Genomic DNA, 41,851 nt, shown 5'->3' with positions numbered 1-41,851 from the left:
CTCCGGAACGCGTGCCGAATCCCAATAGAGGCACTACCGGCCGAGCTTGGCGTTTACTTCTGATCGATGTTCTAGTGCACCGGTGGTCGCTAAGTCACGACCTTGCTCGAGTTCTACGACGAGGCCGAGCATCCGAAGATAAGCATCTGAGCCGTGACGTTGGGTGATCTCGGTGTGTGCACCGGATTAGCGTGGTTGCTTCGCCTGCCGTACCCCGGCTGACCTCCGCAGTCGATCACGGATTCTCTCGTCCCAGCCGGGTTACTTGGCTGTGGTCCGGTTCAAAGATCTTCCGGGAAGTGATCTTGGAAAGTTGGCGTGAGAGAAATGGTGCGTGTCGCGACAGGCGTCGCAACCATTTCTCTCACGCCAACGGAGTCCAGCAACCATTTCTCTCACGCCAACGAAGCCAAGCAACCACTTCACTCACGCCAACGAAGCCAAGCAACCACTTCACTCACGCCAACGAAGCCAAGCAACCACTTCTCTCACGCCAATGCAGACCGGTACCGCCTTCGGCACCCCGCTGAATACACAGCTTCCGCCGAACGCAAAGCTTCCGCCCTCGAGCAACCTCTCGCCCCGAGAGTTGCCTCAGCCATACCACTTTCGACCGACCGTCACTCCCCAACCGGACGTACCCTCAGTGCGCGGCGGAGTCCCAACTGCGGCCGGTACCCACCGAAACATCGAGGGGAACCGAGAGGTGGATGGCGGCGGCCATCTGTTCCTTCGCCAAGGCCTCGAGTGCTTCCTTCTCACCTTCGGCTACCTCGAAAAGCAGTTCGTCGTGGATTTGCAAAAGCATGCGGGATCGCAACCCTGCTTCCTGAATTGCCTTGTGCACGTTGATCATTGCCACCTTGATGATGTCGGCGGCGGTGCCTTGGATGGGGGCGTTGAGCGCCATACGTTCGGCGGCCTCGCGGCGCTGGCGGTTGCTGGAGTCCAGGTCGGGCAGGTAGCGGCGGCGGCCGAACAGGGTTGAGGTGTAGCCAACCTTGCGGGCCTGCTCGACTACCTCGTACAGGTAGTCGCGGATGCCGCCGAAACGGTCGAAGTAGACGTCCATCTGCTCTTTGGCTTCGGTGGTGCTGATCTTCAGCTGGGCCGCGAGGCCGTAGGAGCTGAGACCGTAGGCCAGGCCGTAGGACATCGCCTTGATGCGGCGGCGCAGTTCGGGGGTCACCTCGGCGATCGGGATGTCGAATGCCTTGGATGCGACGAAGGTGTGCAGATCTTCACCGGAGTTGAACGCCTCGATCAGGCCTTCGTCGGCGGAAAGGTGCGCCATGATGCGCATCTCGATCTGGCTGTAGTCGGCGGTCATCAGCGACTGGTAGCCCGCGCCGACGACGAAGGTGTCGCGGATCTGCCTGCCGGTGTCGGTGCGGATCGGGATGTTCTGCAGGTTCGGCTCGGTGGAGGAGAGCCTGCCGGTGGCGGCGATGGTCTGGTTGAACGTGGTGTGGATGCGGCCGTCGTCGGCGACACACTTGAGCAGGCCGTCGACGGTCACCTTCAACCGGGTCGCGTCACGATGCTCGAGCAGGTGCTGCAGGAACGGGTGCTCGGTCTTCTCGAACAGCGACTCCAGCGCGTCGGCGTCGGTGGTGTAACCGGTCTTGGTGCGCTTGGTCTTCGGCATGTCGAGCTCGTCGAACAGCACCACCTGCAGCTGCTTCGGCGAGCCGAGGTTGATCTGCTTGCCGATCACCTCGTAGGCCGCGTTGGCGGCGTCGGCCACCTTGTCGGCGAACTGGCGCTGCAGCGTCTCCAACTGGTCGGTGTCGACCGCGATGCCCGCGTCCTCCAACGTGGCGAGCACGCCGAGCAGCGGCAGCTCCATGTCCTCGAGCAGCGGGACGGATTCGATCTGCTCGAGTTCGGTGTCGAGCGCCTCGGCAAGGTCGAGAACGGCCCTGGCGCGCAACATTTCGGTCTGAGCCACTTCCGCGTCGACGGTGTCCTCGTCGTCGAGCAGGGACAGCTGCGGCGTCTCGTCGGTTTCGGCGCGCAGTTCCCGGTGCAGGTAGCGCAGCGAAAGGTCGTCGAGGTTGAAGCTGCGCTGCCCAGGCCGGACCAGATAGGCGGCCAGCGCGGTGTCGCTGGTGAGCCCGCCGAGGGTCCAGCCACGCCCGCGCAACGCGTGCATGGCCGACTTCGCCTCGTGCAGCGCCTTCGGCAGCGCCGGGTCGGCCAGCCAAGCACCGAGTGCCGCTTCGTCTTCCGGCGTCAGCACGGCGACGTCGATGTAGCCGCTCTCGCCGTCGCCTGCCGCGATGGCGAGCGCGCGCACGTCACCACTACCAGGGGTGCCCGCGCCGACGATCGAGACACCCTGCCGGACACCGGCTTTGGTGTGCTCAGCGAGCCAGCCCGCCACCGCGCCGACTTCCAGCGCGCCGCCGCTGATCTCGAAGCCTGCCTCGGCCTCCGGTTCCTTCGGGGCCAGGGTCTCGAACAGCCGGTCGCGCAGCACGCGGAACTCGAGGTCGTCGAAGAGCTGATGAATCTTGTTGCGATCCCACGGCGCCTGCGCCAGTTGATCCGGCGTGTAGGGCAGCGGCACATCGCGCACCATCTCGGTGAGCTGACGGTTGAGCACCACGCTGCTCAGGTTGGCGCGCAGCGCGTCGCCGACCTTGCCCTTCACCTCGTCCACCTTGTCGACGAGGGTGTTCAGGTCGCCGTATTCGCGGATCCACTTGGCCGCGGTCTTCTCCCCGACGCCGGGGATGCCGGGCAGGTTGTCGCTCGGGTCGCCGCGCAGCGCCGCGTAATCCGGGTACTGGGCCGGCGTGAGCTGGTACTTCGCGAACACCTCTTCGGGGGTGAACCGGGTGAGATCGGAGACGCCCTTGCGCGGGTACAGCAGCGTCACGTTGTCGTTGACCAACTGGATCGCGTCGCGGTCGCCGGAGACGATCAGGACGCGGAACCCTTCGGCCACCGCCTGGGTGGTGAGCGTGGCGATGAGGTCGTCGGCCTCGAAGCCGTCGATCGCCATCACCGGGATGCCCATCGCGCCGAGCACGTCCTTGGTGAGCTCGACCTGCCCGCGGAACTCGTCCGGCGTCTGCGACCGGTTCGCCTTGTACTCCGGGTACGCCTCGGTGCGGAAGGTCTTTCGCGACACGTCGAACGCCGTCGCGATGTGCGTCGGCTTCTCGTCGCGCAGCAGGTTGATCAGCATCGCGGTGAAGCCGTACACCGCGTTGGTGGTCTGCCCGGTGACCGTCTTGAAGTTCTCCGCCGGTAGCGCGAAGAACGCGCGATAGGCGATCGAATGCCCGTCCAGCAGCATCAGAGTCGGCCGCTCTCCCGGTGCGGAAGCACTGGAGCCGGACGCGGTGGCGGGAACCTGGGCGGTCGTCGGTGAACTCACGCCCCCGAGTCTAGGGACCCCCACCGACAAGGTGATACGCCGACACCCACGCGGATCGTGTCGACGTATCTCCTACCCGAAAAGTGACGCGGGTAACTCCCGCCTCACAGCGTTGCGACGAGCTCCCGCAGCACCGGCAGGCTCACCGAGCCGGACCCGAGCACCACATCGTGGAACGCCTTGATGTCGAAGGCCGAACCGAGCCGCTCGGTCGCCGCCAGCCGCTGCTTGCGGATTTCCAGCTGTCCGACCTTGTACGCGACCGCCTGCCCCGGCATGCCGATATACCGATCCACCTCGGTGGTGAGCTCCGAGATCCCGCTCGGCACATTGGCCACCATGAAGTCGATGGCCTGCTGCCTGCTCCAGCCTTTCGCATGCAGCCCGGTGTCGACGACCAGGCGGCTGGATCGCCACGAGTCGCCTGCCAGCATGCCGAGGCGGCCGAGATCGTCCTCGTACAGCCCCATTTCGTCGGCGAGCCGCTCGGTATAGAGCGCCCAGCCTTCGACGAACGCGGTGTTCGCGAACGACTGCCGCTGGAAGCGCGGCAGGTGGTCGAGTTCGCTGGCGATGGTGAGCTGCAGGTGGTGACCAGGAATCGCCTCGTGGTAGGCGACCGATGCCGTCTCGTGTCGCGCGCGGCCGGTGGGGTGGTACTGGTTGACGAAGTAGGTCCCGGGCCGGGAACCGTCGGCGGCAGGCGCGAAGTAGTACGCCCCAGCCACATCCGCGGCCAGGAACTCCGGCACCGGCACGATGTCGCAGGATTCCTTGGGCAGCCTCCCGAACCAGTTCCCCATCTCGGCGGTCGCCGTGGTGAGCGCCCGGCGCGCATCGAACATGATCTGCTCGCCGTCGGCGTAGCGCAGGGTGGGATCGTCGCGGAGCCTGCCGAAGATCTCGGCGAGGTCGGCGGTGCCGAACAGGCGGGCGCCGATGGTCGCGTATTCCTCACGCAGCGCGGCCAATTCGGCCAGCCCGAGTTCGTGGATCTCCTCGGCGCCGAGATCGGGCAGCGTGGTGTGGTAGCGCAGCTGGCGCCGGTAGATGTCTTCGCCGTCCGCGCCGAGCCAGCACAGCCCTGCCTTGTCGTCGGCGCGGCTGACCGGCAGCAGTTCATCGAAAAGCACGTCCCGGTACCGCTGGAACGCCGGACGGATGACTTCCCTTGCCACCTCGGTCAATTGGGCGCGCCAGTCCGCCTCGCCGTCCCAGTCCTGCGGGCCGTCGAAGGTGACGAAGGGGTCGGTGGACAGCTCCGAACTCAGGTAGCTGTCGAGCTGATTGACCGAGCGCTCGAGCAGGATTCGGACCGGCGTCCGGCCCGCGGCGACCCCGTTGCGGAAGCGCTCGACCGCCTGCCCGAGCATGTCGCCGTATTGCCGGTACCGCTCGACGAGGGCGAGCGCGTCGGCGGGCTGCGGCGCATTGATCTGCGGCGCCACCATCAGCGCGAAGGCGTGCACGCCCTCCATCTGGTCGTACGCCATTTCCAGCGGGCGCCATGCCAAACGCTCCACCACACCGGTCAATTCGGTCGCCAGCAGGCTCCTGGTGACCTGGTCGACCGGCTCCAGCCGGTCCGCGTCGAGCGCCTCGACCTGACGCAGCAGCGCACGCCAGGTCGCGAGCAGCCGTTCTTCCGCCGCGACGGACAGATCCTCGATACGGGCGTCGAATCGCCTGTCCCCCAGCAGTGTCGCGTCGCTCGGCCGCGCCTCCAGCACGCTGTCCCAGTACCGCTCGGCCAGATCCATCAGCTCATCGTGACCATTCATGTCACGATCATGCCTCGAGTCCGGCCGCGCGGCACCGGGGTTCGCAGCGGAACTAGCCGACGCCGAGATACGCCGACTTCACCGCGGGATCGGTGAGCAGTTCGGCGCCGGAGCCGGTCTTGGTGACCTCGCCGGTTTCCAAGATGTAGGCACGGTCGCTGCGCGAGAGTGCCTGCTGGGCATTCTGTTCCACGAGCAGCACGGTGGTGCCCTGCTTGTTGATCTCCGTGATGATCCGGAAGATCTGCTGAATGATCATGGGCGCCAGGCCCATCGACGGCTCATCGAGCAGCAGCAGCTTCGGCCTTGCCATCAACGAACGACCGATGGCAAGCATCTGCTGCTCGCCGCCGGACAGCGTGCCGCCGACCTGCTTGCGCCGTTCCAGCATCCGAGGGAACAACTCGTACACCCAGTCGAGCGTCTTGTTGTACTCCGCCTTCTGCTTGAACGGCCGTCCATAGCAACCCATGTCGAGGTTCTCCTGCACCGTCATGCCGGGGAAGACACCCCGGCCTTCCGGTGCCTGGATCAAGCCCTCGCCGACCCGCTCGTGCGCCTTCATCTGGGTGATGTCGCGCCCTTCCAACAGGATTCGGCCGCGGGTCAGCGGCAGCAGACCCGACAATGCCCGCATGGTCGTTGTCTTGCCTGCGCCGTTGGCGCCGAGCAGGGTGACCAGCTCGCCCGGCGCCACATGCAGCGAAATCCCGTGCAGCGCCTGGATTCTGCCGTAGTTGACGACCATGTCGGTGACCTCGAGCAGCGCCTCGGCGCCGTTGCTCGCGGCGTTGCCCTTGACCAGGCCGACAGCCTGGTTATCCGGTTCTCTGTGCGATCCCATCGCTGCTCCTACCCGTTCGTCCCGTGCGCGCTTGCCGTCCCCGACTCGGTGCCGTCATCGGGCACACCGAGATAGGCGGCGATCACCGCGGGGTCCTCCCGGATATCGGCAGGCAGACCGTCGGCGATCTTGCGTCCGAACTCGAGCACCACGATCCGGTCGGTCACGCCCATCACCAGGCGCATGTCGTGCTCGATCAGCAGCACGGTGAACCCGTCGTCGCGGATCTTGCGGATCAGATCCATCAACGCCGACTTCTCGCTCGGATTGAACCCGGCCGCAGGCTCATCCAGGCACAGCAGCTTCGGCTCGGTGGCCAGCGCCCTGGCGATCTCCAGCCTGCGCTGGTCGCCGTAGGACAGGTTGCGTGCCTTCTCCACCGCGCGCGGCGCGATGCCGACGAACTCGAGCAGCGCCATGCCCCGCTCGATCGCGTCGTGCTCCTCGCGGCGATGCCGCGGGGTGCGGAAGATGGCGCCAGGCACGGAGGTCTTGTGCCTGGCGTCGGTGCCGACCACCACGTTCTCCAACGCCGTCATCTCGTTGAAGAGCCGGATGTTCTGGAAGGTGCGCGCGATGCCGAGCCGAGTGATGGCGTTGCGCTTGGTCTTCGTCAACGGCTTGCCGTCGAAGTAGACCGTGCCCGCCGACGGCCGGTAGACGCCGGTGATCGCGTTGAAGCAGGTCGTCTTTCCGGCACCGTTGGGTCCGATGAGCCCGAGGATCTCGCCGCGGCGGATCTCGAAGCTCACCGCGTCCAACGCGGTCAGACCGCCGAACTGCACGGTCAGCCCCTCGGTGCGCAACAGCGGCTCACCGACGGCGGTCTCGATCTCACGATGCGCGGCGACGACCTCCGCGACCGTCGCCGCGTCGCCGAGGTCGGGGATCACCGCGGTCACATCGACCACGCCCGCACTTTCCACCTCGGGTTCGGCCGCGTAGCCCGCGGCCATGTCCTCGTTGTCGAACAGCGCACCACCCGCGCCAGGCCCGGTCATCGGGTCTCTCCATTCGCCTCGTTGTTGAACGGTTTACGCACGGCCTGGTAGACCTGCCGCCCGTAGGCGAGGAGCTTCTGCCGGACCGGGAAGAGGCCCTGCGGTTTGAAGATCATGACCACCATCAGCGTGATGCCGAAGAACAGGTACTTGTAGTCGCCGAGCGACTGCGCACCCGGCTGCTGGAATTTCAGCACGTTACCGAGCAGGACGAGCAACACGACCGCGACCACCAACGACCCGCCCAGATAACCGAGCCTGATCGGCCGGTCCTGTGCCCGAGCCCACCTGCGCCACACCACGACCAACGCGATGGCGGCGATGACGCTGACGACGATCAGGATCCAGCCGGTCACCGTCTGCCCCACCGCCTGCACCGAAAGCAGCCGGTTCGGCAGGTACACGATGATGAACGCGCCGACGATCACGCCGAGCTTGTTGCCCTGCCCGCCGATGACGACCGCGCACAGGAACAACATCGAGTTGATGACGTTGAACCCGGTCGGGTTGATGAACTGCACCTGTCCCGCGTACAGCGCACCGGAGAGTCCGCCGACCGCGGCGCCGATCATGAACGCCCACAACTTGAACTTGAACGTCGGCACGCCCATGATCTCGGCCGCGTCCTCGTCTTCCCGGATCGCGACCCAGGCCCGGCCTGGACGGCTGCGCTCCAGGTTGCCGACGATCAGCAGCACGATGATCACCAGCACCATGCCGAGCCAGAACCACCATGTTCCGGAGTTGGCCCGGTCGAGCAGGCTCGACGATTCCGAATCGCCGAGGTTGCCGGACGAGAAGTAGCCGTTCGGCTTGTCCTCGGAGACACCGACACTCGGGTAGGCGATGCCGGACAGGCCGAGGCTTCCGTTGGTCAGGTCGCCGAGGTTGTCGGCGAGCAGCCGGACGATCTCACCGAAGCCGAGCGTCACGATCGCCAGGTAGTCACCGCGCAGTCGCAGCGTCGGGGTGCCGAGAATCAGGCCGGAGACCGCGGTGACCGCGACCGCCAACGGCAAGCACGCCAACCAGGCCCACTTGTCGTTGAGCCAGCCGCCGCCGGTTTGGTTCCACGGACTGTTGGGACTGGTGAGCAAACCGACGGTGTATGCACCGACGGCGTAGAAGCCGACGTAGCCGAGATCGAGCAGACCCGCCTGTCCGACAACGACATTCAGGCCGACAGCGAGCAACGCGTACATGGCGAACTGCGCCATTACGCCGCCGAAGCTGGTGCCTGGTGTGTCGATGAACGACGGAGGGAACAACGGAAGCAGCGCGAGCGCGATGATGGCAGGGACGCCGATCCCCCACTGGGCCGGGCGCGACAGCCCGCCCCACCAGGAGCGCAACGCATCGCCGACACCCCGACCAGGCTCCTGCTTCGGCTGCGGGGCAACGGTTTTGGCAGTAGTCGTCATGCGCGGGCCTTCCCGAGACTCTCACCAAGAATGCCGGTCGGGCGAATCATCAAGACCAGCACGAGCACCACGAAGGCGACCACGTCGCGCCACTCGGTGCCGAACAGGATCTGGCCGTAGTTCTCCGCGAGACCGAGCAGCAGGCCACCCAGCAGTGCGCCGCGCAGGTTGCCGATGCCGCCGAGCACCGCGGCGCTGAATGCCTTGATGCCGAGAATGAATCCGCCGGAATAGATGATGCCGTTGGGGATCTTGAGCGCGTAGAGCAGCGCCGCCGCACCGGCGAGCACGCCGCCGATGAGGAAGGTGAGCAGGATGATGCGCTCCCGCGAGACACCCATCAGCGTCGCCGTGTCCGGATCCTGTGCCACGGCCCTGATGCCGCGGCCGAACTTCGTTTGGTTGATGACCAATTCGGTGGCGATCGCCAGGATCACCGCGGCGACGATGATCACGAGCGTCACGTTGGTGATGTCGGCGCCGCCGAAGCTGAACTGAATGGTCGGCTCCACCAGCATGATCGGCTTCTGCGCGTTGGTGCCGCCGAGCCCAGGCCACACCTTCGGCAACACGAAGTGCACGAGTTCCTGGATCACGAACGAGGCGCCGATCGCGGTGATGAGGAAGATCAGGGGTTTGGCGCCGCGTTTACGCAGCGGCCGATAGGCGAGGCGCTCCAAGCCGACGGCGGCGCCACCCGACACCGCCATGCCGAAGATCATTGCCAGCGCCAGATAGGTGACGGTGAGGATGACGCCCTGCGAGTAGACGTCGCCACTCGGTGCGAAGCCGAGCAACATCAGACCGATGTACTGGCCGAACATGCCGAGCATGAATATTTCCGAATGGGCAAAATTGATAAGCCGCAGCACACCGTAGACCAGGGTGTAGCCCACAGCGACCAGTGCGTAGATCGCACCGTATGACAATCCGTCGACGGTCAGTCGCCAGAAATTGTCGATCACTCCCTCATAGTTGAAGTCGATCGATCCGCCGGCGAGTTGTACAGCGCCGGCTAATGCAGTGGTTGACATTCGTTAATTCGCCCTCATTCATTCGCCCTTCACGAAACAGCAGCACGTAACGGGATTCGCGCGAACCCCGTTACGTGCTGCGCGACTCGTGTGTCGGGTTACTTGACCGTGTAGATCCAGATGAGCGCGTTGCTCAGTTCACCGTTGGCACTCCACTTGTACTGACGGGCCAGACCGGGGCCGTCGTAGGAACGCACGTACTCGAGGATGTCGGGGCGGCTGACCTTGCCCGCACCGATCGCCTTGGTGAGGATCGTAGCCAAGTCATAGGCCTCGACCGAGTAGACACCCGACGGCTGCTTGTTGAAGGCGACGTAGTCCTTCTCGAACTTCTCCGGAGCCGGACCACACGGGCAGGTCAGCGTCGCGCCCTTGGCCGCGCTACCCGCCTGCGACAGGAACTGCGGATCGTTGGTGCCGTCCGGACCGACGAAGACACCCTTGAAGCCACCGGACTTCAGCTGCTGCGCGAGCGGAGCACCCTCGGCGTAGTAGCCGGCGAAGAACACCGCGTCGGCCTTCGCGCCGGAGATCTTGGTGACCGTGGCGGCAAAGTCCTTGTCACCGGTCTTGATGCTGGCAGCGCAGCTCGGGTCGGCGGCAGCGCCCAGACCCTCGGTGATGCTCTTGGCCAGGCCGGTGCCGTAGTCGCTGTTGTCCTGGACGACGCAGACCTTCTTGTAGCCCGCGGTGCCGGTCAGGTACTTCGCCACCGAAGGACCCTGCACATCGTCGTTGGCCAGGCCGCGGAAGAAGCTGGTCCAGCCGTTGGCGGTGAGCGTCGCGTTGGTCGCCGACGAGGTCAGCGAAGCCAGACCCGCGTCGCTCAGGATCTTGCCGGTCGCCTTGGTCTCACCGGAGAACGTCGGGCCGAGCAGGGCAACGATCGACTTGTCGTTGACGATCTGCGGGATGACCTGGGTGGCCTTCTGCGGGTCACCCTCGGTGTCGAACGACTTCAACGTGATCTGGCAGCCGGGGTTGGCCTTGTTGTGCTGATCGAGCGCCAGCTTCGCGCCCATGTCGATGTTGATGCCGAGGGCAGCATTCGGACCGGTCAACGCGCCGGCAAAGGCGAGAGTGGTCGGCGCGCAGGTCGCCTTACCGTCACCCGCGGGATCGGCGGCCTTCGCCGGGTCGACCTTCGGAACTTCCTTGCCGTTGATGTCCACCTGCGCGACCGGCGTGATCTTCAGGTCGGTCGCACCGCTGGTGCCCGACGTGTTCGTACCGGTACCGGTCGACTTGTCGCTACAACCGGTCAGCACCAGCGCGGCGGCAGCACCGATTGCCAAAACACCCCGCGTCGTACGACTGTGCCATGTCGAACTAAGCACGTTTCACCTCTAAGTCCTGTGCTCCCCCGGATCACCGAGGAGGCCAACCACGTCAGCCCGGTCAGAACATAGCGTTGGCGCGTTAGATCCGCATCACATTCGGGTCATGAATCCGACATTGCGTCGAATTCTTGTGCACGATCGCGTTTCCAGTGAGTAAAATTTCCGACCAATCGACGCAGGTGGACACAGTCCATCAGCACGGCATGCGCCGCGGACGACACCGGCAAGAACCTGTCAGCCCAGGTCCGCTCACCGGACCTCGACCGTCACTTCGGGGCCAAGTTCTCCAACACGACCTCCGCGACCGCCTTCATGGTCGTCCGGCGATCCATCGCCGTGCGCTGTATCCACTTGAACGCCTGCGGCTCCGAAAGGCCCTGCGTCTGCATCAGCACGCCCTTCGCCCGCTCCACCAGCTTGCGCGTCTCCAGCCGGTCGGCCAGATTCGCGACCTCGCCCTCCAAGGCGGTGATCTCGTGGAAACGGCTCGCCGCCAACTCGATCGCAGGCACCAGATCCGACTTGGTGAACGGCTTCACCAGATACGCCATCGCACCGGCATCCCTGGCCCGCTCCACCAGATCCCGCTGGCTGAACGCCGTCAAAATCACCACCGGCGCAACACGTTTCGACGCGATCTCGGCCGCGGCATCAATACCGTCCCTGCGCGGCATCTTCACATCCATGATGACCAGATCCGGCCGATGCTCCTCCGCGAGATCCACCGCCTGCTGGCCATCGCCCGCCTCACCGACCACCAGATAACCCTCTTCGGTCAGCATCTCGACCAGGTCCATGCGGATGAGCGCCTCGTCTTCCGCGACGACGACGCGCTTGGCCCCCGCGTCGCGCTTCGTGCCCGCGCCCCCTGCTGCATTGCTCATAGGTAGACCCCTCTGGTTCCGATGCCTGTCCGACACGCCGAAGGGTGGACGTTGGTCCAACTAACCGACCATCGACCTCACCACCACGCATCGAGTGATGTAAAGAGTACCTTTCACTTCGGCATAGAACGCATATACCCAGGGCAAACCCACCGCTCGCGCCGCGCGCCACAACCAGTTAGGTCCAAGCGCCACCCACCCGCTATCATTTCCACCCGGTGCGCCGGGTTGGCGGAACTGGCAGACGCGACGGTCTCAAAAACCGTTGTCCGAAAGGACGTGTGGGTTCGAGTCCCACACTCGGCACTCGTTCACAGGGGACCCCTGTCCGCAGAAGGCGCGGACCGGGGTTCTCTTCGTAATCACACTGGGGGTGCAACCCCCAGACCCCGCTCGGCGGGGCTTCGCCCCCCGAACTCCCCTTCCAGTGGGCGCGTTTGTTGGTCAGTGCACCTTCAATATGCTGCTGTGCACCTTCAATATGCTGCTGTGCGCCTCGGTTGATGCCGTGCCCTTGGCGGTGTGCGACTCGGCCCTTGGCGGTGTGCGACTCGGCCCTTGGCGGTGTGCGACTCGACCTTTGGCGGTATGCGAGTCGCGCGAACATCAGTGCGGCTCGCGCGAACTCAGTCTGACTTGCTCGCGCTCGGGGTGTGCAAAACGCACGACTCGGAGGGTGTGCCTCGCGCAAGCTCCGGGTGTGCGACTCGCGCGAGGTCGGGGGTCGTGGGTACTCGCGGTTTTCTCGGACGCTGGTTGTTGGTCAGGTTGCGGGGCAGGCGGTTGGTTGGCCTGCGGGGGCCTGGTCGGCTACCCGCTTGAGCGTGGGGCCTAGAACGGGAGTCAGGCGGGACCAGGGGATCTGGACGCAGGGATAGCCGGTTACGTAGCGGCCGGTGTCGATGTGCACTTGGAGTGCGGTGGGGGTGGGGACCCAGTTGGCGAAGTTGGCGTCGGTGGGGGTCAGGTTCTCGGCGATGGCGGCGGACAGGCCGGGGTGGATTGCGTCCATCGCTTCTGTTGTCGCCTTTGCCAATTCGGTGATGCCTGCGCGGCGATCGAGGAACAGGTCGCCGATCAGGATGGGGGTCGCGGTTCGGGTGTTGGTGGTGATGGTGCCGAGGATCTTTGTCGGGTGGGCCTCGCCGGTGTACGAGACGACGCCGTAGATGACTTCGGCGACGGTTGTCTCGGTGAAGTAGATCTGGGCGTGGGTGGTGACGGAATGCGGGCGTGGGTCGTTGGTGCGGGTGATGTTGTCCACGTGTTCCTGGATGTAGGTGCGGACACCGCGATTGAAGACCTCGGTCACGCGCGGGTCGCCGCCGGACAGTTCCAGCGAGGACGCGGTGTCGGTCTTGCCAACGCCGTTGGATACCGCGACCTCACGGACCGTGTAGGTCTGGCCCGCCGAAACACCGGTGGTTTGATCCATGGCAGGGGTGCTGGTCGGCGGGGAAGTCGAAGGAGCGGCGGTCCGCTGCTGCGCCGCCGTGGAGCTGCTCTGGCCGGGGGTGGTCGGGCCGTCATCGCAGCCGCTGAGCACCGCCACCAGTGACAGGGCCACGCCCGCCTGGCACAGCGCCTGCTTCGTTGTCGATCGCATCACCGCTCCTCTCTGCTCCTGGAATCGAAATCTGGTCCGCTTGCCACGAGACAGTCGACTCTGCGGCGCCGACCTCTATATCGCCTCATCAAAGCACCCCGTTTACGTCCCTGGCGGGAGATCGGGCGATGGTTCGAACTGAATGGCGGTCTGCCTCGTATTCAGGCGTAGATGGGCAGCAGGACGCCCGAGTCAGCGGAGGTTGCGATGCGGGTGAACAGGCAGACGGTCGATCTGAGCGAGTATCCGGATCTGGTCGTCATCTATCTCGGGATGCGGGTGCGCAAGCCGAGGGGGATGCTGCGGCTGCTCGGCCTCGGGCCGAAACTCTATAGCTCGCACCAGGATCGGCCGGACGGGCTGCTGTCGCACGAAGACGTGATCTGGGCGCTGTTTCCGCCGCATTGGGGCGCACGGCAGTACTGGCGTGACCTCGACAGCCTGGAGCGGTGGACTCGATCGGCGCCGCACCGGGATTGGTGGCGGAAGTTCCTGCAGGACTCCGGCGGCACCGGGTTCTGGCACGAGGCGTACTTCATGCACGGCGGCATCGACGCCATGTACGACGACATGGACGGCAAGACCGGACTGCCCAGATTCGCGCCTGCTATCGCCATGCGCGGAAGGATGTTCTCCACCAGGGGGCGAGTCGAGAACAAAGCGGCCAAGGTGGCGCCCGTGATCGACGAAAAGACCTACTACAAGGGTGAATTCGAGTAACAGGCAACTTTTATCACGGGGCAATCACAGCGTGATGTTTCCATACATCCTACGTGGGGTATGTGCACAGGGACACACTCGCACTATTGCCTCGGTCGCCCGAATGCGAACGCCCCTGAGCACGGTTTGTGTACGTCGATCGACCTGGAGATGAACATCTGTCCAGGAGCCCCATTACAGGAGGATTTCGGTCATCTGGACGGTGATTCAGCCCTTACCGTATTCCTATGCACGTCCTGTTCGTTTGCAATGGCAATGTTTGTCGTTCGGTAATTGCCGAACGCCTGACCCGAGCGATTGCGATCGACCACGACCTGCCGGACCTCACCGCCGAAAGCGCCGGAACCCGTGCACTGGTCGGTTTTCCGGCCGAACCACTCGCCGCGGAAGCGATCATCGGACTCGGCGGCGATCCGAGCGGATTCAAGGCACGACGGCTCAAGCCCGAGATGATCGACAATGCCGATCTGGTATTGACGATGACCGAACAACTGCGCGACAACGTGAGCCAGCACGGCTTCGGAGTCGGCGCCCGCACCTTCACGCTGCTGGAGGCCAGCCGGATCGCGCACGTGACCGGGGCGCGCTCGATCGCCGGGCTGCACCGGGCGCGCAACGACCTCTCCCTGGTCGGCCGGGAGAACATCGCCGACCCCGTCGGCCTCTCCGAACAGGCATATTGCGAAGTCGGCGACCGCATCGCCGAGGCATTGGTCCCGCTCATGCTGGCCTTGGCACCCTATGAACAAACGAAACCGGTGGTCGACGAGCCGGGCGGCCTGGTCATCGAACCGACGTCGAAGGCCCCCGAACTGGCCTCTTTCCTGGCGGCGCACCGCGTCCACTGACCCGGACGGCCCGATCCGACACCAGCAATACGGGGCCGCTATGTCTATTTCCGGGCCGGAGGTATTACACTCCCGCGGACAACAATTTCCGCCGTTGCTGGTTCGACACACGACAGGAATAGACATGCCGAACCGCATTTCGGATGTTTCGCTCCATGTGTATGTGACACCGGAAACTCTCGAAGCGATCGTCGAGACTGTGCGCGCGGTGGTGGACGACCACCTGCAGGACCGCGACGTGTTCGCGTGGCGCTTCACCCTGCCCGTCGACACCGACGACCGGGCTCACGTAGCGCTCGAATCCCACTGGTGCACAGCACATCCCGGGCAAGAGCCGACCGGCTGCGGCACCTACGAGATCGCGCTGAGCCTGGTCGGCGCGCCCGCCGAACTCACCGACGCCGACATCGCCGAGCTGGAACAACAACTGCGGCACCGCATCTCCGGGCTCGCAGGCAACGATCCGAGCCGGGAGATCCCGTTCTCGATCCGCGCCATGCAGCGCACCGACGTCGACCTCGACGCCGAGCGCGAACGCATCTGACGGCCCGCCGGCCACCCTGAAACGACTGCACCGCACCGACTTTCCGTACCGACGTGCGGCGCGGACGATCGATGCGGTGTGGGTCAGCGCGTGTTCAGCCCCGCGCGGGGAAGTGCCGAATCAGCCCTTCCTGCACGGTGGTTGCGAGCAGATCACCGTCACGGGAGAAGAACCGGCCGGTTGCCAGGCCACGCGAGCCTGCGGCGACCGGGGATTCGGTGGCGTAGAGCGCCCACTCGTCGAACCGGAACGGCCGGTGGAACCAGATCGAATGGTTCACCGTCGCCGCGACGATCCGGTCCAGTCCCCAGGACAGCCCGTGCGTGGTGATGATCGAATCGAGCACCGTGGTGTCCGAGGAATAGCCGAGCGTCGCCACATGCAGCAGCGGATCGTCCGGCAGCCTGCCGTCGGTGCGCATCCAGACTCGATTGTGGTTGAGCCGCTCCCCCGTGCCCTTCATGATCCAGGCCGGGTCGTTGGTGTAGCGCATGTCGATCGGATGCGGTGCCTTGATGAACATCTCCAGCTTGTCTTCCAAGCCTTCGAAGCTTTCCTCGACCCTGGGCAGCGTCTCCGGATCCGGCACGTCCGGCAGCGGGTGCCCGTGCTCGAGCCCCTTGTTCCAGTCCTGGAACGCCGCGAGCATGACGAACAGCTCCTGGTCGTCCTGGTACGCGGTGACCGTGCGGTTGGCGAACGCGCGGCCGTCCCGGTGCCGGTCTACCCGGTACTCGATCGGCTTCTTGGTGTCGCCGCCGCGCACGAAATGCGCGTTGACGGCGTGCACCGGACGATCGCCGACGGTGCGGCCCGCGGCGATGATCGCCTGCGCGACAAGCTGTCCGCCGAACGTGCGACTCCAGACCTTCTCCGGGTGCTGGCCGACGAACACGTCCTCATCCATCTGCTGCAGGTCGAGCAGACCAAGCAGCACATCAAGATCAGATCGACCTTTCGCCGACGAATCGACGACCGAGCCCAGGCTTGCACTCACAATTAATGATCCTCCTCACCGATGCGATGCACGTGGATCAGGTTGGTGGAACCGACGGTCCCCGGCGGGGAGCCCGCCACGATGACAACGAGGTCACCCTTTTGGTATCGGTCCATGGACAGAAGTGCTACATCGACCTGGTGGATCATAGCGTCGGTGCTGTCCACCGTCGGAACAATGAACGTCTCGGTGCCCCATGTCAGGGCGAGTTGGCTGCGCACCTCAGGCAGCGGCGTGAACGCGAGCAGCGGCAGCGGGGTGTGCAGGCGAGCCAGGCGGCGCACGGTGTCACCGGACTGGGTGAAGGCGACGAGCGCCTTCGCGTTGAGCCGCTCACCGATATCGCGGGCGGCGTAGGAGATGACACCGCGCTTGGTGCGCGGCACGTGGGTCAGCGGTGGCACCCTGGTCGATTCGGTCTCCACGGCGTGCACGATGCGTGCCATCGTGCGCACCGTCTCGATGGGCCACGCGCCGACCGAGGTCTCGCCGGACAGCATCACCGCGTCGGCGCCGTCGAGCACCGCGTTCGCGACGTCGGAGGCCTCGGCCCTGGTCGGGCGCGAATTCTCGATCATCGACTCCAGCATCTGGGTCGCCACGATCACCGGCTTGGCGTTCTCGCGCGCCATCTGGATCGCCCGCTTCTGCACGAGCGGCACCTGCTCCAGCGGCAGCTCGACGCCGAGGTCGCCGCGGGCGACCATGACCGCGTCGAACGCGAGCACGATGGCCTCGAGGTTGTCGATCGCCTCCGGCTTCTCCAGCTTGGCGATCACCGGCACCCGGCGGCCGACCCGGTCCATGATGTCGTGCACCAGCTCGACATCGGACGGGGACCGCACGAACGACAGCGCGATGAAGTCGACACCGAGCTTCAGCGCGAATTCCAGGTCCTCGATGTCCTTTTCGGACAGTGCGGGCACCGACACATCCATGCCGGGGAGGGAAACGCCCTTGTTGTTGGAGACCGGTCCGCCCTCGGTCACCCGACAGACGACGTCGTTGCCGTCCACGCTGGTGACGGTCAGTCCGACCTTGCCGTCGTCGACGAGCAGGCGGTCGCCCGGCTTCGCGTCCTTCGCGAGTTCCTTGTAGGTGGTCGACACCCGGTCGTGCGTTCCGTCGACGTCGTCGACGGTGATCCTTACTTCCTCGCCCGTCGCCCAGACGGTCTTACCCTCGATGAATCGGCCGAGTCGAATCTTCGGGCCCTGCAGGTCGGCGAGAATGCCGACTGCCCTGCCGAGATGATCGGACGCCGCCCGCACCTTCTTGTAGTTTTCGGCGTGATCCGCGTGTTCGCCATGACTGAAGTTCAGCCGAGCTACGTCCATGCCGCTCTCGACGAGTTCGCGGATACGGTCCTCGGTGGCCGTAGCCGGGCCGAGCGTGCACACAATCTTCGTCCGTCGCATCACGGGTGTAGAGCCTAGTCCCGTCGGGTTACCAGAGACTGCTGTGCCCTGGGTGAAAGCTGGGTGAAAATAATGAACTCCAGCTGTGGGAACATCCAAACCGGTGCTCATCGTGCAACGTGGCGGGCCAGCCGGGTTTCCAATCTGGTCTGCGCGGAACCGAGGAACAGGCAGATGACCCAGTAGTAGAGCGCGGCGACGGTATAGAGCGCGAAGAAGTCGAAGGTCGGCGCGGCCGCGAGCTGCGCGACCCGCATCAGTTCGGTCACCAGGATGAGCGAGCCGAGCGAGGTGTCCTTCACCAACGAGATGAGCGTGTTGGACAGTGGCGGCACGGCGATGCGCGAGGCCTGCGGCAGGATGATCAGCCGCAGCTCCTGCGTATACGACATGCCTAGCGCCTTGGCCGCCTCCCACTGTCCTTCCGCGACACTGAGAATGGACGCGCGCACCACCTCGGCGGCATAGCCACCGACGTTCAGGCTGAACGCGATCACCGCCGCAGGGAACGGCGGGATCACGACATTGATCAGCGGCAGTCCATAGAACACGATGTACAGCTGCACCAGCAGCGGCGTGCCCCGGATGAGCGAGATGTAGAACCGGGCGGCCGCCGACAGCGGCCACACCGGTGACATCCTGGCCAGCGCGACGAGCAACGCGATCGCCAAGCCGATGACGAAGCTGATCGCAGTCAGCGGGATCGTCGTCTTGACGGTGGCCAACAGCATCGGCCATAGGTTGTGCTGAATCAGCTCCCTGGTATCGGCATCCATGGACGGCGTCGGCTACTTGCTGACGTCGGTGCCGAAGTACTTGTCCGAGATCTTGGCGAGCGTGCCGTCGGCACGCAGCTCGCTCAGCGCCTTGTCCACGTCCTTGATCAGGGCGTCGTCCTTGCGCGCGGCGAAGGCTTGCTGGCTGGTCTCGCCGGTCTTGCCCGCGACCTTCACGTCGGACGAGCCGTTCTTCTTGGTGTACTCGGCGACGGCGAGGGTGTCGTTGACGGTGGCGTCGACCCGGCCGCTCTTCAGCAGCTGGATGGCCTGCACGAAGCCTTCCACCGCCTCCACCTTCGCACCTGCGCCGGTGGCGACCTTGCCCCAGTTGCTCGTCGCGGACTGGGCGCAGGTCTTGCCCTTCAGATCGGCGAGCGTGGTGATCGAGTTGTTGTCGGCGCGGGTGACGATGACACCGTCGGAGGTGGTGTACGGAGCGGACAGCGCGTACTTCTTCTTCCGCTCGTCGTTGATCGTCACCTGGTTGGCGACCAGATCGAAACGCTTGGCCTCGAGGCCTGCGAAGATGGCGTCCCACGGTGTCGAAACGAATTCGACCTTCTTGCCGAGCTTGTCACCGATCGCCTGGACCACGTCGATGTCGTAGCCGGTGAGCTTGCCGTCGGAGCCTTGGTAGCTGAACGGCGTGTACGTGCCTTCGGTGCCGACCTTCAACACATTCGGATCGCTGCTGCTGCCGCAGGCGGTGAGCCCGGTGGCGGCGACGATGGCGAGCATGGCGGCGGCGAACAGCTTGCGACGCACGGGTTCCCTCTCTTCGGTGTATGGACATCCCACACACAACACGCAAATCCGGCTCATGCTACGCCGGGACTTCTGCGAAGGACCCTATATCGATCATGGTGCGTAAAAGGGTTGTACCCACGTATTTCCCGGTCGCGTCGCGGGTGCGGAACGACGAACGGGCACCGCCGGATCGGCGATGCCCGTTCGTGCGGCAATGGGTCAGCTCACTTGCGCAGCCGGCGGCCTCGGCTGTCGCGGACGTTGCCGGTCAGCATGCGGTGATTCAGTCGCGCAGGGGGCGGCCGTCGCTGTCGGGAACCTTGCCGACAAGCATCAGGACCCCGTCGATGATTGGCCAGATGGCGCCGAAGCCACAGGTCAGCCAGGTGACCGCGATCTGGGCGATGGCGATGCCGTTGTAGCCGGTGTAGAAGCGGCCGACACCGAACGCGCCGAGGAAGATCTGCAGGAGGCCTGCGATCAGCTTCTGCTTGTCGGAGAACGGGACGCCGAACTGGTCACGTCCCCACGGGGCCTCCGGGTCGTTCGGGTTGTATCCCGGCGTCTGACCGTATCCGGCGGGCGGGTAACCGCCGGGCTGGCCGTACGGGTTGGCCGGGTCGTACTGCTGGCCATACGGATTCGCCGGCTGCTGGGCGTAGGGGTCCGACGGCTGCTGTGCGTACGGGTCTGACTGTGGCAACGCCGTGGTGTCCTGCGGCTTGTTCAGGTTCGGACCCGTACCGGGCGGGCCGTACTGCGGGCCGCCTTGTGGGTTCTGCTGGTAGGGGTCGGTCACTGAAATTTCCCTCCTCGTTCGCACGAGCGCGCTACTCGCCGCCCGGCATCGGATCGATGGCCGAACGGAGGACGCTCGCAACGGTCAGTCGACATTGTCGTCGGACCGGTGCGGTTTGTCGCCCCGTAGCCTCGGCATTCCTCCGGGTATCGTCCGCGGCGGTGGCCTGCGTTATCAGCGATCGGGAAATTCGGGGCAAACTTGGTGCCTGATCGGTGCCGCCACGTATTACGCGGCGGCACCGAGGGGTTCAGGACTTGTCGGAGTCGGCGCCCGTCTTCGTGGCGGCGGTGTCGTCGGTCTTGCTCGACTCCGCCTTGTCCGCGCCTGCCGATGCCTTGCTCGTATCGGCGGAGTCCTCGGCGGCGTCCTTGGTCAGGTCCACAGCGTCATCGGACGCACTCGAGTCGGGGTCGTCGGCCGTGGGTTCGTCCGGCGAGGCGTCCTTGTCCGCGGTCGAATCCTTGGTCAGCACAACCGTATCCGTGGCGGCGTCGGTCGCGGTCGCCGCGCCCGCGGCCCGGAGTGCGCCGAACTGCCACGGCCACGGGCGTGGAACCGCGCCCGGCTGGAGTTGCTCGGCGACTTCCTTGCCCTTGGTCGCGAAGATGAAATAGGCGATGGCCGCGAGGAATACGACGGCGGAGGTGAACGAGTTGATGCGGATGCCCGCGATCTTGGTGGCCTCGTCGTCGCGCATCAGCTCGACGAAGAAGCGGCCGAAGCTGTAGCCGGCGACATAGAGGGCGAACAGGCGACCGTGGCCGATCCGGTACCGCTTGTCCAGCCGGACGAGCACGATCACGATGAGCACGTTCCAGATCAGCTCGTAGAGGAACGTCGGATGCACGACCTTGTCGACGACGCCGTTGGAGACGCCGTTCATCGCGTCCGGCTTCAGGTTGTCGTTGTAGCGGAAGTAGATCTCCAGGCCCCAGGGCAGCTCGGTGGTACGACCGTACAACTCTTGGTTGAAGTAGTTGCCGAGGCGGCCGATGGCCTGCGCGAGCAGGATCGGCGGGGCGATCGCATCGCCCAACGCGGGCAACGGGATCCGATACACCCGGCAGCCGATCCAGGCGCCGACGCCGCCGAGCGCCACCGCACCCCAGATGCCGAGGCCGCCGTTCCAGATCTCCAACGCGGCCATGGGGTCGCCGTCGGCGCCGAAGTACTTGGGCCAATCGGTGGCGACGTGATACAGCCTGCCGCCGACCAGGCCGAACGGCACCGCGAACATCGCGACATCCAGGATCGCCCCCGGCTGCCCGCCACGGTCCCGCCAGCGCCGCTCACCCCACCAGATGGCGACGATGATGCCGAGGATGATGCACAACGCGTAGGCACGCAGCGGAAACGGACCGATGTGCCATACACCCTGCGGTGGACTGGGAATGTAGGCCAGCACAGTGCTGTTGGCCGCGACACTGTCTGCCAGGACTCGTAAGGTCACGGGGCCACCGTAGCGGAGAAGGCGGCTACCGCACGTCGGGACCACCGCGTGGCGTGCCTCTGCCCGGCGCGGGTCCACCTACCAGTACCGAGTGAGAGTGCGCTGTAAATGTGCGCTGAAAAGCTCGAATTCGAAGCGACAGCGCATTTCACACGCATGAGCTCCGAACGCGCTGTTCCCGCTCCGAGTTGACTCGTGGAGGGGTGAGGTCGTGTTCGATGTCGGTGCGTATGCGGTCGTTGTGAGTGGCGACGATGACGGTTGCGCCTGCCAGCCCGACTCGATCGAGAACCTCAGCGTAGCGAATCGAACGATGTCCCCGGGTGGTGAGTGCCAGGCGCAGATTCTCGGCGGTGGGCGACAGCCAAAATCGTGGCGAACGCCGCGATCGCAATGACGGCCATACCCGTGGCCGGTAACAGACGCCACCAATCAGGTGCCGGTGTGAGGAACGGGGGTGCTGGAATACCGAGGTCGGTGTACACCGCGATGTCGCGTGCCCCAATCCGCACCCCCTTCCGTGGATCCACGCCCCGTTCTAAAGTTGGTCGACTGATCACGAGGTACTGAGGTAGGCATCCGCCGAGAAGCCACCTGCACCAGTACCCCCTCGCCCTGAAAGCCACCCATCTAATCCCACATACCGGGATCGCAGGCCAACCGACACCGGCTACCACGCCCAGCCCCGCCTTCAGCTCCGAACTCCGCACCCGTTCTATGGATCCGCACCCGTTCTGGACGCCCAGAACCAGTGCGGATCCACAGAACGAGTGCGGATCCGAGTCTTAGATCGTGAACCCCCGCGAACCCGCATACCTTTTGAGTTCCCGCACACGATCTGGCATGCGAAATCGTGTGCGGGAACTCAAAAGGTATGCGCCTCAGGGTCTTTGATTTTCAAGCTCGCTAAACTGGACAACAGCCAGATGACCCGGCAGCAGGCGGCGTCGATCGATCGTCCTTACGAGGCGATGGTGGCTGAGCGGATGCCTTCGGCGAGTTCGGTGGTGCGGTGCGGACTGCGGCGAGGCTTTCGGCTGCGGCGATGATCGATGTCGCCGAGCGGCTTCCAATTGCGGGGTTGTTGCTGACTGTGGCAGCTTTGCATTCCGGTGGATAGTCGAGTTCATGGATCAACGTCCTGAGCTGCTTCCCTGCTGGTAGACCAGTGGTCGGATTTCGCCGAGCTCGAAGCAGGCCGCTCGCTCGAGGATTTCGCCACCGAGGCCGCCCGGCCGTATCACCCGAGGGTGCCCGACATCACCCGCGACGAACTCATCGAGATCATTGGCCGTGTGATGGTCGGCGACAGCAACACCGACTACTTCCTGCGACTTTTGAACGCAAATATGTCCTACCCTGCGATCACGGATCTGATCTTCCATCCGCCGCCGGAATCGAGGGATGCCTCGGCCGAGCAGATCGTCGACATAGCGCTGAGCCACCGGCCAATTGCGATGTAAGACATGGGATATCGCAGGCTGGGACCGGTCGATGCTGCCGCAACGGTGTGTGCCTATCGGCGATAAAGGCCTCGCAGGCAAAGAATTCCAGTCCCGTCAGGGGGAGCACGGAATTCCCCGGCGGCGAGGCGATCAGGAGGCGACGGTCGCCGACCGCACGCCCTCGGCGAGTTCGGCGGTGAGGGCGCGGACCGCGTCGAGGCTCTCGCCCGCGGCGGTGACCAGGGCCGAGCCGACGATGACTCCGTCTGCGTAGGAAGCGATTTCGGCCGCCTGGGCGCCCGAGCGGACGCCGAGGCCGACGCCGATCGGGATGTCGCTGTGTGCGCGGATCCGGGCGCAGAGCGCGGGTGCGGCGGAGGACACGGCGTCGCGGGCGCCGGTGACGCCCATCGTCGACGCGGCGTACACGAAACCGCGAGACGCGCTCAGTGTCTTGACCAGACGCTCCTCGGTGGAGGACGGCGCGACCAGGAAGATCCGGTCCAGGTTGTGCGTGGACGAGGCGACGAACCAGTCGTCGGCCTCCTCCGGAATGAGATTGGGCGTGATGATGCCTGCACCACCCGCGGTGGCGAGATCGCGCGCGAAACGGTCGACGCCGTACTTCAGCACCGGGTTCCAGTAGCTCATCACCACGGCCTGGCCGCCCGCACTGGTGATCGCCTCGACGACGGAGAACACGTCGTGCACGCGCACACCGCCACGCAGCGCCTGTTCGGCGGCGTGCTGGATGGTCGGGCCGTCCATCACCGGATCGGAGTAGGCGACGCCGACTTCGACGATGTCGCAACCGGATTCGACCATCGCGCGGACGACCTCGATGGAACCGGCCAGATCGGGGTAGCCTGCGGGCAGGTAGCCGATGAGCGCGGCGCGGCCTTCAGCACGAGCGGCAGCAAACGTATTCGCGAGACGCGACTGCTGACTCACGACTGCGTCGCCCCCTCATCCAACAGCCCGAACCACCGGGCCGCCGTATCCATGTCCTTGTCGCCGCGGCCGGACAGGTTGACCAGGATGATCGCGCCCGGTCCGAGTTCCTTGCCCAGTTGCAGCGCGCCCGCGACCGCGTGTGCCGACTCGATCGCCGGGATGATGCCCTCGCTGCGGCTGAGCAGCAGCAGCGCGTCCATCGCCTCGGTGTCGGTGATCGGGCGGTATTCGGCGCGGCCGACGTCCTTGAGCAGCGCGTGCTCGGGGCCGACGCCCGGGTAGTCGAGACCGGCCGAGATCGAATGCGATTCGATGGTCTGGCCGTCCTCGTCCTGCAGCAGGTACGAGTAGGCGCCTTGGAACGCGCCTGGCGTGCCGCCGGTGAAAGTTGCGGCGTGCCGCCCGGTTTCGACGCCGTCGCCTGCCGCCTCGTAGCCGATCAGGCGGACGTCGGCGTCGTCGAGGAAGGCGTGGAAGATGCCGATGGCGTTGGAGCCACCGCCGACACATGCGACAACCGCGTCGGGCAGCTGGCCGGTGCTTTCCTGCACCTGCACCCTGGCCTCCAGTCCGATGACGCGCTGGAAGTCGCGCACCAGCATGGGGAACGGGTGCGGGCCCGCGGCCGTGCCGAAGCAGTAGTAGGTGTCGTCGGCGTTGCTCACCCAGTCGCGCAGCGCCTCGTTGATCGCGTCCTTGAGGGTCTGCGAACCGGTGGTCACCGACACGACCTCGGCGCCGAGCAGCCGCATGCGGGCCACGTTCAGCGCCTGCCGCGCGGTGTCGACGGCGCCCATGTAGATCACGCAGTCGAGGCCGAGCAGCGCGCATGCGGTGGCGGTGGCGACGCCGTGCTGGCCTGCGCCGGTCTCCGCGATGACGCGGGTCTTGCCCATCCGCTGGGCAAGCAGGGCTTGGCCGAGCACATTGTTGATCTTGTGAGAACCGGTGTGGTTCAGGTCTTCTCGCTTAAGCAGGATGCGCGCGCCGCCCGCATGCTCGGCCAGGCGGATACATTCGAACACCGGCGACGGCCGGCCGGTGTAGTCGCGCTGCAGCCGATCGAGCTCATTGAGGAAGTCCGGATCGAGGCGCGCCTTCTCGTAGGTCGCGGTGACCTCTTCGATCACGGCCATGAGCGCCTCTGGCACATGCCTGCCGCCGTAGACGCCCCAGTGGCCGCCCGCGTCGGGTTCATGGTTACTGCGGTGTGCGACGCCTTCGCTTGCCTGAGGTAGGCCCCCCGTCACCGTCGTCACCGGCCCCGCCGGGCCGGCTTCGGGCACGAAGGATGGGTGCCTGCGGTCACCAACTCGGACACGGCGGCCCGCGGATCACCGCTGGTCACCAGGCCCTCGCCGACGAGCACCGCGTCCGCACCCGCGCCCGCGTAGGCCAGCAGGTCGGCGGTGCCACGGATGCCGGACTCGGCGATCCGGATGACCTCGGTGGGCAGGCCCGGCGCGATCCTGGCGAACACATCGCGGTCGACCTCGAGCGTCTTGAGGTTGCGGGCGTTGACCCCGATCACCGAGGCGCCTGCCTCGAGCGCGCGGTCGGCCTCTTCCTCGGTGTGCACCTCGACGAGCGCGGTCATGCCGAGCGATTCGGTGCGGTCGATCAGCGAGGACAGCACGTCCTGCTCCAGCGCCGCGACGATCAGCAGGATCACGTCGGCGCCGTGCGCGCGGGCCTCATGGATCTGGTACGGCCCGACGACGAAGTCCTTGCGCAGGATCGGGATGCTCACGGTCGCGCGGACCGCGTCCAGGTCGTCGAGCGACCCGTGGAAGCGGCGACCCTCGGTGAGCACGCTGATGATCCGCGCGCCGCCGTCCTCGTACGCCTTGGCCAGGCTGGCCGGGTCGGGGATGTCGGCGAGCTCGCCCTTGGAGGGGCTGGCCCGCTTCACCTCGGCGATCACGCCGATGCCGTCTTCGAGGAGTGCCGCGCGCGCGTCCAGCGGGGACGACGTCGCCGCTGCGGCCGCCTTGATCGCCTGGAAATCGAGGAGGGCTTCCCGAGCGGCCACATCCGCGCGGACCCCGTCGAGAATCGAGTCGAGTACCGTCATCTGGCTCGAATCCTTTCTGGGGAGACGGACTTGCTGCCTGAGAATCCCCCCAGGCGCTGTCTCACCGATGCTGACAAAGAATAAATGGCCGTACCGGCCGCGTTTGCGCCGGGGCTTGTTGTGGACCAGGCAACCAGTCCGTGCACAAGGTGTGCACCACCACAGTCACCGTTCGCTGATGTGTCAGCGGATACATCAGCGGACACGTTTACCCTCCGCGCCCGAGTCCGGATCGTCGGGCCGCCCACCGGAGTTCACCGCGTCCTCGGTCGGGTCGGTGCCCGCGTCCAAGGCGTCCCACAGCACCCGCTCGGAGAGTTGGCCGGCGCCAGGGGTCGCTGCCTCGGTGCGCTGCTGCTGTGACACCTGCTCGGCGGCGGCGGCACGACGGGACACCGGGTTGTCGTACTTGCCGGAGAGCCGTGCGGTGCCCTGCGGCATCCTCGTCAGCAACGCGCCCGCCGCGAACGCGGCCAGTGCGCCGAGCAGGGCGAGGACGGCGGGCAGCGCGGCCGTGGTCGCCTCGCCGACCTGCGCCCTGGCCGGGAGCTCGGCCAGCCTGGCGGCCCGCTCGGCGATCTTGCCGGAATTGGTGAGCAACGCGAAGGCAGGCACCGCCGCCACGGCGGCGACCAAGGCGATGAGCACGCCGAGTATCCGGCGCAACCAGCCACGGGTAGCGAGCACGGCCGCGATGGAAGCCAGCAACACCAGGGCGAGCGGGGTCAGCGCGCCGAACCAGACGCCGCCGTTGAGGTGATCGGTGCGTGGTTCGGTCAGTCCGTCGGAGGACGTGACCGTCACCCACGTCATCCGCGATGCGCCCCAGAGCGCCGCGGCAGCGCAGGCCAGCAGGACGAGGGCACCGGCGGGGTACTTGCGGGCAGCTGCTCCACCTTCCCCGCCATTGCCTTTCGGCCCGGATTCCGCGTCGCGGTCAGGGTCGGCGTCTTGGCCGGATTCGGCTGCCGTCATGTGTCGTCGCTGTTCGTCGGCTCACTGTAGGCACGGACCGTCTTGGCGGCGGCGATGGCCTTGAGCACGGCCATCGCCTTGTTGCGCGCTTCGATGTCCTCGTAGTCGGGGTCCGAGTCGGCGACCACGCCAGCGCCCGCTTGGACGTAAGCAGTGCCGTCCTTCAGCAGCGCGGTCCGGATGGCGATCGCGGTGTCCGCGTCGCCCGCGAAGTCGAGGTAGCCGACGACGCCGCCATACACGCCGCGACGAGTGGGTTCGAGCTCCTCGATGAGTTCCATCGCGCGCACCTTCGGCGCACCGGAGAGCGTCCCTGCCGGGAAGCAGGCGCGCACCGCGTCGAGGGCGATCTTGCCTGCGGCGAGCCGGCCCGACACCGTCGAAACCAGGTGCATCACATGGCTGTAGCGCTCGATGTGCCGGTATTCGGTGACCCGCACCGTGCCCGGCTGGCACACCCGCCCCAGGTCGTTGCGGCCGAGGTCGACGAGCATCAGGTGCTCGGCGTTCTCCTTCTCGTCGGCGAGCAGGCCCTTCTCCAGCAGCAGGTCGTCCTCTTCGGTGACCCCGCGCCAGCGGGTGCCCGCGATCGGATGTGTGGTCGCCACACCCTCTTTCACGGTCACCAGCGATTCCGGGCTCGACCCGACGATGGAGAACGCGGTGCCGCCGTCGCCGTCCGGCACGTGCAGCAGGTACATGTACGGGCTCGGGTTCGAGGCGCGCAGCATCCGATACAGGTCGAGCGGCGCACCGTCGTAGTCCATTTCGAAGCGCTGCGAGAGCACCACCTGGAACGCCTCGCCCGCCTCGATCTCCTTGACCAGGCGCCGCACCCCGGCACCGAATTCCTCGGTGGTGCGCTTGCGCCGGAACTGCGGCTCGGGCTGATCGAAGACCGACACCGTCGACGGTGCGGACGCGGCGAGCGCCTCGGTCATCCGGTCCAGCCTGGCCAACGCGTCGTCGTAGGCCTCGTCGACGTTGTCGGCGGTGCCGTTCCAGTTGACCGCGTTGGCGATCAGCGTGATCGCGCCTTCGTGGTGGTCGAACGCGGCGAGGTCGGTGGCGAGCAGCAGCACCATCTCGGGCAGCTGCAGGTCGTCGAGGGCAAGGTTCGGCAGCCGTTCGATCCGGCGCACCGCGTCGTAGCCGAGGTAGCCGACCATGCCGCCGGTCAGCGGCGGCAGGCCGGGTAGGCGCTCGGTCTGCAGTAACTCCAGGGTTTCGCGCAGCGCCAGCAGCGGATCGCCGCCAGAGGGCGCGTCGACCGGAATGTTGCCGAGCCACGCGGCTTCCCCGTCGACGACGGTGAGCGCCGATGGACTACCGGCGCCGATGAACGACCAGCGCGACCACGATCGCCCGTTCTCCGCGGACTCGAACAGGAAGGTTCCTGCTCGATCACCGGCCAGCTTTCGGTAGGCGGAGAGCGGAGTTTCGGAGTCCGCCAACACCTTTCGGATTACTGGTACCACTCGATGCTCCGCGGCCAGCTGGTGGAACTGTTCGCGGGTCGTGGTAGTGGGAGTCGACGCGCCGGGCATGATCACATCATCCCAGGCCGGGCCGACAAGTCCGACAGCGGTGTCGCGACGACGGCCCGCTATCCACTCGAATTCACTTCCGTAACAAACTCGACCGCCCGGTTCTCATGCCCGCGCAAGCCGGGTGACACACGTCTCTACACTCGCTCCGTTCCATCTCGCACGCGGTATCCATATCGAGAGGAGTCAACTGATGTACCCCTCGCAACCGGAGGGTCGGCACGCCGCTCCAGGCGGTGCGGCGAACCAGCCCCCACGGATGGTCGGACTGCAGCAGAAAGCGGGCGCCCAGGGCGCCGGTGCGCCTGGCGCGCTAGCTACCTTCGTCACCTACGCGAAGGCACTCGAATCCCTGGACAAGAACCATTTCCCGGACGAATACGCCACGCACGCGGACCGCATCAAGGAACTCAAGCCGTTCCTGCGCGCGCACGGCATTCTCGACGTCATGCAGATCAAGAATCCGGAAGTAGCCGCCCTTCTCGGCGTATAGCCGGACATTGGACGGGTACCGGGTGCGACAAGTGCCCGGTACTGTCCCTTTCTATGCAAACAGGTCAGCTCGCCCCCCAATTCGAGCTTCCCGATCAGTCCGGCACCGTCCGTTCGCTCGACGCGCTGCTTGCCGACGGTCCGCTTGTCCTGTTCTTCTATCCGGCCGCAAACACCCCCGTCTGCACCGCGGAGGCCTGCCACTTCCGCGACACGGCCGCTGATTTCGCCGCCCTCGGCGCCTCGTGCGTCGGGATCAGCACGGACGGCGTCGACACCCAGGCGGGCTTCGCCGACAAGCAGGGTCTCGGCTATCCGCTGCTCTCCGACCGGGACGGCGCGGTCGCCGCGCAGTTCGGGGTCAAGCGCGGGCTGCTCGGCAAGCTGGCTCCGGTCAAGCGGCACACCTTCGTGATCGAGCAGGACCGGACGGTCAGCAAGATCATCACCGGCGAGCTGCGCGCCAACGTGCACGCCGACGAGGCGCTGAAGTTCCTGCGCCAGCGCACCACGCAGTAGCGGCCCACCTGGACGGTCGTACCGGAAACGCCGGAGCGATCACCGCGTTTCCGCCGCGCACCCGGCTTACGCTGGGCACATGACTGCGAGCGACGGACAGCTGAAGCAGAAATCGACCGGTCCCGCCTGGAAGACCTGGCTCATCGGCGGGGTGGCGGTCGTCGCCATCCTGTTCGTCGCCTACTTCATCCTGTCCGCGTTCATCCCGCGGTGGTGGGCGCAGCGGATCGCGGAGATGGTGAACGGCAGCTTCGCCAAGGGCATCGGCTGGGGCCTGGCGTACGGCGGCCTGTGCACCGTCATCCCGCTGTTCCTGCTGCTGTTCGCGGTGCGCGTCTGGCGAAAGCGGGCAGGCCGGTTCCTCGCAGGCGTCGCCGCGGTCCTCGCGGTGCTCGTCGCGATCCCCAACCTGATGACGCTCACCATCGTGCTCGGCGGCAGCAACGCCGCCCACGCCGGGCAGCGCATCCTCGACGTCGACGCGCCTGCCTTCCGCGGCGCAGCGCTCGTCGGCGCGATCGCCGCCGCCGTCGTCTTCCTCGCGGCGCTGCTGCTGATCGCCACCCGGTGGTGGCGGCGCAGGCACCCCAAGAATCAGGCGCCTGCCGTGCCGCAGATGACCGGTGGTCCCGCCATGACGCGACCGGAAGGTCTGTGAGTGAGCTCACGTCACATCGCATCTTCATGACGACCGAGCGAAGTCGTGGCAAACTCAGAACCACGGGTGACTGTGAACATGCTTTTCAATAATCGATAGACTTACTAACAAAACCACGTCACTTGGCTTGAAAGAAGGCACACAGTGACGAAGTGGCTCGACCCCGTCGAACAACGAGCTTGGCGCGCGATCGTCGCGCTCATGACGCGTCTACCAGGCGCTTTGGATACCCAGTTGCAGCGTGAATCCGGAGTCACCCATTTCGAGTATTGGGTTCTGACCCTCCTCTCCGAGGAACCGGGCCATCGGCTGCAGATGAGTGACCTTGCCCACAAGGCAAATGCATCGCTATCGCGGCTGTCGCACGTGGTGTCCAAGCTGGAGCGGATGGGCTGGGCGGAGCGCTCGGCTACCGCCGGGCGGCGTGGCGTCCAGGCGGTACTGACAGACGACGGCTACCACAAGGTCGTCGAAGCGGCTCCCGGTTATCTGGATGCGGTGCGCCACTTGGTATTCGACGGTTTGACACCCGAACAGACCGCCCAGCTGGCGCAGCTCAGCGAAACGCTCGCCGAACACCTCGGCGACGCACTCAGCCGGGTGAGCACCCCCGCTTCGGACGACCCGCCCGCGGCCGCCCAGTAATCAGGACTGTTCGGACAGCAGCACATCCGTGTCGAAGCAGGTGTGCGTGCCGGTGTGACAGGCAGCGCCCTCCTGATCGACGACGAGCAACACAGTGTCGCCGTCGCAATCGAGGCGCACCTCGTGCACGTACTGGGTGTGCCCTGAGGTCTCCCCCTTGACCCAGTACTGCTGGCGCGACCGCGAAAAGTAGGTCGCCTTCCTGGTTTCCAGTGTGCGGGCCAGCGCCTCGTCGTCCATCCACGCGACCATCAGCACGTCCCCGGTGCCCCGTTCCTGCGCGACGGCAGCCACCAGCCCCTGGTCGTTGCGCTTGAGCCGGGTGGCGATGGCAGGATCGAGAGTCATTGCTCCGTTATAACAGGGCCGCCGTCGCGTCAGACCGCGCGGTTCAGTTCGCCGAGAAGTCGCCAGGTGCGGTGCTGATCCTCGGGGCCTGCCAGATCGGTTTGGGTGAAGACCACGTCGGTGGCTCCGGCCTCGACATACTCGGCGACGCGGCGTGCGATCGCCTCCTCGGGACCGATCACCACCAATTCGGCGGCGCGTGCCGCGCCGGACAGCTCGATGATTCGGCGGTAGGACGGGATGCCGTTGTAGAACGCGGTCGCTTGCTCCGCTGCCGCGCGGGCACTTTCGATGTCGGCGGTGACCACGCCTGGAACCAACGCGACGATGCGGGGCGCGGGGCGACCTGCCCGTTCGGCGGCCTTGGTGAGCGGCGCGACGACGTGTTCGGCCAGCGCACCCGGACTGGCCAGCAGCGGCAGGGTGCCGTCGGCGAGCTCGCCGGTGACCTGCAACGCCTGCGGCCCCATCGCGGCGACCAGCACAGGAACGACCGGTCGCGCACCGGCAACCGCGGCGGTCATCGGCGTGACGGCGGACACCGTCTCGCCGTGGAAATCGACTGCGCCGGTATCGATCACAGCGCGGACCACGGTGAGAAACTCACGCAGCCGGGTGATCGGCCGCGCGAACGGGGTGCCGAAAACCGGCTCGGTGAACGCCTCGGCGCCGAGGGCAAGACCGAGGACGAACCTGCCGTGCGTCGCCGCCTGCGCGGTTTGCGCCTGGCTCGCGATCAGCAGTGGATGACGCGCGGAGATCGGCACGGCCGAGGTCCCCACCACCAGCTCGGGCACCTCCCGCCCGACCGCGGCGGACAGCACAATGCTGTCGTGGCTGAACGTCTGACCGAACCACAGCGAACTCAGCCCCGCCGCGGCAACCTGTCTGCCGATCGCGACCGCCGCGTCCACCGCGTTATCAGTCGAATCGAGGACAGCGGGCGACAACCCGATCCCAATGCTCACTACCCAACCAACACCACTGCGCGCCTGACGAATTCCCGCACCCGCACCATCCACAGACTCCGTCCACTATTCACAGAGGGTGCAGGCGCTGTGAACAGTGTCGAATCTCTGTGGACCCAACGGCTGGCTAGCGGACGACGATGTGCTCCGCGCGCATCGAATCCTTGACCTGGCCGATGGTGAGGTCGCCGAAGTGGAAGACGCTGGCGGCGAGTACCGCGTCGGCGCCTGCTTGGACGGCGGGGGCGAAGTGTTCGACGGCGCCTGCGCCGCCGCTGGCGATCACCGGGACCGAGACCGCGGCACGGACGGCGCGGATCATCGGCAGGTCGAAGCCGACCTTGGTGCCGTCGGCGTCCATCGAGTTGAGCAGGATCTCGCCGACACCCAATTCCGCGCCACGCGTTGCCCATTCGACCGCGTCCAGGCCGGTGCCGCGCTTGCCGCCGTGCGTGGTGACCTCCCAGCCGGACGGTGTCGGCGGCTGCCCCGCCGGGACGGTGCGGGCGTCCACCGAGAGCACGATGCACTGGGAGCCGAAACGCTCGGACATCTCGCGCAGCACCTCGGGCCGCGCGATGGCGGCGGTGTTGACCGACACCTTGTCCGCGCCGGCACGCAGCAACCGGTCGACGTCCTCGACGGTGCGCACCCCGCCACCGACGGTGAGCGGGATGAAGATCTGTTCGGCGGTGCGGGTCACCACGTCGATCATGGTGCCGCGATCACCGGTGGAGGCGGTGACGTCGAGGAAGGTCAGCTCGTCGGCGCCCTGCGCGTCGTAGGTCGCCGCCAACTCGACGGGATCGCCTGCGTCGCGCAGGTTTTCGAAGTTCACGCCCTTGACCACCCGGCCCGCGTCGACATCAAGGCACGGAATCACGCGTACCGCCAACGTCATTGCCTCACCCTTCGTCCGCGGTCGCCGGATCGGCGACCGTGCAGATCATCTCGAGCAGCTCCTCGTGCACACCGGGCGCGGCGGCAAGCACCGAACCCGAGGTGATGGTCCACGGTGCGCCCTCGATGTCGGTGACGACGCCACCCGCGGCGCGGATCAACGCGACACCCGCGGCGTTGTCCCACGGGTGGTGGCCGAACACGATCGCCCCGCCGAGCACGCCGGACGCGGTGAACGCCAGATCGATGCCGGTGGAGCCGTGCATGCGCACCCGGGAGGACAGCCTGCTCAGCGGGTCGAGCAGATCGAAACGGAACTGCCCGGGAATCCGGCCAGGCGCACCGACACTGAACGCACCGAAGCCGATCATCGCCTCGGCCAGTTTGCCGTGCGGCAACGGCGGCAGCGCCTGACCGTTCAGCAGGACCGGCCCGCCCGCCACCGCGGCGTACCGCTGACCGAGCAGCGGCAGCCAGGTGAGACCGATGACCGGCTCGCCCTCGTGCACGAGGGCGAGCAGCATGCCCGAAAGCGGGTGTCCCGACGAGTAATTGAAGGTGCCGTCGATCGGGTCGAGCACCCACGCGGTGCCCGAGACCAGCTGCGGGCCACCGAATTCCTCACCGTGCACCCCGATTCCGGTGCGCAGCTCCAGCTGCGCCGAAATGGTGCGTTCCAGCTCCAGATCGAGTTCGGTGGCGAAGTCGTTGCGGCCCTTGGTGACCGCACTCGGCGCGCCGACTCCCTCGATGAAGCGGGAGGTGACCGAGTCCAGGATTTCCCGAGCGATGGCGAGTAACGCCGATAGGTCTTGGTTCATCTCACCGCGGCCAGCGCCTCGGGCAGCGTGAACCGGCCCGCGTAGAGCGCCTTGCCGACGATCGAACCCTCGACGCCGTCCGGCACCAGTTCGGCGATCGCGACCAGGTCTTCGATGGTCGATACACCGCCGGAGGCGATGACCGGCGCGTCGGTGGCGTTGCACACCTCGCGGAGCAGATCCAGGTTGGGGCCGGTCAGCGTGCCGTCCTTGGTGACGTCGGTGACCACGTAGCGCGTGCAGCCGTCGCGTTCCAGGCGCTCGAGCACCTCCCACAGGTCGCCGCCGTCGCTCACCCAGCCGCGGCCGCGCAGCCGGTGCTCGCCGTCGATGATGCGCACGTCGAGGCCGACCGCGATGCGCTCGCCGTGCCTGGCGATCGCCTTGGCGCACCACACCGGGTCTTCCAGCGCCGCGGTGCCGAGGTTCACTCTGGCGCAGCCGGTGGCCAGCGCGGCCTCGAGGGTCTCGTCGTCGCGAATGCCGCCGGACAGCTCCACTTTGACGTCGAGCTCGCCGACCACGCCCGCAAGCAGTTCCCGATTGGAGCCGCGCCCGAACGCGGCGTCGAGGTCGACCAGATGCACCCATTCGGCGCCGGCTTCCTGCCAGGCCAGGGCCGCGTCCCGCGGCGAGCCGTAGTTGGTCTCGCTACCCGCCTCCCCTTGAACGAGGCGCACAGCCTCTCCATTCGCGACATCAACAGCGGGTAGCAGCACAAGACTCACGACTGCGCCTCGCTGGCGCTCGGCTTCGTCGACGTCTTTGACGCTGTGTTGATTGTTCCCTCGCTGCGCTCACTCACAGAAGAAGAGCCTAGTGGTTCGGTCCGCGCACCCCACCTCCGGCCTGCGGGAATACCTCCTTCGGGGTTCCGGCGCGCAGGTCGAGGATGCGGGTGAGCAGGCGCAGGAACTCGGCGCGGTCGGTGCTGCTGAGTCCGGCGAGCAGTTCGTCTTGCGCGCCTGCCAACCGCTCGTCCAGTTCGGCGAGGTGGTCGGTGCCTGCCGCGGTGATGGTGACGATCTTGCGGCGGCGATCGTCGGGGTCGGGGCTGCGCTCGACGAAACCGCGGTCGGACAGCTCGTTGACGGTGGCGACGATATCGCTGCGGTCGATGTTGGTGCGTCGACCGAGGTCGGCCTGGCTGATCGAGCCGAACTCACCGAGCGCGGCGAGCAGCGCGTAGTGGTAGCGCCGGGACCCGGTGGCCTCCAGCGCCCGCTCGGTGGCCCGGTTGGCGACCAGTGCGACCTGGTTGACCAGCCGGGTGGGCAGGGCGCGCAGCCTGGCTGGCGCACCGTCGCGCGAGATCTCCATCGCAGCAATCTAACTCTTGTTGGTGTCACCCACAATATGTTACGTTGGCGACGCCAACGTTGGACATGCCAATGTTTAGTACGAAAAGGTCATCCCATGCGCAAGACCCGCTTCCTCCTCCCCCTCGCCACCCTTCCCGCCACACTGCTTGCGGCCCGTTCCGGCAACAGCGCCGCCGACACCGATCGACAGTTTCGAGACATGCTGGACCGCAACGAGATCACGGTGCTGATCGATCGACTCGGTCGATCATTGGACGAAGGCCGCTTCGAGGACCTGCGCGGCATCTACACCGCGGACGCGACGGCGAAGACCCCCGGCGGGCGCGCCGCAGGCATCGACGCGATGATCGCGCAGGCGAGCCGAAACCACTCCGACGACAGGAAGATTCAGCACGTGATCAGCAACGTGCTGATCGACCTCGACCGGGGCACCGCCGAGGTGCGGGCGAACCTGATCGCCACCTTCGCGGCCCCGGCCGTCGCCGGATCCCTGCCGACGGTGGAATTCGCCCTCGGCGAGACCTACCGATTCGACGCGGTCCGCACGACCGAAGGCTGGCGCCTGTCCCGGGTCGAGACCACGCCGCTGTGGTCCACCGGCACCCTCCCCCTCTGACGGCTCAGTGCGACCTGCTCAGCACCCACTCGCGGTAGCACGCCAGCGCGGCGGCCACCGCGAACACTGCGGTCAGCGCCGCAGCGGCGATCCGGAAGCCCTGACCGATCTGGAATTCCGTTGCGGCGCGCTGAATCTCGTCGAGGGTGTGCTTGCCTCGGTCGTCGAACAGGATCGTCGCGCGCGGCCACTGATAGAGGACCGAGAGCAGGAACTGTCCGCTCACCAACGAGGCGAGCGACAAGCCCATCCGTAGCCGGCCGAGGCGATACCAGAAGGCGACTACGGCCGCGATCACCGCGCAGAGCGTCAGCGCACCACCCAGCGGTCGCATGACGTCACCGACGTCGACCACGCTCATGAACCGGTCGGTCAGCTCCAGCGACTCGGGAACATCCCGAAAAATGTTGGGGTACAACAGTGCCGTCTCCCCCACGGTCGTACCGAACGCGAGTGTCGCGACGACCGCGTACACCGAGACCACGGCAAGGGGGAAGGTGACGTTACGCATGACGATCTCTCCTCGGATCGAGCTACACGGATCGACCGTAGAACCACGGCGGTGGCGATGGATCCGGTGTCGTCCCCCATGTTTCGGCGGAGACAGGTCAGGGTGTACCCGGAGACCACTCGACAGCACGGTTGTCGGCAAGCGGGCGCGGCACCCTCGGCGGCGCGGTAGTGTCTCGGCTCGGCGCTCACTCCGGGCGCCAAATTCCGCACTCTCTCAGGGGATCTCGTATGTCACGCTCGACCTTCGCTGCCGTGCTCTCGATTTCGGCAGCAATCTGCACCGCGGCTTTGGCCACCGCGCCGAACGCCGCGGCCGCCGCGCCCGAGGAAGCGCGGCTGGCCGGGTGCGAATTCGGCCACATCGCCGGGACATACGACTACGCGCGCTTCGACGAGCACGCGGGGAAGATGCTGCAGATCACCACCGGCAGCTTCCGCGCCGAGTTCGAGAGCTCCCGGAATGCCATCAAGGAATCCCTTGCCGCCGCGCACATGAAATCGGACGTCGAGTCGGTCGACTGCCGGATCGTGTCCGGCGATGAGAATCAGGCCGACGTGACCCTCACCGTGGTGCAGACGATGACCAGCGACGCCACCGAAGGCATGCCGAAGACCAGCAAGATGTCGCTGCTGGTCACCGTCGAGAACGTCGCGGGCCGCTGGCTGGTCAACCGGGCCGAAACCGGCAAGTAGACCCGTGGGCTACAGCGACTGCACCCAGTTGCGCAGCAGCTGAGCGCCGGCGTCGCCGGACTTCTCGGGGTGGAACTGGGTGGCCGACAACGCCCCGTTCTCCACCGCGGCGAGGAACGGCACGCCGTGCTCGGCCCAAGTCAGCTTCGGCGCCGCGAAATGGTCGCCCGGCGGCAGTTCCCAGGTCTGTGCGGCGTAGGAGTGCACGAAATAGAAGCGGGTGTCGGCGTCCATGCCCGCGAACAGCATGCTGTCCTGCGGCGCGCTGACCGTGTTCCAGCCCATGTGCGGCAGCACCGGCGCAGACAACCGCGCCACCGTGCCTGGCCATTCCGCGCAGCCCTCGGTTTCGACGCCGAACTCCACGCCGCGTTCGAACAGGATCTGCATGCCGACGCAGATGCCGAGCACCGGGCGTCCACCGGCCAGCCGCTGGCCGATGATGCGCTCCCCCCGCACTTTTCGCAGTCCGGCCATGCATGCCGCGTACGCGCCGACGCCGGGCACGACCAAGCCGTCGGCGGCCAGCGCGACCTCGTGATCGGCGGTCACCTCGACCTTGGCGCCCGCCCTGACCAGCGCGCGCTCGGCCGAGTGCAGATTGCCGGAGCCGTAGTCGAGCAAGGCGACAGACCGCAGGCTCACAGCGTGCCCTTCGTCGACGGAACGCCGTGCACGCGCGGATCCCACTCCACGGCGGCACGCAAAGCCCGTGCCACCGCCTTGAATTCGGCCTCGGTGACGTGGTGCTGGTCGCGGCCGTAGAGCACCCGTACGTGCAGCGCGATGCGGGCGTTCAACGCGATCGACTCGAATACATGGCGATTCAGCACCGTCGAATACGGTGCGCCGGGGCCGGAGCCTGGGATGACGGCGTGCAGCAGGTGCTCCGGTTCGCCGGTGTGCACGCAGTACGGCCGACCGGACACGTCGACCGCGGCATGCGCCAGGGTCTCGTCCATCGGGATGTAGGCGTCACCGAACCGGCGGATACCCGCCTTGTCGCCCAACGCCTTTCCGAGCGCCTGGCCGAGCACGATCGCGGTGTCCTCCACCGTGTGGTGTGCCTCGATCTCGATGTCCCCCTCGGCACGCACGGTCAGGTCGAAGCTGGCGTGGGCGCCGAGCGCGGTCAGCATGTGGTCGTAGAACGGGACGCCCGTGGCGATCTCGGTCTTGCCGGTGCCGTCCAGGTCCAGCTCGACGACGATGCTGGATTCCTTGGTGACGCGCTCCACCCGCGCGGTTCGAGTCATCTTTGCTTCCTCCACAGGTGGTTTCATCGAGGGGTGAGGTCGGTCTGCACCAGGAGCCTGCTGACCTTCAGCAGCTCGTCGTTCTCGGCGGCAAGGCCGATCGTGGTGCGCAGGTAGCCGGGGATGCCGACGTCGCGGATCAGCACGCCGTGGTCGAGGTAGTGCTGCCAGGTGGCGGCCGCGTCGGCGAAACGGCCGAACAGCAGGAAGTTCGCGTCGCTGGGGATGACGTCGAAACCCATGTCGCGCAATGCGGCCGCGACCCGATCCCGTTGCGCGGCGAGTTCCGCGACGCTGCCGAGGGTTTCGTCGGCATGCCGCAGCGCCGCGCGCGCCGCCGCCTGGGTGACCACCGACAGGTGGTACGGCAGCCGCACCAGCAGCATCGCGTCGATCACCGCAGGCGCGGCGATCAGATAGCCGAGCCGCCCGCCCGCGAAGGCGAACGCTTTGCTCATGGTCCTGGTCACGACCAGCTTGGCCGGAAACCGATCGATCAACGCGATCGCGCTCGGCTGCGCGGAGAACTCACCGTATGCCTCGTCGACGACGACGATGCCGGGCGCCGCCTCGAGGATGCGCGCCAGATCATCCGGCGAAATGCTGTGCCCGGTCGGGTTGTTCGGGCTGGTCACGAAGACCACGTTCGGCGAACGCTCCCCAATCGCGGCGACCGCGTAGTCGATGTCGAGCCCGAAATCCGCCTTGCGTTCGGCTGCGATCCATTCGGTGTCGATGCCCTCGGAGATGATCGGGTGCATCGAGTAGGACGGCACGAAACCCAGCGCGCTGCGACCCGGCCCGCCGAACGCCTGCAGCAGCTGCTGCAGGATCTCGTTGGAACCGTTTGCCGCCCAGACGTTATCGGTGTCGACCGCGACGCCGGTCTGCCTGGTCAGGTAGGCGGCGAGGTCGCTGCGCAGCGCCACCGCGTCCCGGTCCGGGTACCGGTGCAGATCGGCGGCGGCGGTCCGAATGGATTCGGCGACGTCGTCGATCAGCGCCCGGCTCGGCGGGTGCGGGTTCTCGTTGGTGTTCAGCTGCACCGGCACCGTCAATTGCGGTGCGCCGTACGGCTTCTTGCCGCGCAGGTTGTCCCGCAGCGGTAGGTCGTCCAGGCTGATGTCCGCGCCTGGCACGGTCGCCTGGTTCATGACAGCGCCTCGAACCGTGCCTGCACGGCCTGGCCGTGTGCGGGCAGATCCTCGGCATTCGCCAGTGCGACAACGTGACCGGCGACATCCTTCAGCGCCGCCTCGGTGTACTCGACGACGTGGATGCCGCGCAGGAACGTCTGCACGCTCAAACCCGAGGAGTGCCTGGCACATCCGGCGGTCGGCAGCACGTGGTTGGAGCCTGCGCAGTAGTCGCCGAGGCTCACCGGCGCGTAGGCGCCGACGAAAACGGCGCCTGCACTGCGCACCTTGGCCGCGACCGCGGCGGCGTCGGCGGTCTGGATCTCCAGGTGCTCCGCCGCATAGGCGTTCACGACGCGCAGGCCTTGGTCGAGGTCGTCGACGAGCACCGTCCCCGACTGCTTGCCGCGCAACGCTTCCGACACCCGGTGCGCGTGCTTCACCACGCCCATCTGGCGCGTCAGCGCCGCGTCGACGGCATCGGCCAGCGCCGCGCTGTCGGTGACGAGCACGCTGGCCGCCAGCACATCGTGTTCGGCCTGGCTGATCAGGTCGGCCGCGACATGCACCGGATCGGCGGTGGCATCGGCCAGAATCGCGATCTCGGTGGGCCCGGCCTCGGCGTCGATGCCGACCAGGCCGCGGCACAGCCGCTTGGCTGCGGTCACATAGATGTTGCCCGGCCCGGTGATCAGGTCGACCGGCTCGAGCTGAGCGCCGTCGGTGTCGAGGCCGCCGTAGGACAGCAGGGCCACACCCTGCGCGCCGCCGACCGCCCACACCTCGTCGACGCCGAGCAGTTGCGCGGCGGCCAGGATCGTCGGGTGCGGCAGCCCACCGAACTGCGCCTGCGGCGGCGAGGCCACCACCAGCGAGCCGACGCCCGCCGTCTGGGCGGGCACCACATTCATCACGACGCTGGACGGGTACACGGCATTGCCGCCGGGTACATACAGCCCGACCCGCTCCACCGGAACCCACCGCTCAGTCACGGTGCCGCCGGGCACCACCTCGGTGGTCTTGTCGGTGCGCCGCTGATCGGCGTGCACCTTCCTGGCTCGCGCGATGGACTCCTCCAGCGCGGCGCGCACCGCCGGGTCCAGCTCCTCGAGCGCCTTGACCAGCTCGTTCGCCGGAACTCGCACGCTCGCCGGAATCACACCGTCGAACTGTTCGCTGTATTCCAGCGCCGCCGACACACCACGATCCCGGATCGCCTCCACCACCGGCCGCACCTGATGCAGCACCGAGTCGACGTCGACTCCTCCGCGCGGCAGCGCGGCGCGCAGCTCGGCAACGGAAGGAGTGCGACCGCGCAGATCAACGCGGGCGAGCTCGATGCGGGATGTCATGTGGTGTCGATCCTTGTCCTCAGCTGAATCCGCAACAGGAAAGTTGCAGCTACCAGCCTATCGTCCGGACGCCACCAGTTATCCGCGCGGTCCGCCCACCCCGGCTACCCTGCGGCGCAACTCGGCCACACCGTCACCGGTCAGGTCGTCGATCGGCGTACTCAGATCCCCGCGGCGATCCGGGTGTCGCTGTCGACGAGCAGGCGGCCACCAGATTTGATCACGTGCAGGGTCATCTTCTTACTCTGGCCATCGACGACGAGGCTGGCCAACTGCACGTCGAGCGAGCCGTCCGAGTTGGCGCCGTCCGAGGAAAGAGTCCGGAAGTCGTCGACCCCGTGCGTGCTCCAGTACTGATGGAAAGCCGCCTCAGTGCCGTACAGCTTCTGCGCCGCAGGCGTGAGCAGGGACCACGAGTCGGACGCCTTGTCCTTGGTGAGGTTGTTATAGAAATCTACGACCAGCTGGTATGCGGGAGATTCGTCTACCTTGCCCTGGCTGGCTGTCTTGCCAGGGGTGCCGACCGAAGCACTGGTGCTCGGCTTCGCCGACGCGCTCACCGACGGCGTATTCGCCTGTGCCGGTGACTGTGTCGAGTCTTCCTGGGTCATCGCGACGATGATCAGGCCGACGATCGCGATCACGGCGCCGATGGAGGCGCCGACGAGCACGGCCTTGCGCTTGCCGCCGGACTGACGTGGCACGGGGCGCGGCTGGGCCGCGGTGCGCGGATGGGTCGCCGTGTTCTGCTGCACCGGACGGGGTGCCGGGCGCGGGGCGGGCTGTGGGCGGTGCCGGGGTTCGGGCTGGTGCATCGGGGCGTGCGCCGGAGGAGTCAGGGCACGGGTTGCCGATTCGGCTGCGCCGTTGTTGTGGCGACGGCCGAAATGCTCACTGGCCGGGACGAATCCGACCGACACCGGCGTCGGGCCCGAGTCGGCGAACGCGGCGAGGTGGTCTAGCGCCATGCGCATGGTCGGGCGGTCCGCCGGTTCCGGGCTGAGCAGGTCGAG

At 66.5% G+C, this 41,851-nt stretch carries 42 protein-coding genes and 1 tRNA gene (1 of these 43 running past the window's edge); 11 read left to right on the top strand and 32 right to left on the bottom strand.

The window, feature by feature from the left end; genetic code table 11:
- Window positions 1-643: 643 nt before the first annotated feature.
- The 8 genes from polA to NA11_RS25230 form a co-directional block, all read right to left on the bottom strand.
- A complete protein-coding gene (gene polA, locus NA11_RS25265; RefSeq protein WP_084655050.1) occupies window positions 644-3,388 on the bottom strand; it encodes a DNA polymerase I in 2,745 nt (914 codons plus the stop codon).
- Between the two features lie 104 nt (window positions 3,389-3,492).
- A complete protein-coding gene (locus tag NA11_RS25260) occupies window positions 3,493-5,169 on the bottom strand; it encodes a DUF885 domain-containing protein (RefSeq protein ID WP_069164465.1) in 1,677 nt (558 codons plus the stop codon).
- A gap of 52 nt (window positions 5,170-5,221) precedes the next feature.
- On the bottom strand, window positions 5,222-5,917 hold the full coding sequence (locus NA11_RS25255) for an ABC transporter ATP-binding protein (RefSeq protein WP_069164483.1): 696 nt from the start codon (window positions 5,915-5,917) through the stop codon (window positions 5,222-5,224).
- 104 nt (window positions 5,918-6,021) lie between these two features.
- Window positions 6,022-7,014: an ABC transporter ATP-binding protein gene (locus NA11_RS25250; protein ID WP_069164464.1), complete on the bottom strand. Its 993-nt coding sequence runs from the start codon at window positions 7,012-7,014 to the stop codon at window positions 6,022-6,024.
- Window positions 7,011-8,435 carry a branched-chain amino acid ABC transporter permease gene (locus NA11_RS25245; protein ID WP_069164463.1) on the bottom strand — a complete coding sequence of 475 codons (1,425 nt, stop codon included), beginning with the start codon at window positions 8,433-8,435 and terminating at the stop codon, window positions 7,011-7,013. Before NA11_RS25245 ends, NA11_RS25250 begins: the two co-directional genes overlap by 4 nt.
- Window positions 8,432-9,469 carry a branched-chain amino acid ABC transporter permease gene (locus tag NA11_RS25240; RefSeq protein WP_069164462.1) on the bottom strand — a complete coding sequence of 346 codons (1,038 nt, stop codon included), beginning with the start codon at window positions 9,467-9,469 and terminating at the stop codon, window positions 8,432-8,434. The genes NA11_RS25245 and NA11_RS25240 overlap by 4 nt, the downstream gene beginning before the upstream one ends.
- A 98-nt stretch (window positions 9,470-9,567) precedes the next feature.
- The gene (locus NA11_RS25235) at window positions 9,568-10,764 is read right to left on the bottom strand and encodes a branched-chain amino acid ABC transporter substrate-binding protein (RefSeq protein ID WP_069164461.1); all 1,197 of its coding nucleotides are present in this window, start codon (window positions 10,762-10,764) and stop codon (window positions 9,568-9,570) included.
- A 311-nt stretch (window positions 10,765-11,075) separates the two neighbouring features.
- Entirely contained in the window at window positions 11,076-11,693 is a 618-nt protein-coding gene (locus NA11_RS25230; RefSeq protein WP_069164460.1) for an ANTAR domain-containing response regulator, read from the bottom strand.
- Between the two features lie 222 nt (window positions 11,694-11,915).
- Between NA11_RS25230 and NA11_RS25225 the strand changes: the two genes are divergently transcribed.
- Window positions 11,916-11,999 (top strand) — tRNA-Leu (locus NA11_RS25225).
- 457 nt (window positions 12,000-12,456) lie between these two features.
- Here the strand turns inward: NA11_RS25225 and NA11_RS25220 are convergent.
- Complete coding sequence (locus NA11_RS25220) at window positions 12,457-13,299, bottom strand: hypothetical protein (protein WP_069164459.1); 843 nt, start codon at window positions 13,297-13,299, stop codon at window positions 12,457-12,459.
- Between the two features lie 207 nt (window positions 13,300-13,506).
- Between NA11_RS25220 and NA11_RS25215 the strand changes: the two genes are divergently transcribed.
- From NA11_RS25215 to NA11_RS25205, 3 genes are all read left to right on the top strand, one after another.
- Window positions 13,507-14,019: a monooxygenase family protein gene (locus NA11_RS25215; protein WP_069164482.1), complete on the top strand. Its 513-nt coding sequence runs from the start codon at window positions 13,507-13,509 to the stop codon at window positions 14,017-14,019.
- Window positions 14,020-14,246: 227 nt separating this feature from the next.
- Window positions 14,247-14,867, top strand: coding sequence for an arsenate reductase/protein-tyrosine-phosphatase family protein (locus NA11_RS25210; protein ID WP_069164458.1), 621 nt, complete (start codon window positions 14,247-14,249; stop codon window positions 14,865-14,867).
- Window positions 14,868-14,991: 124 nt separating this feature from the next.
- Window positions 14,992-15,411: a hypothetical protein gene (locus tag NA11_RS25205; RefSeq protein ID WP_069164457.1), complete on the top strand. Its 420-nt coding sequence runs from the start codon at window positions 14,992-14,994 to the stop codon at window positions 15,409-15,411.
- Between the two features lie 94 nt (window positions 15,412-15,505).
- Here the strand turns inward: NA11_RS25205 and NA11_RS25200 are convergent, their stop codons facing one another.
- The 6 genes from NA11_RS25200 to lgt all read right to left on the bottom strand — a co-directional run bounded on the left by NA11_RS25200 (window position 15,506) and on the right by lgt (window position 21,604).
- Window positions 15,506-16,318: an acyl-CoA thioesterase gene (locus tag NA11_RS25200; protein ID WP_245746157.1), complete on the bottom strand. Its 813-nt coding sequence runs from the start codon at window positions 16,316-16,318 to the stop codon at window positions 15,506-15,508.
- 92 nt (window positions 16,319-16,410) lie between these two features.
- A complete protein-coding gene (pyk, locus tag NA11_RS25195) occupies window positions 16,411-17,829 on the bottom strand; it encodes a pyruvate kinase (protein ID WP_174567728.1) in 1,419 nt (472 codons plus the stop codon).
- A gap of 104 nt (window positions 17,830-17,933) precedes the next feature.
- Window positions 17,934-18,602, bottom strand: a complete 669-nt coding sequence (locus tag NA11_RS25190; RefSeq protein ID WP_069164455.1) for an amino acid ABC transporter permease — start codon at window positions 18,600-18,602, stop codon at window positions 17,934-17,936.
- 12 nt (window positions 18,603-18,614) lie between these two features.
- Window positions 18,615-19,343 carry an amino acid ABC transporter substrate-binding protein gene (locus tag NA11_RS25185; protein ID WP_069164480.1) on the bottom strand — a complete coding sequence of 243 codons (729 nt, stop codon included), beginning with the start codon at window positions 19,341-19,343 and terminating at the stop codon, window positions 18,615-18,617.
- A 292-nt stretch (window positions 19,344-19,635) separates the two neighbouring features.
- Entirely contained in the window at window positions 19,636-20,151 is a 516-nt protein-coding gene (locus NA11_RS25180; RefSeq protein ID WP_069164454.1) for a TM2 domain-containing protein, read from the bottom strand.
- Window positions 20,152-20,401: 250 nt separating this feature from the next.
- A complete protein-coding gene (lgt, locus tag NA11_RS25175) occupies window positions 20,402-21,604 on the bottom strand; it encodes a prolipoprotein diacylglyceryl transferase (protein ID WP_084655047.1) in 1,203 nt (400 codons plus the stop codon).
- A gap of 1,250 nt (window positions 21,605-22,854) precedes the next feature.
- Here lgt and NA11_RS25165 point away from each other — a divergent pair.
- Complete coding sequence (locus NA11_RS25165) at window positions 22,855-23,067, top strand: bacteriocin immunity protein (RefSeq protein ID WP_069164452.1); 213 nt, start codon at window positions 22,855-22,857, stop codon at window positions 23,065-23,067.
- A 132-nt stretch (window positions 23,068-23,199) separates the two neighbouring features.
- On the opposite strand, the gene trpA is transcribed toward NA11_RS25165, so the two are convergent.
- From trpA to NA11_RS25140, 5 genes are all read right to left on the bottom strand, one after another.
- A complete protein-coding gene (trpA, locus tag NA11_RS25160) occupies window positions 23,200-24,000 on the bottom strand; it encodes a tryptophan synthase subunit alpha (RefSeq protein ID WP_069164451.1) in 801 nt (266 codons plus the stop codon).
- A complete protein-coding gene (gene trpB, locus NA11_RS25155; RefSeq protein ID WP_439957094.1) occupies window positions 23,997-25,289 on the bottom strand; it encodes a tryptophan synthase subunit beta in 1,293 nt (430 codons plus the stop codon). The genes trpA and trpB overlap by 4 nt, the downstream gene beginning before the upstream one ends.
- Window positions 25,259-26,077, bottom strand: a complete 819-nt coding sequence (trpC, locus tag NA11_RS25150) for an indole-3-glycerol phosphate synthase TrpC (RefSeq protein WP_069164450.1) — start codon at window positions 26,075-26,077, stop codon at window positions 25,259-25,261. Before trpC ends, trpB begins: the two co-directional genes overlap by 31 nt.
- A 195-nt stretch (window positions 26,078-26,272) precedes the next feature.
- Complete coding sequence (locus NA11_RS25145) at window positions 26,273-27,052, bottom strand: TIGR02234 family membrane protein (protein WP_084655046.1); 780 nt, start codon at window positions 27,050-27,052, stop codon at window positions 26,273-26,275.
- The gene (locus NA11_RS25140; RefSeq protein ID WP_069164478.1) at window positions 27,049-28,599 is read right to left on the bottom strand and encodes an anthranilate synthase component I; all 1,551 of its coding nucleotides are present in this window, start codon (window positions 28,597-28,599) and stop codon (window positions 27,049-27,051) included. Before NA11_RS25140 ends, NA11_RS25145 begins: the two co-directional genes overlap by 4 nt.
- 193 nt (window positions 28,600-28,792) lie before the next feature.
- On the opposite strand from NA11_RS25140, the gene NA11_RS25135 reads away from it, so the two are divergent.
- The 4 genes from NA11_RS25135 to NA11_RS25120 all read left to right on the top strand — a co-directional run bounded on the left by NA11_RS25135 (window position 28,793) and on the right by NA11_RS25120 (window position 30,913).
- Window positions 28,793-29,092, top strand: coding sequence for a hypothetical protein (locus tag NA11_RS25135; RefSeq protein ID WP_069164449.1), 300 nt, complete (start codon window positions 28,793-28,795; stop codon window positions 29,090-29,092).
- 53 nt (window positions 29,093-29,145) lie between these two features.
- A complete protein-coding gene (locus NA11_RS25130) occupies window positions 29,146-29,610 on the top strand; it encodes a peroxiredoxin (protein WP_069164448.1) in 465 nt (154 codons plus the stop codon).
- A gap of 79 nt (window positions 29,611-29,689) precedes the next feature.
- Entirely contained in the window at window positions 29,690-30,268 is a 579-nt protein-coding gene (locus NA11_RS25125) for a permease (RefSeq protein ID WP_084655045.1), read from the top strand.
- 201 nt (window positions 30,269-30,469) lie between these two features.
- Entirely contained in the window at window positions 30,470-30,913 is a 444-nt protein-coding gene (locus tag NA11_RS25120; RefSeq protein WP_245746156.1) for a MarR family winged helix-turn-helix transcriptional regulator, read from the top strand.
- Here the strand turns inward: NA11_RS25120 and hisI are convergent, their stop codons facing one another.
- The 6 genes from hisI to NA11_RS25090 all read right to left on the bottom strand — a co-directional run bounded on the left by hisI (window position 30,914) and on the right by NA11_RS25090 (window position 35,270).
- Window positions 30,914-31,261: a phosphoribosyl-AMP cyclohydrolase gene (hisI, locus tag NA11_RS25115; protein WP_069164446.1), complete on the bottom strand. Its 348-nt coding sequence runs from the start codon at window positions 31,259-31,261 to the stop codon at window positions 30,914-30,916. It lies immediately after the preceding gene.
- 29 nt (window positions 31,262-31,290) lie between these two features.
- Complete coding sequence (locus tag NA11_RS25110; protein ID WP_069164445.1) at window positions 31,291-32,229, bottom strand: TIGR03564 family F420-dependent LLM class oxidoreductase; 939 nt, start codon at window positions 32,227-32,229, stop codon at window positions 31,291-31,293.
- Between the two features lie 127 nt (window positions 32,230-32,356).
- Window positions 32,357-33,130 (bottom strand): imidazole glycerol phosphate synthase subunit HisF, encoded by a 774-nt coding sequence (gene hisF / locus NA11_RS25105; protein ID WP_069164444.1) that lies wholly within the window; start codon window positions 33,128-33,130, stop codon window positions 32,357-32,359.
- A 4-nt stretch (window positions 33,131-33,134) separates the two neighbouring features.
- Window positions 33,135-33,950, bottom strand: a complete 816-nt coding sequence (locus NA11_RS25100) for an inositol monophosphatase family protein (RefSeq protein ID WP_069164443.1) — start codon at window positions 33,948-33,950, stop codon at window positions 33,135-33,137.
- Complete coding sequence (priA, locus tag NA11_RS25095; RefSeq protein WP_069164442.1) at window positions 33,947-34,678, bottom strand: bifunctional 1-(5-phosphoribosyl)-5-((5-phosphoribosylamino)methylideneamino)imidazole-4-carboxamide isomerase/phosphoribosylanthranilate isomerase PriA; 732 nt, start codon at window positions 34,676-34,678, stop codon at window positions 33,947-33,949. The genes NA11_RS25100 and priA overlap by 4 nt, the downstream gene beginning before the upstream one ends.
- An 88-nt stretch (window positions 34,679-34,766) precedes the next feature.
- A complete protein-coding gene (locus NA11_RS25090; RefSeq protein ID WP_069164441.1) occupies window positions 34,767-35,270 on the bottom strand; it encodes a MarR family winged helix-turn-helix transcriptional regulator in 504 nt (167 codons plus the stop codon).
- 96 nt (window positions 35,271-35,366) lie between these two features.
- Here NA11_RS25090 and NA11_RS25085 point away from each other — a divergent pair, with 96 nt between their 5' ends.
- Window positions 35,367-35,888, top strand: coding sequence for a nuclear transport factor 2 family protein (locus tag NA11_RS25085; protein WP_167837723.1), 522 nt, complete (start codon window positions 35,367-35,369; stop codon window positions 35,886-35,888).
- 4 nt (window positions 35,889-35,892) lie between these two features.
- On the opposite strand, the gene NA11_RS25080 is transcribed toward NA11_RS25085, so the two are convergent.
- Window positions 35,893-36,399 carry a hypothetical protein gene (locus NA11_RS25080; protein ID WP_069164440.1) on the bottom strand — a complete coding sequence of 169 codons (507 nt, stop codon included), beginning with the start codon at window positions 36,397-36,399 and terminating at the stop codon, window positions 35,893-35,895.
- Window positions 36,400-36,629: 230 nt separating this feature from the next.
- Between NA11_RS25080 and NA11_RS25075 the strand changes: the two genes are divergently transcribed.
- Complete coding sequence (locus NA11_RS25075; RefSeq protein WP_069164439.1) at window positions 36,630-37,094, top strand: hypothetical protein; 465 nt, start codon at window positions 36,630-36,632, stop codon at window positions 37,092-37,094.
- Between the two features lie 9 nt (window positions 37,095-37,103).
- Here the strand turns inward: NA11_RS25075 and hisH are convergent, their stop codons facing one another.
- The 5 genes from hisH to NA11_RS25050 form a co-directional block, all read right to left on the bottom strand.
- Entirely contained in the window at window positions 37,104-37,739 is a 636-nt protein-coding gene (gene hisH / locus NA11_RS25070) for an imidazole glycerol phosphate synthase subunit HisH (protein WP_069164438.1), read from the bottom strand.
- A complete protein-coding gene (gene hisB / locus NA11_RS25065; protein ID WP_141717813.1) occupies window positions 37,736-38,350 on the bottom strand; it encodes an imidazoleglycerol-phosphate dehydratase HisB in 615 nt (204 codons plus the stop codon). Before hisB ends, hisH begins: the two co-directional genes overlap by 4 nt.
- Before the next feature lie 23 nt (window positions 38,351-38,373).
- Window positions 38,374-39,504: a histidinol-phosphate transaminase gene (locus NA11_RS25060; RefSeq protein WP_069164436.1), complete on the bottom strand. Its 1,131-nt coding sequence runs from the start codon at window positions 39,502-39,504 to the stop codon at window positions 38,374-38,376.
- On the bottom strand, window positions 39,501-40,838 hold the full coding sequence (gene hisD, locus NA11_RS25055) for a histidinol dehydrogenase (RefSeq protein WP_069164435.1): 1,338 nt from the start codon (window positions 40,836-40,838) through the stop codon (window positions 39,501-39,503). Before hisD ends, NA11_RS25060 begins: the two co-directional genes overlap by 4 nt.
- A 161-nt stretch (window positions 40,839-40,999) precedes the next feature.
- Window positions 41,000-41,851 carry the 3' portion of a serine/threonine-protein kinase gene (locus NA11_RS25050; RefSeq protein ID WP_069164434.1) on the bottom strand. 720 nt of this gene lie beyond the right edge of the window, so only the last 852 of its 1,572 coding nucleotides appear in the window; its start codon lies beyond the right edge, outside the window; its stop codon occupies window positions 41,000-41,002.

This window comes from Nocardia altamirensis NBRC 108246 (assembly GCF_001612685.1).
GTDB lineage: Bacteria > Actinomycetota > Actinomycetes > Mycobacteriales > Mycobacteriaceae > Nocardia > Nocardia altamirensis.
Note: the sequence above shows the minus strand (reverse complement) of the source record. Positions and strands in the feature narration are given on the sequence as shown.

Excerpts from the sequence above, each read along its gene's own strand:
- NA11_RS25255 (WP_069164483.1), bottom strand. The coding sequence starts at position 5,917 with ATGGTCGTCAACTACGGCAGAATCCAGGCGCTGCACGGGATTTCGCTG.
- NA11_RS25185 (WP_069164480.1), bottom strand. The coding sequence starts at position 19,343 with ATGCTCGCCATCGTCGCCGCCACCGGGCTCACCGCCTGCGGCAGCAGC.
- NA11_RS25260 (WP_069164465.1), bottom strand. The coding sequence starts at position 5,169 with ATGAATGGTCACGATGAGCTGATGGATCTGGCCGAGCGGTACTGGGAC.
- NA11_RS25215 (WP_069164482.1), top strand. The coding sequence starts at position 13,507 with ATGCGGGTGAACAGGCAGACGGTCGATCTGAGCGAGTATCCGGATCTG.
- NA11_RS25125 (WP_084655045.1), top strand. The coding sequence starts at position 29,690 with ATGACTGCGAGCGACGGACAGCTGAAGCAGAAATCGACCGGTCCCGCC.
- hisD (WP_069164435.1), bottom strand. The coding sequence starts at position 40,838 with ATGACATCCCGCATCGAGCTCGCCCGCGTTGATCTGCGCGGTCGCACT.
- NA11_RS25060 (WP_069164436.1), bottom strand. The coding sequence starts at position 39,504 with ATGAACCAGGCGACCGTGCCAGGCGCGGACATCAGCCTGGACGACCTA.
- trpC (WP_069164450.1), bottom strand. The coding sequence starts at position 26,077 with ATGACGGTACTCGACTCGATTCTCGACGGGGTCCGCGCGGATGTGGCC.
- NA11_RS25085 (WP_167837723.1), top strand. The coding sequence starts at position 35,367 with ATGCGCAAGACCCGCTTCCTCCTCCCCCTCGCCACCCTTCCCGCCACA.
- NA11_RS25135 (WP_069164449.1), top strand. The coding sequence starts at position 28,793 with ATGTACCCCTCGCAACCGGAGGGTCGGCACGCCGCTCCAGGCGGTGCG.
- NA11_RS25220 (WP_069164459.1), bottom strand. The coding sequence starts at position 13,299 with ATGCGATCGACAACGAAGCAGGCGCTGTGCCAGGCGGGCGTGGCCCTG.
- NA11_RS25190 (WP_069164455.1), bottom strand. The coding sequence starts at position 18,602 with ATGGATGCCGATACCAGGGAGCTGATTCAGCACAACCTATGGCCGATG.
- NA11_RS25145 (WP_084655046.1), bottom strand. The coding sequence starts at position 27,052 with ATGACGGCAGCCGAATCCGGCCAAGACGCCGACCCTGACCGCGACGCG.
- NA11_RS25140 (WP_069164478.1), bottom strand. The coding sequence starts at position 28,599 with ATGCCCGGCGCGTCGACTCCCACTACCACGACCCGCGAACAGTTCCAC.
- NA11_RS25250 (WP_069164464.1), bottom strand. The coding sequence starts at position 7,014 with ATGACCGGGCCTGGCGCGGGTGGTGCGCTGTTCGACAACGAGGACATG.
- hisF (WP_069164444.1), bottom strand. The coding sequence starts at position 33,130 with ATGACGTTGGCGGTACGCGTGATTCCGTGCCTTGATGTCGACGCGGGC.
- NA11_RS25230 (WP_069164460.1), bottom strand. The coding sequence starts at position 11,693 with ATGAGCAATGCAGCAGGGGGCGCGGGCACGAAGCGCGACGCGGGGGCC.
- NA11_RS25100 (WP_069164443.1), bottom strand. The coding sequence starts at position 33,950 with ATGAACCAAGACCTATCGGCGTTACTCGCCATCGCTCGGGAAATCCTG.
- NA11_RS25245 (WP_069164463.1), bottom strand. The coding sequence starts at position 8,435 with ATGACGACTACTGCCAAAACCGTTGCCCCGCAGCCGAAGCAGGAGCCT.
- NA11_RS25080 (WP_069164440.1), bottom strand. The coding sequence starts at position 36,399 with ATGCGTAACGTCACCTTCCCCCTTGCCGTGGTCTCGGTGTACGCGGTC.
- NA11_RS25090 (WP_069164441.1), bottom strand. The coding sequence starts at position 35,270 with ATGGAGATCTCGCGCGACGGTGCGCCAGCCAGGCTGCGCGCCCTGCCC.
- NA11_RS25200 (WP_245746157.1), bottom strand. The coding sequence starts at position 16,318 with ATGGATGAGGACGTGTTCGTCGGCCAGCACCCGGAGAAGGTCTGGAGT.
- NA11_RS25130 (WP_069164448.1), top strand. The coding sequence starts at position 29,146 with ATGCAAACAGGTCAGCTCGCCCCCCAATTCGAGCTTCCCGATCAGTCC.
- NA11_RS25210 (WP_069164458.1), top strand. The coding sequence starts at position 14,247 with ATGCACGTCCTGTTCGTTTGCAATGGCAATGTTTGTCGTTCGGTAATT.
- NA11_RS25120 (WP_245746156.1), top strand. The coding sequence starts at position 30,470 with ATGACGCGTCTACCAGGCGCTTTGGATACCCAGTTGCAGCGTGAATCC.
- NA11_RS25205 (WP_069164457.1), top strand. The coding sequence starts at position 14,992 with ATGCCGAACCGCATTTCGGATGTTTCGCTCCATGTGTATGTGACACCG.
- hisI (WP_069164446.1), bottom strand. The coding sequence starts at position 31,261 with ATGACTCTCGATCCTGCCATCGCCACCCGGCTCAAGCGCAACGACCAG.
- hisB (WP_141717813.1), bottom strand. The coding sequence starts at position 38,350 with ATGACTCGAACCGCGCGGGTGGAGCGCGTCACCAAGGAATCCAGCATC.
- NA11_RS25240 (WP_069164462.1), bottom strand. The coding sequence starts at position 9,469 with ATGTCAACCACTGCATTAGCCGGCGCTGTACAACTCGCCGGCGGATCG.
- NA11_RS25075 (WP_069164439.1), top strand. The coding sequence starts at position 36,630 with ATGTCACGCTCGACCTTCGCTGCCGTGCTCTCGATTTCGGCAGCAATC.